Raw genomic sequence first — 56,518 nt, 5'->3', positions numbered from 1 at the left:
TTCGCGTTGCTCGACATCGGGCTCGTCTTCGGGCCGGTGCTGGGCTTCGCGTTCTGGCAGCTCCGGGTGCTGCGGCGGGACAAGCGGAAGGCCGCGGGCGGGAGGCCGAAGCGGGAAGGGTGACGTGGTCGCCCGGTCGTCCCGGGGTCTCGGCTGCGCCGAGCCCGGGACGACGTGGAGGGCCTGTCAGGCGGCCCTACCGATCTCTCACGGGAGCTCCAGCACCACGCTCCGGAACCCCTGCGGCTTGCGGGCCGGGCAAATGTCGCCGTCGTCGCTGACGACCTGCACCTTCTTGCCGTCCGCGGCGACGATCAGGCCCTCGGGCTGGAAGTCCGGGATCGCCGCCAGCGCCTCGGCCGCCCCGGCGACGCGGTCCGGAGCCTCGCCGGCCTTGCCGGACCAGCGGTAGATGTCGGCGGCCTCGCCGCCGCTGCCCGATCCGCCGGCGATGAGGAAATAGGCCTTGATCCCCGGCGCGTAGGCGATGTCGCGGATGCCGCGGCCCTTGAGGTCGAGGGCGATCGGCTTGGCGAGCTTCGGCGCCGCGCCGCCCGCCAGCACCTCGGACGGGTTCTCGAACGGGATCACCAGGGCGTCGTTGTCGGCGTTGAGCGGATTGCGCAGACCCACGAGCAGACCGCGCCCGTCCGGGGTCTGGCTCAAGCCCTCGAGGGCAAGGCCGCGCCGCCGCGGGCTGAGGCTGGGCTTCGCCGCGAGATCGACGGCGATGCGCTCGGCGAGGGCCGGGTCGAGGTCGGCGATCGCCTTGGCGAGGCCGCCGAACGCCTTGTCCTTCGGGCTCACCGCAGGCGCCTTGGGATCGCCGCCGACCGACAGGGCGAGCATCTGGCGCGACGCCTCGCGGGTGCGGCCTTCCGCGTCGCGGGCGTGGGAGCCCATCACCACCAGGTCGCTGCCGAGCCAGGCGAGGGATTCGAGGTCGGCCTTGGCCGGCTCCTCGCTGCGGCCGGTGGCGAGGGCGGCGTCGAGGTCGCCGCCCTTCAGGGCGAGCGGCGGGCCGGATTCGTCGGCCTTGTAGAGCCGCAGGGTGTTGTCGTCGTCGTCCACCACCAGGAAGCGGTCGCCGAAGCTGCCGGCGGGGAAGGGGACGGCGCCGGAGGCCTCGCACAGGCCCCAATGCATCAGCACCGGACCCGCCTTCACCTCGGCGCGCGCACCTTGCGCCGCGAGACAGAGGGCGAGCACGGAAACGAGTTTCTCCAGGCGCAAGGTGCCCCGGCCCGTCATGGCGATCCTCCGGATGTCCCGGCCCGTCGGTGCGAACCGTCTTCGCAGTATTTCACGCGGCCAAGCATTCCTTCAATGCGGCCGGCGAAAATTCTTTGCGTCACGAGGTCGAACAGCGCGGCCGGGCACGGAGCCCATGCTCGCGGCGCCTCAGGCCTCCTCCTGCGCGGTCGCCTCGCCGGCCTTCCGGCGCTGCTCGGCGACGAAGCGGCGGCGCGCCTCGGCCGCCTGCCGGAACGCCTTCGAGCGCGGCGGCAGCGCGGCCAGCTTGCCGATCTCGCGCAGGATCAGCTCGGCCTCGAAGGCCGCGGCGCGCTCCAGCGCGACGGCCCGGCTGTCGGCGCCGTGGGAGGCCGCGTGGCGCTCCAGTCCGTCGCGGCAGACCGCGACGCGGTATTCGAGCCACGCCAGCACGTCGTCGAAGGCGCGCTCCCGGGTCTCCGCGACGGTGGCCCGGCGCTTCGTCTCGCTCACTCCTCGTCCCTCCGCGACACGGACGGACGATGATCTCGCACATCCTGCCACGATTTGCCGACTCGCCGGGGATCCGCAGGCCGGATCGCCGGCGCCTCGCCACCGCGCGACCCGAGCGGAATTCCGGCCTGGAAGGGGGATCGCCGCCCTGCGGTCCGGCGGGGCGAAGCGAGGGTGGGCTGCCCCGTGCGGCCGCGGCGCGAAGCACAATGCTGTCATTCTCCGGATTTATGTTGTCGATCTGGCTGGAATGCCGTTAGGATAGACAGGTCGGATCGGGGATATAAACTTGGATACGCTCAGAAATATCGCGAAATTTTCTGAAAATATTCTGATGGTTGCGACGATCGCATCGGTGCTCGGTCTTGCCACGCAGCCGGCCTTCGCGCAGGCGCGGGCCGACCGGGAGCGATGTGCGGAATCGGTCGGGATCCAGACGCGCCACGACGGCCGGAACGTCTGGATCAAGAGGAAGGTGTCGGGGAAGACCTACAGCGCTTTTCTTCGCTGCACCGACGCCGTCGCGATGAGGCATGCGGAGGCGACGCCGACGAGGCGCTGACCGACGGTCGGGGCAGCTGGTACCGGGATCCTGTCCGCGAACCGGCAGGGTCCTGGCTCTGTCCCTCGACGACGAGCGGAGCGAGGGTCAGGATTACCGCCGAACGTCGCCGTCCGGCGGGACACGTCGTACGAAACCCGATTGATCGCTTCCGGCGATCCTGTCGGATCACTGTCGCGATGCGGATTTCGGTTTCGAACAGACGCCGCTCGGGCTCATGACGCCGTCGACGGAAGGCATATTCTGGACATCATTCCGGTAGTTCGACCGCTCGCGGAGGCGGCGTGGACGCCACCCCCGCCAGGCGCGTCCGTGTCCGTCTGGAGCACTGCCCGATCGCGTTGCAATCGGGCAGTGCTCCAGATCTTTGGTTTTACTGCATGTCCTGAGACGACCCGGTATCCGCTTCGTCGGAAAATGCTTTAGATGTGCAAAGCCTCGCCGAGCGCCCGCAGGTTCGCCTCGTGGAAGGCTTCGCCGAGGGTCGGGTGGGCGTGGATCGTGCCGGCGATGTCTTCCAGCCGGGCCCCCATCTCGAGCGCGAGCCCAAATCCTGCCGCCAGTTCCGACACCCCGGCCCCCACCGCCTGGATGCCGAGCAGCAGGTGGTTGTCGGCCCGCGCCGTCACCCGCACGAAGCCGTCCTCGGCGCCGAGCGTCATGGCGCGGCCGTTGGCGGCGAAGGGGAAGAGGCCGGTGCGGATCTCGTGGCCGGCGGCGCGGGCTTCCTCCGGCGAGAGACCCGCCGAGACCACCTCGGGGTCGGTGAAGCAGACCGCCGGGATTGCCACCTTGTGGAAGGCGCGGCGGCGGCCGGCGACGAGGTCGGCCACCATCTCGCCCTGCGCCATGGCGCGGTGGGCCAGCATCGGCTCGCCGGTGACGTCGCCCACCGCCCAGACGTTGCGCATCGAGGTGGCGCAGCGCTCGTCGATGCGGATGAACGGCCCGCTCATGTCGAGGTCCAGCCGGTCGAGCCCGAAATCCTGCGTGCGCGCCTTGCGCCCAACCGCGACCAGGATCACCTCGGCCGGAATTTTTCGAGGCTCGCCGCCGACCTCGATGTCGAGCGCGTCGCCCGAGAGCCCGGTTGCCTTGGCGCCGAGCAGGACCTCGATCCCGAGCGCCCCCAGGCGCCGCGCCACCGGCCGGGTCAGCTCGGCATCGTAGGCCGGCAGGATCCGCTCGGCCATCTCGACTACCGTGACCTTGGCGCCGAGCTTGGCGAAGGCGGTGCCGAGTTCGAGCCCGATATAGCCCGCCCCCACCACCGCCATCGTGGCCGGGACCTTTTGCAGCGACAGCGCCTCGGTCGAGGAGATCACCCGCCCGCCGAAGGGCAGGTGGGGAAGCGCCGCCGGGACCGAGCCGGTGGCGAGAATGACGTGATCGGCCCGCACCCGCTCGGGCCCGGTATCGGTCTCGACGAGGCAGGTCTTGCCGTCGACCATGGTGCCGCGCCCGCGCAGGATCTTGACCCCGCCGCGCTTCAGGAGCGACGCGACGCCGGTGTTGAGCCGCCCGACGATGCCGTCCTTCCAGGCGATCGTGCGGGGAAAGTCGAGCGTCGGCGGGCCGGCCGAGAGCCCGAAGGGCGAGGCCTCCCCGGCGTGCAGCACGGCCGCGTGATAGGCCTCGGCGGCGTGGATCATCGCCTTCGAGGGGATGCAGCCGACATTGAGGCAGGTGCCCCCTAAGCGGTTCTCCTCGACCAGCACGGTGTCGATGCCGTGCTGGCCGGCGCGGATCGCCGCGACGTAGCCGCCCGGGCCGCCGCCGAGCACCAGGAGCTTGGTGGTGATCTCGCCCACGGGTTAGGCCTCCATGAACAAAGTCGCGGGCGTCTCGAGCAGGCCCTTGAGCGCCTGCACGAACAGGGCGGCGTCGTAGCCGTCGACCACCCGGTGATCGAAGGACGCCGAGAGGTTCATCGTCAGGCGCGGCACGAAGGCGCCGTCGCGCCAGAGCGGGCGCATCACCTGCTTGTTGACGCCGATGATCGCCACTTCCGGCCGGTTGATCACTGGCGTCGTCACGATCCCGCCGAGCGCGCCGAGCGACGTGATGGTGATGGTCGAGCCCGACAGCTCGTCGCGGGCGGCGAGCCCGTTGCGGGCGGCCTCGGCGAGGCGGCGCACCTCGGCCGCCGAATTCCAGACGTCCCGGGTCTCGGCGTGGCGGAGCACCGGCACCATCAGGCCCGACGGCGTCTGGGTGGCGATGCCGACATGGATGCCGGCATGGCGATGGATCACCTCCGCCTCGTCGTCGTAGTGGGCGTTCATCTGCGGGAAGTCCGGCAGGGCGCGCACCAGGGCCTGGACCAGGAACGGGATCAGGGTCAGCTTCGGCCGGCTCGCGCCGTGGCGCTGGTTGAGGGCGGCGCGCAATTCCTCCACCGCAGTCACGTCGACCTCCTCGACGTAGGAGAAGTGGGCGACGCGGCGCTTGGCATCGGCCATGCGCTGGGCGATGCGCCGGCGCAGGCCGATGACCTTGATCTCCTCGACGCCCGTCCGCGGGGCCCGGCCTGCGGGAGCGGGGGCCGCGTCCTCCGGCGGGGCGTTCAGGAAGGCGTCGAGGTCGTCATGGCCGATGCGGCCGGCCGGCCCGGTGCCGCGCACTTGGCGCAGGTCGATGCCGGCCTCCAGCGCCCGGCGACGCACGGCCGGCGAGGCGACCGGCTTCTCGCCGGACGGGCGGGGCGGACCGGAGGAGGGCGCCGCCGCGGCGGGGCGCGGGGCAGGGGCCGCGGGCTTCGCCGCTACGGGTCTCGGCGGCTCGGCCGGCTTCGGTGCGGCGGCGGGTTTCGGGGCCGGCGCAGGCTGGGCCGGCTCCAGGCCGTCCGCAGCCGGGACCAGGGCCGCGGCGGATTGGCCGGAAGCCGCGTCCTGCGCCTTCGCGACCTCGGGCGCCACCGCGACGCCCGCATCCGGGGTCGAGGCGGGTGCGGCCTCCCCGCCCTCGATCTCCAGCCGCACCAGCTCGGCGCCGACCGCCAGCATCTGGCCGGCCTCGGCCCCGAGCGCCGCCACGGTGCCGCTCACCGGCGAGGGGATCTCGACGGTGGCCTTGTCGGTCATCACGTCGGCGAGCGGTTGGTCCTCGCGGACCACGTCGCCGACCTTGACGTGCCAGGCCGAGACCTCGGCCTCGGCCACGCCCTCGCCGATATCCGGGAGCTTGACGATGCGAAAGCCCATGTCTCAGCCCTCCAGCGCGGCGCGAAGGGCCCGGCCGACGCGCTCGGGGCCCGGGAAATAGGCCCATTCCTGGGCGTGCGGGTAGGGCGTGTCCCAGCCGGCGACCCGGACGATCGGCGCCTCCAGGTGGTAGAAGCAGGATTCCTGCACCAGCGCCGCGAGTTCGGCGCCGAAGCCCGAGGTCAGGGTCGCCTCGTGGGCGATGACGCAGCGCCCGGTCTTGCGCACCGAGGCCTCGATCGTCTCCATGTCGAGGGGCAGCAGCGTCCTCAGGTCGATCACCTCGGCATCGATCCCCGTCTCGGCCGCCGCGGCCTCGGCGACGTGCACGATGGTGCCGTAGGCCAGAACCGTCACGGCCGCGCCCTCGCGCCGGATCGCCGCCTTGCCGAGCGGCACGGTGTAGTGCCCGTCCGGCACCTCGCCGAGGTCGTGGCGGGCCCACGGGGTCACCGGCCGGTCGTGATGGCCGTCGAAGGGGCCGTTATAGAGGCGCTTCGGCTCCAGGAAGATCACCGGGTCCGGATCCTCGATCGCGGCGATCAGGAGGCCCTTGGCATCGTAGGGGTTCGACGGCACCACGGTCTTCAGGCCCGCCACGTGGGTGAACAGGGCCTCGGGGCTCTGGCTGTGGGTCTGGCCGCCGAAGATGCCGCCGCCGGTCGGCATCCGCACCACGATCGGGGCGGTGAACTGGCCGCCGGAGCGGTAGCGCAGGCGTGCGGCCTCGGATACGATCTGGTCGTAGGCCGGGTACATGTAGTCGGCGAACTGAATTTCCACGCAGGGCTTCAGCCCGTAGGCGGCCATGCCGACGGCGGCGCCGACGATGCCCAATTCGTTGATCGGCGCGTCGAAGCAGCGGCTCTTGCCGAAGCGGGCCTGCAAGCCTTGGGTGCAGCGGAAGACGCCGCCGAAATAGCCGACATCTTCGCCAAACACGACCACGTCGTCGTCGCGCTCCATCGCCACGGCCATCGCGTCGCGGATGGCCTCGATCATCGTGCGGCGCGGCATGTCAGTACCCCGCCTGCTGGCGCTGACGGCGCAGGTGAGGGGGCATCTCGGCAAACACTCCTTCGAACATGTCGCGCGGGGACGGCTTGCCGCCGGCATGCAGCGTGCCGTGGGTCTCGGCCTCGCGTTGCGCCGCCACGACCTCGTCGAGGATCTCGGCCTCGCCCTGGCGGTGGCGCTCCTCCGACCAGGCGCCGCGGGCGATCAGGTGATCCTTCAGGCGCCTGACCGGGTCGCCCAGCGGCCAGGCATCGAACTCGGTCTTCGGCCGGTAGGCGGAGGGGTCGTCGGAGGTCGAGTGCGCGCCGGCCCGGTAGGTGACGTATTCGACGAGGGTCGGCCCGAGATTGCGCCGCGCCCGCTCCACCGCCCATTTCGCCACCGCGTGGACGGCGAGGTAGTCGTTGCCGTCGACCCGCAGAGCCGGGATGCCGAAGCCGTGGCCCCGCGCCGCGAAGGTCGAGGAGCCGCCGCGGGCGAAGCCCTGGAAGGTCGAGATCGCCCACTGGTTGTTGACGACGTTGAGCACCACCGGCGCCCGGTAGGTCGAGGCGAAGACGAGCGCCGCGTGAAAATCCGATTCCGCGGTCGAGCCGTCGCCGATCCAGGCGGCGGCGATCTTCGTGTCGTTCTTGATCGCCGAGGCCATCGCCCAGCCGACGGCCTGGACGTACTGGGTCGCGAGGTTGCCGGAGATCGAGAAGAAGCCGTGGTCCTTCGACGAGTACATCACCGGCAATTGCCGGCCGTGCAGCGGATCGTTCTCGTTGGAGTAGATCTGGCACATCATGTCGACGAGCGGATAGTCGCCGGCGATGAGGAGGCCCGCCTGGCGATAGGTCGGGAAGTTCATGTCGCCGGGCTGGAGTGCCCGGCGGAAGGCGGTGCTCACCGCCTCCTCGCCGAGATGCTGCATGTAGAACGAGGTCTTGCCCTGGCGCTGGGCCATCAGCATGCGGGCATCGAAGGCGCGCAGCTTCATCATGTCGCGCAGGCCCGCGAGCAGCTCCTCGTCAGTGAGCGAGCCAGCCCAGGGGCCGACCGCGTTGCCCTCCGTGTCGAGCACCCGGATCAGCGTGTAGGCGAGGTCGCGGATCTCGGCCGCCGCCACGTCGACCGGGGGACGGCGGACCGCGCCGGCCTCGGGGATGTCGAGGTCGGAGAAGCTCGGATTGCCGCCGGGACGGACGGCGGGCTCCGGCACATGAAGACTCAAGGGGTGCTGAAGGCTCAGGGGATCAGGCGGCATGGTCGAGGCCCTTGGGGAGAGGGGTCGCAGACGGGACTTCCGGGGACGACCGGCGGATCAGGCGGAGGAACGGCCGACCTGCGCCTCGACCACCGCCGGACGGCGGCGCGCGAAGGGGGCGGCGGGGACGGCGCCGTCGGCGTCGAGGGTGCGGGCGGGGGTGCCGGTGCGCGCGCCCTTGCCGAGCCCCTGCGTCGCGCCGTCGGCGACGTGCGCGATCCGGGTTCGGATCCGGATGAGGTGCCCTCGGTCAAGAGCCATTGCGCGTCCTCCCGCGACGCTTGATTTCCCCGACTGTAGCCCGGTCCGGCCGGATGGTCCTCGCCGATTTTCGACGCTAAAACGGGCTACCGGAGAACACGCGATGGCCCCGAAGGGCGAAACACCGAACAGGCGTTCTGCGCGCACGCCGGACCTTCCGAGAGGCGCCGAGCCGCACCGGCTCGACGAGATCGACCGCAAGATCCTCGGTGCGCTGCGGGCCGACGGGCGGCTGACCATCGCGGCGCTTGCCGAGCGGGTCGGCTTGTCGCAATCGCCGTGCTGGACGCGGCTGCGCCGCCTGGAGGAGGCGGGGCTGATCCGCGATTACGTGGCTCTGCTCGACCACCGGGCGCTCGGCTTGCCCGACGTGGTCTTCGTCGAGGTCACCCTCGACAAGCACGACGACTCGGTGCTGGAGGCCTTCGGCATCGAGATCCTGCGCATCCCGGAGGTGCTGGAGGCGCATCTGGTGAGCGGCGAATACGATTACATCATCAAGGTCGCGGTCAGCGGCACCGCGCATTACGAGCGCTTCCTGCGCGAGAAGCTGTACCGGCTCCGCGGCATCCGGCAGTCGCGCTCGGTCTTCGCGCTGCGCACCCTCAAGCAGGAGGTCTCGGTCGATCCGGTGGCGATCGGGCGGTCGGTGCCGTAGGCGGGCAGCGTGTTAAGGTCGCCGATCTTCCTCGTCAGCCGTCTCCCTTGATCCCGGATCTTCCTCCGCTTCGCTTCAGTCGTCCGTGACAGGGAGCGGCGACGAAGCCGCGCCTTGGTGTCTGCCGGTTTTGCCGTATCGACGGTGACCCTCCCGACTGTTGTCGCGTGGCGCTTGGCGGAGCGTCACGCGGATCGTCACAGGCTTGACGCGCTAAAATATTAGTGCACCAATGCTGCGCACGACACGGGCCGCCAGAGCCCGACGCTCGGGCCGCGCGCGCGGCGGGAACGGGGGGAAACATGACGATCACACGCCGCGGAGCGGTCGCGAGTCTCGCCGCCGGGATGGGTCTCGGCCTCTCGGGCCGGGCTTTCGCGCAACTCCCCCTGCCCAAATCCCCCGTCGTCGTCACGGTGGTCGACGTGGCGGGCAACCTCGCCCTGACCCAGAAGGCGATCGAAGGCTATCGCCGGGCGCGGCCCGGCGTGGTCTCGCGCTTCGCCTTCACCAAGGCGCCGGCGCCGGAACTGCCCTCGAAGCTCAAGGCGCAGCAGGCCGCCGGCCGGGTCGACATCGACCTCGTGCTCACCGGCACCGACGGCATCGCCGCCGGCATCGAGCAGAAGCTGTGGGTCGACCTCAAGCCCCATGCCGGCCAGTTGCCGAAGCCCGCCGACATCTACCAGCCCGCCGCGCTCCGGCTGAACGGCCTCGCGCAGGACCAGGGCCTGTGCGTCGCCTGGTACCCGTCCGGCCCGTTGATCGAGTACATGCCCGACCGGGTGAAGACGGTGCCGACCACGGCGGAAGAGCTTCTGGCCTGGGCGCGCCAGAACAAGGGCAAGTTCATGTATGCCCGTCCGGCCAATTCCGGCCCGGGCCGCACCTGGATCATGGGCCTGCCCTACATCCTCGGCGACAAGGATCCGGCCGACCCGGCCAAGGGCTGGGACAAGACCTGGGAGTACCTGACGGCGATCGGCGAGACGGTCGATTACTATCCGGGCGGTACTTCGCAGACGATGAAGGAGCTCGGCGAGGGCAGCCGCGACATCGTCGTCTCGACGACCGGCTGGGACATCAACCCGCGGGTTCTCGGCGTCGTGCCGGCCGAGGCCAAGGTCGGGGCGCTCAAGAACTTCCGCTGGGTGGCCGACGCCCACTACATGGCGGTGCCGAAGGGCGTGCCGGACGAGAAGCTGGCGGTCATCCTCGACCTGATGGCGTTCCTGCTCCAGCCGGCGCAGCAGGCCTACACCTACGACGAGGGCTACTTCTATCCCGGCCCCGCCGTGAAGGGCGTCACCCTCGACATGGCCCCGCCGGAGAGCCGCGCGGCGCTCAAGGAATTCGGCCGGCCGGAATACGACAGGATGATCGCCGACCACCCGATCGAGATGCCGCTCGACGCCGACAGGATGGTGGTGGCCTTCCGCCGCTGGGACGAGCAGGTCGGCTCCGGCAAGAAGCGCTAACACCCGCCTGGGGCCCGGACAGAGGGTGCGGCAGGAGAGGACACCGATGGCACGCCATCACGAGGCGCCGCAGGACCTGCGGTTGAGCGGCCTGAGCCGCCGGTTCGGCGCGATGACCGCCCTCGACGGGCTCGACCTGACGATCAAGGGGGGCGAGTTCATCGCCCTTCTGGGGCCGTCGGGCTGCGGCAAGTCGACGGCGCTCAACTGCATCGCCGGGCTGCTGCCGCTCACCGGCGGGGCGATCCATCTCGGCGAGCGCCGCATCGACCGGCTGAAGCCCGAGGAGCGCGGCTTCGGCATGGTGTTCCAGAGCTACGCCCTCTTCCCGCACATGAACGTGGCGAAAAATGTCGGCTTCGGCCTCGCCATGCGGGGCATCAAGGGCGAGGCGGCGGCCCGCCGCGTCGACGACGCGCTGGCGTTGGTGCGGCTGCAATCGCAGGCCGCCAAGCTCCCGGGCCAGATGTCCGGCGGCCAGCAGCAGCGCGTCGCCATCGCCCGGGCGATCGTGATCGAGCCCCCGGTGGTGCTGATGGACGAGCCGCTGTCGAACCTCGACGCGAAGCTCCGTCTCGAGATGCGGGCCGAGATCCGCCGCATCCACGACGCCATCGGCTCGACCACGATCTACGTCACCCACGACCAGGACGAGGCCCTGTCGATGGCCGACCGGATCGTGGTGATGCGCGACGGGCGCATCCGCCAGGTCGGCACGCCGGAAGACCTCTACGAGCGCCCGGCCCATCCGGACGTCGCCGACTTCATGGGTTTTCGCAATCGCCTGCGCGGGCGCACGGTCGCGGTCAGCGGCGAGCGGGCCGAGGTCGAGGTCTGCGGCACCCGCCTTGCCGGCACCTTGCGCGAATCCCTGAATCCCGGCGCGCCGGCCGTCGCCTCGATCCGCCCGGAGGACCTGATCCCCGCGGCCGAGGGCCTGCCGGCCCGGGTCGCCAGCGTGGAATATCGCGGCCGGGCCTTCTTCGGCACCGCCGTGGCGGCGGACGGAACCGAACTGTTCTTCCGCTCCGACCGGGCGGTGGCGCAGGACGAGACCCTGCGCCTTGCCGCCGCCTCGCCCCGGGTGCTGGTCTTCCCCGGGGAGGCCGCGTGACCTCGGCCTCGCTCCCCGCCGCGACGCCGGCCCCGTCCCGGTCCGAGCGGCCGCCGCTCCCGGTGCGCCTCGCGGCCCGCGGCCTCGACGGCACCACGCTGCTGGTGCTGCCGGCGCTCGTCGCGATCCTCGGGCTGTTCGTCTATCCCTTCGCCTACGGTCTGGTGCTGTCGCTGCAGCCGAAGGCCGGCGCCTGGTGGGCGAACTACGCCCGCTTCTTCTCCGACCCGTTCCTCTACGACACGATCGGCGCCACCCTGCGCCTCGCGCTCCCGGTGACCGTGCTCAACCTCGCGCTCGCGGTGCCGATCGCGCTCCGGGTCCGGCTGATGCGCCGCCAGCGCCTGCTCACGACCATCCTGGTCCTGCCGATCACCCTCGGCACGGTGCTGGTGGCCGAGGGCCTGCTCAACTTCCTCGGGCCGCAGGGCTGGTTCAACCGCACGCTGGTCTGGCTCGGGCTGATCGCCGGGCCGCTCAAGCTCACCAACAATTACTGGGGCGTCTTCGCCTCGCTGCTCATCACCGGCTTCCCGTTCGCCTTCCTGCTGACGCTCTCCTCGGTCACGGGCATCGACCCGGCCCTGGAACAGGCGGCGGCGACCCACGGCGCCAATGCGTGGCAGCGCTTCAGGACGGTGATCCTGCCGCTGATCCTGCCGGGCCTCGCCGTGACCTTCTGCCTGTCCTTCGTCCAGGCCTTCTCGGTGTTTCCGTCCGCGGTACTCCTCGGCGCGCCGGCCGGCGCCACGCGGGTGATCTCGATCGCGGCCTATCAGGCGGCGTTCGAGGAATACGATTACTCGCTGGCCTCGGCGATCGCGATGATCATGGGCGCGGTGCAGCTCGCCATCGTGGCGGCCCTGCTCTGGGCGCGCACGCTCCTCTATACCGGCCCGGTCGGAGGCACCAAGGGATGATCCGCGACACCGGCCTCGGCTCGCGCCTGTGGCGGATGGCGGTCTGGGCCGTCACGCTGCTGTTCTGCCTCAACCTGCTGGCGATGATCGCCGCGGTGGTCCTCAACTCCTTCGCCACGCGCTGGCTCGGCACCTGGCTGCCGCTCGGTTTCACCACCCGCTGGTACGCCTCGGCCTGGGACGAGTTCCAGCTCAGCGAGGTGCTGGGGGTGACCCTCCAGGTGGTGTTCCTGGTGGTGTTCCTGTCCGGGCTCCTCGGCGTCACGGCGGCCTACGCGCTGGCGCGGCGCGACTTTCCGGGCAAGCGGCTGGTGATGCTGGTCTTCCTGCTGCCGCTGCTCGTCCCGCCGATCACCTACGGCATCCCGCTCGCCACGGTGCTCTACCAGGCCGGCCTCGCCGGCACGCTCTGGGGCGTGGTGCTGGCCAACCTCGTGCCGAGCGTGCCGTTCGTGGTGCTGGTGATGATCCCGTTCATCGAGCAGATCGACCCGCGCATCGAGGCGGCGGCCCGGGTCTTCGGCGCCGGCACCCGCCAGCTCTTCCTGCGGGTACTCCTGCCGCTGCTCCTGCCCGGCATCCTGGCCGCCCTGCTGCTGGTGCTGGTGCGCACCATCGCGATGTTCGAGCTGACCTTCCTGGTCGCCGGGCCGACGAGCCAGACCCTGGTGGTGGCGCTCTACTACGCGGTCTTCGCCGCCGGCGTGCGGGCCGGGCAGTCGATCGACGCGATGGCGGTGGTCTACATGGCGCTGACGCTGGTCTGGCTGGTGATCGCACTACGCTTCGTCAACCCGACGCAGATCGTGGCACGATCGAAGCAGCAGGCGGCGCATTGAGGGGTTTCGGTGCCGATGCCGTTCGGGCGTACGGACGTGAAATCCTCCACGTCGTTCCGGGGCCGCGCAGCGGAGCCCGGGATGACTTTGAGAGGTGGAAGCGGAAACGAGTGTCCAGCCACCGATACTCTTACCCCCGGAATCGCCACACCCCCGTCCGCTTGATCTCGGAATCCTCCAGCGCCCGGGTCACCGGTACCTCGTAGGTCGCCAGGTTCTCCAGCCGGTCCTTCGGCAGGTAGGCGCGGCCGGGATCGCCGAGCAGCACCCGGGCGCCGCGGGCGTGCAGTCCCGCCAGCCAGTCCCCGACCCGCGCGGCGAGGTCGCGCTCGTAGAAGATGTCGGCGGCGAGCACGCAATCCCAGCCCTCGTCGCGGCCGATCAGATCGGCTCCTTTCGCGGTGATGCGATCGGCGACGCCGTTCTCGGCCGCGTTGAGGCCGATCGCCGCCAGCGCGAAGGGATCGAGGTCGCTCGCCTCGACCGACGCCGCCCCGGCCATGGCGGCCGCGATGGCGACGAGGCCTGAGCCGGAGGCGAAGTCGAGGATTCGGGCGCCCGCGACGGTTTCGGGATGCTCCAGCACGTAGGCGGCGAGTGCCTGCCCGCCGGCCCAGGCGAAGGCCCAGAACGGCGGCGGCAGGCCGATCTCGCCCAGCTCCTCCTCGGTGCGGCCCCACAGCTCCGTCGCCTCGTCGGCGACGTGCAGGCGGATCGCCGGGGCGTGCGGCACCTGGCGGAAAGCCGTATGGGCGCGGATGAAGTCGACGGGGTCCATCAGGCAAGCTCCGCGTAGAGACGGAGCACGCCGTCCGTCACCGCCGCCTCGGTGAAGCCGCCCTCGACGATGCGGGCCCGGGCCGCCGCGCCCATCCGGGCGACGAGGGCGGGATCGGCGGCAAGCCGCACCATCGCGGCGGCGAGCGAAGCGGGATCGTCCGGCGGCACGACCAGCCCCTCGATCCCGTCGCGCACCAGGGTCCGGCAGCCCGGCACGTCGGTGGTGAGGATCGCCCGGCCGCTCGCTGCCGCTTCGAGCAAGGCTCGCGGCAGGCCCTCGCCGCCGCGCGAGGGCAGGCAGGCGACGTGGGCGTGGCGCAGCGCCCCGGCGACGTCGTCGGTGGCGCCGTGCCACGTGATTCCGTCGCGAGACCAGTCGCGCAGGGTGGCCTCCGGAACGGCGCGGCGGTTCGAGGGGTCGGGGGCGCCGTGGAGCGAGAGTTCCAGGTTCGCGCCTTCGGCTCTCGCGCGCCGCGCCGCCTCGACCGCGGTGTCGATTCCCTTCGACCACAGCATCCGGGCGGTGAGCGCGATCCTGAGGGGAGGGTGGGGCGGCAGCGGCTGCGGCACCCATGCCTCCGGGTCGATCCCGGCGCCGCCGACCACTGCGACGCGCGGGCTTCCGGGATCGAGGCCGAGCAGCCGCGCGTCGTCCGGGTTCTCGAAGAGGTAGCGGGTGCGCGCCGTCTCCAGCGGACCGCGGATCAGCAGGCGCAGGGCGGTGCGGGCGAGGCGCCCGGCCCGGTCCTGCCGCGCGCCGATCAGGCCGAGGCCGGTCAGCGCGTAGACCCGGGACGGGATGCCGGCGAGCATCGCCGCCGCGCCGCCCACCAGGATGCCGCGCAAGGCGATGCAGTGGACGATGTCGGTCTCGAGGGCCTTCAGGATCGCCGCGAGCTGGCCGGCGGCGTAGCCGGCCGCCATCGGGTTCAGGCTCGACCGCTCGGCCTCCAACTCCACCACTCTGGCCCCGGTCGCCGCGATGGCCTCGCGATGCGCCCGCACCCGGGTGACGACCGAGACCGGGTGACCGGCGCTCACGGCGGCGCGGGCCATCGGCAGGAAGTGCGAGGCAAAGAACCAGTCCTCGGTGACCACGAAAACGACGTGTGCCTTGCGCCCGTCTCCCGCCGCGTCCTGTGGCTCCACCCGGCTCTCTCCCGCTTCGTCCCGCCCTCCCTAACCTGCGGCGCGGCGAGAGGATACCTGACCGCAGATATGGGCCCGATACTCCGCGCCGGTAGGAACCGGCGCGGCCGGGCGCCGGTTGACCCGCACCGGAACTCCGTGAGGTTGGAAACACCCATGCTGTCGGATCCCGAGAGGGCGGAGCCTGCCGCCGAGGATCGCGTCGACACCCGCGACGCCGCCCGCGAGGCGGGCCTGCGCTATGTCAGCGACGAGGAGCCGGGCATCCGCCGCAAGCGCAACGGGCGCGGCTTCACCTACGTCGATTCCAGCGGCGCCAAGGTTCGCGACGAGCAGGCGCTGGCGCGGATCAAGGCCCTGGCGATCCCGCCGGCCTATACCGACGTGTGGATCTGCCGCCATGCCAACGGCCACATCCAGGCGACCGGACGCGACGCCCGCGGGCGCAAGCAGTACCGCTACCATCCCGAGTTCCGCCAGGCCCGGGAGAGCACCAAGTTCGCCCACATGATGAGCTTCGCCGAGGCGCTGCCCGGCCTCCGCGCGACGGTCGAGGCGCATATGGGTCGACGCGGCCTGCCCCGCGAGAAGGTGCTGGCCACCGTCGTGCACCTTCTCGAAACCACCCTGATCCGGGTCGGCAACGACGACTACGCCAAGCAGAACAAGAGCTACGGCCTCACCACCCTGCGCGACCCGCATGTCCGGATCGAGGGGAAGGAACTAACGTTCCGCTTCAAGGGCAAGAGCAACAAGGTCTGGGAACTCGCGATCCACGACCGCCGGGTGGCGAAGATCGTCAAGGCGTGCCAGGACCTGCCCGGCCAGGAGCTGTTTCAGTACCTCGACGAGGACGGGGTGCAGCGCGACGTGACCTCGGCCGACGTGAACGCCTACCTCCGCGAGATCACCGGGCGCGACATCACCGCGAAGGATTTCCGGACCTGGTCGGGCACGGTGCTGGCCGCCATGGCCTTGCGCGAGTTCGAGGCATTCGACAGCCATGCGGTGGCCAAGCGCAACGTGCGCGCGGCGATCGAGCGGGTGGCCGAGCGGCTCGGCAACACGCCGACCATCTGCCGCAAGTGCTACGTCCACCCGGAAATCCTGGGCTGCTACCTCGAGGGCGAGTTGCTGCTCCAGGTCAAGGACGAGGTCCAGGCGGCGCTCCGCGAGGACCTGGCCCGCCTGCGGCCGGAGGAGACGGCGGTGCTCGGCCTGCTCCAGGGCCGCCTCGCCCGGGTGGAGGAGAAGGCGGCTCCCCGGGCTGCGCGCGCCAGGGGCGCGGCGGCCAGGAAGGGTGCGGAGGCCGAGACGGCGGCGGTGCCGGTCAAGGATGGTTCGGTGGAAGGACGCTCGGTCAAGGGCGCCTTCCGGGCCGGCAAGAACGTTCAGGCCGGCAAGAGCGCCCAGACCGACAGGGGTGCCCGGACCGGCAAGAGCGCCAGGGCCGGCAAGGCAGCGGCCCGCAGGGCCGCCTGACACAGCCTGGCGGTCCGCATGAGGACCGCCCGATCCCGCGCCACCCCTCAATGAGGGACGGCGCGGTGCGCCTCGTGGTTGACCCGCCGCAGCGGCCGGGCCTCGCCCTCGAGCACCGGCGCGAGGCCGATCTGCCGGGCGAGCTGCACCAGATCCTTGAGTCGGCCGGTCTTGGTCTTGCGCCGCAGGTTGAGCCGGTGGGTCTCGACCGTGCGCACGCTGACCGTGAGGCGGCGGGCGACCTCCTTGTTGCTGAACCCGGCGCTGAGGAAGCGCAGCACCTCGGCCTCCCGCGGGGTGAGGCCGAGGCTCTCGGCCGCCATCGCCTCGGGGGTTGCGACCCCGGCATCGCCCTCGTGCAGCGTCAGGCCGCGGGCGAGCGCCAGGATCGTCGCGCAGATGTCCTGGGGGGCGGCGCAGCGGGCCACGAAGGCATCGGTGCCCGCCGCGGCGAAGCGGCCGATCTCCGCCGCGTCGGCGGCCTGGAACGCCACCAGGATGCGGGCCTCCGGCGCCCGCTCGCGCAACGCCGCGACGTCCGCCGGGCCGAATTCGGGCGCGAAGGCCAGGACGACGCAAGGTGTCCCTGAATCCTCCAGCTCCTCCTCGCCCACGGTCCGCAGGGCCGGAGCGTGTTCCAGCGTCGCCCGGAAGGCGGTGCCGAGATCCGACGGCTCGTTGATGATCAGAACCTTGACGGCGTCATTCATGCCGCTTCTCTCCGTCCCGGCGCGATACAGGCGCCACGCCTACGGACAGGACCGATCAAGCCCCGTTCCACTTGGAGCGACCTGCGCCGATCATGACGGGATCGGGGGCCGGCCGGGCGTGCGCCCGAGGGGAGAAGTGCCTAGGTAGACCGACTCCGCGGCGGGATGTCGCGGAAGCGGGGTGCGGGGCAGCCCGGGGCCGGGGATTCCCGGCCCGCGGATCCGGGCCAGTTTGGAACGGGAGCCTCGGTATTTTCCCGCATTGGGTCAGGCCGGGACGGCGCGCTCCAGGAACAGGCTGACCGGCAGCGCCTGATAGGGCGGGAACGGCCCGCGGGGGGTGAAGCCCGCCCGGCGATAGAGCGCCCGGGCCTCCTCGTTCCCGACGCCGACTTCGAGTACGATCCTCCCGGCACCGAGCCGGCGCGCCAGCGCCTCGGCGCCCTGCACCAGGGCGGATCCGACGCCGCGACCCCGCGCCCCCTCGGCGACGATCAGGCGCTTCAGCTCGACCTCGCCGCCGCCCCGCTCGATGACGGCGCAGAGGCCGAAAGCCGCGCCGTCGATCCGTGCCACGATGACGTGGATGCCCGGCGCGGACAGGCTCTCAGGCCCGATCGCCCGGCGCGGCACGCCCGGGTAGAGCCGCGCCGCGACCGTCTCAGCCTCGGCCAGCAGGGCCGTCACCTCGTCCTGGAAAGGCGTCTCCACCCCGATGGTCGCGGCTCCGGTCATGGGGGGAGGTTAGCCGTGGCGAAGCGCGACCGTAAGACCCCGGCACGGCCGGCGTACCGACGCCTACGCCATCGTTCAGGGATCTCGCGCTCACGCCGGCGGTCGACGGGCCGGGCGAGGCCATCGATCCATCTCAAGTTTTCGAATCCATTCCAATGGCTTGGCCAAAAACGTGAGAACGGAGCCGAAGGTCGTTTTCAACGACCGTCGGCGTGAGATTCAGCCCGCCCGCGCCAGGATCAGGTCCGTCGCCGCCGAGACGACCCGGTTGCGGCCGGTCGATTTGGCCTCGTAGAGCGCGATGTCGGCGCGCTTGAGCAGGCCGCCCACGGTTTCGCCCTCCGACCAGGCGCTGACGCCGAAGCTCGCGGTGAGCTGCACCGGGCCGCGCTGGCCCTTGAAGCGCAGCTGCGTGCAGCGCAGCCGCAGGCGGCCGGCGGCGGCCTCGGCCTCCTCCAGGGTGCGCCCGGGGAGCGCCAGGGCGAATTCCTCGCCGCCGAGGCGCCCGGCGATGCCGCCGGCCTCCGACAGCATCTCCTGGGCGACGCCGCGGATCGCCGTGTCGCCGACCTCGTGGCCGTGCTGGTCGTTGATGGCCTTGAAGTGGTCGATGTCGGCGACGACCATCGACAGGCGGCCGTGGGCGCCGGCCCGCTCGGCCGTCTCGCCGACCCGCTGCAGGAAAGCGCGGCGGTTGAGCAGCCCGGTGAGCGCGTCGGTCTCGGCGAGCCGGATCAGCTCGCGCTGCATCCCGGTCATCCGCTCGGCGGCGCGCAGGCGGGCGTAGAGCTCCTCCGGGCCCGGCGGCTTGTCGATGAAGTCGTCCGAGCCGCTGTCCAGCGCCTCCGCCAGGTTGCGGGCGTTGCGGGCCGACGACATGGTGATGATGTAGAGCGGGCGGTGCGCGTCCGCGAGCAGGCGGGCCGACCAGCACAGTTCGAGGCCGCTCAACGGCCGCACCTCGAGGCTGGTGATCAGCGCCGTGACCGACGCGTTGTCGGTGACGAAATCGAGCGCCTCGCGCGAATCCGTGAATGCGTCCACGGTATGGCCGCGGGGCGTCAGGAGCCCGCTGATGACCTTGAGCACGACCCGGCTCGGATCGACGACGACGATGTGCATGACGCCCCCAGGCAGGAGGACGGGCCTCCGCTTCCGGCGACAAGGTTGCGCCCGAAGGTTTAACGTCGCCTCAAGGCCTTGCGCGCAATCGCGGAGCTTACGGTGACGGCCCGGCCCCCGGCCCCGGTGACGCCGGACGGGCGCTACATCGTGGTGCGCGGGCGGCTGTGGCGGCGCAGCGATCCGGGCCTGGCGCCGGAGCGGCGCGAGGCCCTGGTCCACGACCTGATGCGGGCCCGCCGCGCGGTGCGCGACGCCAAGCAAGAGGGCGGCGCGGCCCTGGCGGCGGCCCGCGCCGCGGTGGACGCGGCCAAGCACGGCCTCGGCGAGCGCGGGGCACCGTGGTGGACCGACGGTGCGCCGGACTACACCCGCCACCTCGCCCGCAACACGCCCTATGCCGGGTGGTTCGCCGGCCTGGGGGAGGGGTAAAACCACTCCCGGAAGATGACTTCCGGAACCAGGATCACCAGCCCGCGCGGCATCGACGCGAAGCCGAAATCCGCATCGCGAACGCGATTGCGCAGCAATCGCCGAGCGATCGGTCGGATTTCGTATAAGCGATGGAGGCTCTCAATCGACGATCCCGAGGGCGCGCATGCGCTCGATCGTCTCCATCAGCTTCGGGCCGGTGTCGCGGCGCAGCACCTCCTCGGTGAGCAGGAAGGCGGGGCCGCTGATATTGACCGCGAAGTGGCCTCGTCCGCCGGGCGCGTGGAGCGGGGCTGCGACCGCGTTGATGTCCTGGTGCCAGATGCCGATGCCGACGCAGAAGCCGTGCGCGGCGATCTCGCCGGCGCAGCGACGGTAGGTCTGGTCCAGCCGGGCCGCATCGGCGCCGTCGCGGCGCAGGCGGGCGAGGACGGCGGTGCGCTCGGCCTCGCCGAGGCTCGCCAGCGTCGCCATGCCCATGGCGCTGCGGGCGAGCGGCAGGCGGTAGCCGACCTCGCTCGACAGGACGATGCGCTGGCCCTCGCCGCGCCAGAGCTGGACGTAGACGCTCGACAGCCCGTCGAGGAGGCCGAGCGCCACGTGGGCCTGCACCGCCGTCGCGAGGTCTTGCAGGAACGGCCGCACCATCTGCGGGAAGGAGTTCTGCCGCAGGAAGGCGGCGCTCAGCGCCAGCACCGCGGGCCCCAGGCCGTAGCGCTCCCCCTCCGGATCGTGCACCAGGTAGCCGAGGGACAGGAGCGTGTGGGTCAGGCGCGAGACGGTGGGCTTCGGCAGGCCGGTGCGGGCGGCGATCTCGCGGTTGCCCAGCATCTCGGCGGCGTCCCCGAAGGCGCGCAGCACCTGGAGCCCGCGGGCGAGCGCGGTGACGAACTGCCGGTCGCCCTCCTCGCTCTCCGCCGGGCCGTGAGCGGCTGGTTCCTGAGTGGTCACGCCGATGCGCGCCGCCATCGCCTGTGCCATGCTGCCGCCTCCCCCGATTCGGCCGTGCTGTTGGGCCCGTGGTCTTCGACGGCTTGCGATCGTCGACGGCGCCATCCGGGACCGCCCTAAGGTGACGGCGCGACGCCGCCTCGGCAACATGTTTCGCGATGCGGATCGCAATTTCGCATCTTGACCCGTCCGGGACCGGGAGGCAGTGTTCGTTCAAGGCGGACACGGATCCGCCGGCGACGCCGAATGCGGCGCGCCGTTCAAAAACCGGGAACGCCATTCCAGGAGGACGCCTTGGTCAAGACCCTCGCGCGCATCACGGCCGCCGGCCTCGTGGCCCTGGCGGCCTCGACTGCGCTCGCCGCGCCGATGAGCCTGAAGATCGCCTTCGTCGATCCGCTCTCCGGCGGCGGGGCCAGCACCGGCGAGGCCGGGCTGAAGACCTTCCAGTTCATGGCCGACCAGCTCAACGCCAAAAGCCCCGACCTGAAGCTCGAGGTGACCGGCTACGACAACAAGCTCAACCCGCAGGAGAGCCTGGTTCAGCTCCAGAAGGCGATCGATTCCGGCGCCCGTGTGGTGGTGCAGGGCAACGGATCCTCGGTTGGCGCCGCACTGATTGACTTCGTCGGCAAGTACAACGACCGCAATCCCGGCAAGGAGATCCTGTATCTCAACTATGCCGCGGTCGATCCGGCGCTGACCAACGCCAAGTGCAATTACTGGCACTTCCGGTTCGACGCCAATTCCGACATCAAGATGGCGGCCCTGACCAACTACATTAAGGGTAAGCCGGAGATCAAGAAAGTCTATTTGATCAATCAGGATTACTCGCACGGTCAGGCGGTGCGTGCCGCCGCCCGGTCGATGCTGAAGGAGAAGCGGCCCGACATCCAGATCGTCGGCGACGAGGTAGCGCCCCTGCAGAAGGTCAACGACTTCTCGCCCTACATCGCCAAGATCAAGGCCTCGGGTGCCGACACGGTGATCACCGGCAACTGGGCCCAGGACATGTCGCTCCTGCTCAAGGCCGCCGGCGATGCCGGGCTCCAGGCCAAGTTCTACACCTATTACGGCGGCGGCAGCGGCGGGCCGACGGCGATCAAGCAGGCCAACCTGCCCGATCACGTCTATCAAATCTCCGAGGGCTACGCCAACATCGACTCCAAGGCCGGCCACGACTTCGAGACTGCCTTCCGCGCCAAGACCGGCCAGGAGCTCACCTACGCGCGCATCGTCAACCTGATGAACGTGCTGTCCAAGGCGACGCTCACCGCCAAGTCGACCGATCCGAAGGCGATCGCCAAGGCGATGGACTCGATCCACAACGACACGCTCTACGGCAAGGACAGCTTCATCCGGCCGGACGACCATCAGATCTTCCAGCCGATCTACATCTCGCGCTTCGGCCCGGTCGACACCTCGAAGGTGCTTGACAGCGAGAATACCGGCTGGGGCTGGACCGGCGACGGCGTGGTCGAGGCGAAGGACACCCTGCTGCCGACCACCTGCAAGATGGACCGGCCGAGCTGAAGGCAGGGAAGGGGGCGCCCCGGTCGACGGGGCGCCGCGTCGTCTCGGCTTCATCTAAGAACGCCTCGGCCCTTCCCCGGACCACTGGAGCGTCGGCGGCAGGAGATCCGGGAAAGGGTGGAGCGAGATAAGTCTTGGCCGGCGGCCTCCGCCGGTCCGCCCGCCCCGCACCGGCAGGAGACCCCCGCGTGCTCGAACTCGTCATCGTCTCGACGCTGAACGGCGTGCTCTACGGGATGCTGCTCTTCCTGATGGCGAGCGGCCTGACCCTGATCTTCAGCATGATGGGTGTGCTGAACTTCGCCCATGCCAGCTTCTACATGCTGGGTGCGTTCTTCGGCTACCAGATCAGCAAGTTCACCGGATTCTGGATCGGCCTCGTCGCCGCGCCCATCGTGGTCGGCGGCATCGGCGCGCTCGTCGAGCGCTACGGCCTGCGCAACGTCCACCGCCACGGCCACGTGCCGGAACTCCTCTTCACCTTCGGCCTCGCCTACGTGATCGAGGAGGTGGTGCAGATGGTCTGGGGCAAGCTGCCGGTCGATTACCGGGTGCCGGCCATCCTCGACTTTCCGGCCTTCACGGTGTTCGGCACCAACTACCCGGCCTACAAGCTGTTCATGCTGGTGATCTCGGTCGCGATCTTCATCGCGCTGCTGGCCGTTCTGACCCGCACCCGGGTCGGGCTGATCATCCAGGCGGCGCTGACCCATCCCAACATGGTGGCGATGCTCGGCCACGACGTGCCGAAGGTGTTCATGCTGGTCTTCGGCGTCGGCACCGGCCTCGCCGCCGTGGCGGGCGTCATCGCCGGGCCGGCGCTGGTCACCCAGGCCAACATGGCGGGCCTGCTCGGGCCGATCCTGTTCGTGGTCGTGGTGGTGGGGGGCCTCGGCTCGCTGACCGGTGCCTTCGCGGCCTCGCTGCTGATCGGGCTGGTGCAGACCTTCGCCATCTCGCTCGACGTCTCGGTCGCCAGCGTCCTCCAGTCCCTCGGCATCGACGCGGCACCGTCCGGCGGCGTGCTGGGTGATCTGTGGAACGTGACGATCGCCCAGATCGGGCCGATCATCCCCTATCTCCTGCTGGTCATCGTGCTGATCGCGCGGCCGACCGGCCTGCTCGGGAACCGCGAAGCATGAGCGACCTCGCCGACATCGCGCCGACCGGGGCCTTCGCGCAGGCGGGCCGCCGCGCATCGATCCGCCCGCGGGGGGCCGGCCTCGTCGCCCAGGTGCTGCCCTGGATCGTCGCGACCGTCATCCTGGTCGGCGCGCCCCTCGTGTTCACCAGCGGCACGGCGCTGACCATGATGAGCCTGATGGGCATCATGGTGGTGTTCTCCCTCTCCTACAACATGCTGCTCGGACAGACCGGCCTCCTGTCCTTCGGGCACGCGGTCTATTACGGCCTGGGCGCGTTCTTCACCGTCCACGCCATGAACCTCGTGGCGTTGAACCGCCTCCCGATCCCGTTGCCGGTGATGCCGATCGTCGGCGGGCTCGCCGGCCTCGCCTTCGGCATCCTGTTCGGGGTGATCTCGACGAAGCGCGCCGGCACCGTCTTCGCCATGATCTCGCTCGGCATCGCCGAGCTGGTCTCCTCCGGCTCGCACATCCTGCACAGCTTCTTCGGCGGCGAGGAGGGCATCACCGCCAACCGTACCAAGATGCTGCGGCTGTTCGACGTGAATTTCGGGCCTCAGATCCAGGTCTACTACCTGATCGCCGCCTGGTGCCTGATCTGCGCCCTGGCGATGTACGCCATCACCCGCACGCCGCTCGGCCGCCTGTGCAACGCCGTGCGGGAGAACCCGGAGCGGGTCGAGTTCCTGGGCTACGAGCCGCAGACGATCCGGGTCACCGCCTTCTGCCTCTCGGCGATGTTCGCCGGCGTCGCCGGGGCGCTCGCGGGCATCAACTTCGAGATCGCCAACTCGGCCTATCTCGGCGTACACCAATCCGGCGTCGTCCTGCTCGCGACCTTCATCGGCGGCATCGGCACCTTCATCGGCCCGGTCGTCGGCGCCGTGGTGGTGACGCTGCTCCAGGTCTCGCTCAGCGACCTGACCGAGATCTGGCAGCTCTATTTCGGGCTCCTGTTCATCGCCATCGTGATGTTCGCCCCCGGCGGCATCGCCGGCCTCGCCCTGATGCACGGCCCGCTCCTGCGCGCGGGCACCGCGCACCGCCTGGTCCCGGCCTACCTCACGGCGCTCGGGCCGCTCCTCCTCCTGCTGGCCGGCACCATCGCGCTGATCGAGATGGCGTTCCGCGTGCTGGTGAAGGCCTCCGACGGCACCGAGATGCGTCTCGTCGGCATTCCCCTCGACGCCGCCCAGATCCTGCCCTGGGTCGTCGCCGGCGCGATGGCGGTCGGCGGCGGGCTGCTCCTGCGGGCCGTCCTGCCGCGGGTCGCCGCCGCCTGGCACGAGGCCTCCGCCGCCGCCAAGGAGAAGCTGGCATGAACCCCGCTGGCAAAAACCCCGCTGGCACAAGTCCCGCGATCGAGCTGTCCGGCGTCCACAAGAGCTTCGGCCCGGCCAAGATCATCAACGGCGTCGACCTGTCGGTGCCGACCGGCGAGCGCCACGCCATCATCGGGCCGAACGGCGCCGGCAAGTCGACCCTGTTCCACCTGATCAGCGGCCGCTTCGCGCCGACGAGCGGCACGATCAAGCTGGAAGGCCGGGACATCACCGGCTGGCGCCCGGCGGCGATCAACCGGGCCGGCCTCGCCCGCAGCTTCCAGGTCACCAACATCTTCCCCAAGCTCACCGTGTGGGAGAACGTGCGCTGCGCCGTGCTGCGGGCGATGGGCCACGGCCCGTCCTTCTGGCGCGGGGTCGAGGGGCTGCCCGGGGTGGCCGAGCGCACCGAGGAGATCCTGACCCGCATCCGCCTCGGCCACCGCGCTGGGATCGCCGCGGGCTTGCTCGCCTATGCCGAGCAGCGGGCCCTGGAGATCGGCATCGCGATCGCCAGCGACGCCCAGGTCATCCTGCTCGACGAGCCGATGGCCGGGATGAGCCACAGCGAGAGCGAGCACGCGACCCAGCTGATCCGCGAGGTCACGACCGGGCGCACGCTCCTGATGGTCGAGCACGACATGGCGGTGGTGTTCGGGCTCGCCGACCGCATCTCGGTCCTGGTCTACGGCCGGATCATCGCCACCGACACGCCAGCCCGCATCCGGGAGAACCGCGCCGTGCAGGAAGCCTATCTGGGCGTCGCCACCGGGGAGCAGGCCGCGTGAGCGCCGCCCTGGCGATGCCGGCGGTCTCGGCCGCGCCCGCGCTCCTCGAGGTCGAGGACCTGCACGCCTATTACGGCAAGAGCCACATCCTCCAGGGGGTGAGCTTCCGGGTCGGGGCCGGCGAGATCGTGTCGATCCTCGGCCGCAACGGTGTCGGGCGCTCCACCACCCTGAAGGCGATCATGGGCGACGTGCCGCCCCGCGGGCAGATCCGCTTCAAGGGCCAGCCGATCGCCGGCCTGAAGCCCTACACGGTCGCCCGCCGGGGCCTCGGTTACGTGCCGGAGGAGCGGGCGATCTTCCCCAAGCTCACGGTGCGGCAGAACCTGGCACTCGGCGAGAAGAGCGGAAAACGCGGCGGGCGCTGGTCCTACGCCGACATCTTCCGGCTGTTTCCCCGGCTGGAGGAGCGGATCGACACGCCGGGCGGCGTACTCTCGGGCGGCGAGCAGCAGATGCTCACGATCTGCCGCACCCTGATGGGCGACCCGGACCTCATCATGATCGACGAGCCGACCGAGGGCCTGTCGCCCCAGATGGTCGCCCGCGTCGCCGAGATGATCGGCGAGATCGCCGCCCGCGGCGTCTCGGTGCTGCTGGTCGAGCAGAAGCTGACGATCGCCCTCAAGCTGTCGCAGCGTCTCTACGTGATGGGCCACGGCCACGTCGTATTCGAGGGCACGCCGGCGGCGCTCAGCGCCAACGAGGCGGTGCGGCGTGAGTGGCTGGAGGTCTGAGGACCGTCGAGAATCGACCGACGGAGCTGGAACCCTCCGTGTCATCGCGGGACCGCGAAAGTGGAACCCGGGATCCGTAACCGCTGACGGTACCGAATAAGGTCATCAGCGGTCCAATCCATTATGCATCGTCGATGGATCCCGGGTTCCGCTTTCGCGGCCCCGGGATTGACGATGGAGGGTGTCAGCGCACGCCGAGCAGTTCCACGTCGAACATCAGCGTGGCGTTCGGCGGGATCACGCCGCCGGCGCCGCGGGCGCCGTAGCCAAGATCGGGCGGGATCACCAGGGTGCGCTTGCCGCCGACCTTCATGGTCGACAGGCCCTCGTCCCAGCCCTTGATGACCTGGCCGGTGCCGACCGCGAAGTTGAGCGGCTGCTTGCGGTCGAGCGAGCTGTCGAACTTCGCGCCCTTCTTGCCGTCCTGGTAGAGCCAGCCGGTATAATGGACGCTGACGGTCTGGCCGGTCTTCGGCTGCGGGCCGGTCCCGACGACCTCGTCCTTGTACTGGAGGCCGGACGGGGCGGTGACGAACGAATCGGCGGAGGCTGAGGCGGTCATGGCGATCGTGAGGGCTCCGACAAGGAAGAAGGGCGAACGGCGCATCGACGGGATCGTTCCTGTGCGTGACGTCGGGATCGAGTTAGGGCATTGCCGCGCCGGCGGATAGGCCGTCGGGCCAAAGGGGCGGCCGAGAGGGTCATGCCGAGGCAAGCGATTCGAGGTCGATCGTCCCGCCCTCGGCCCAGCTCATGAGCAGCGCCCGCACCGCCGCCGGATCGTCGACGCGGTGGCGGGCCACCGTCTCGCCGGGGCCGACCCGGATGGTGACGCCGCCATCCTCGTTCACCGGCACGAAGGCCTTCTCGTCGGTGAGGTCGTCGCCGATGAAGATCGCCCGGCGCCCGGCATAGGGCGCCTCGCGCAGGAAGGCCCGGATGGCGTGGCCCTTGGTGGCGCTGGCCGGCAGGATCTCCGCCACGGCCTTGCCCTGCTGCAGCCGGTAGGCCTCCCCGAGGATGCCGGCGACGGAGGCGGCCGCGGATTGCGCGCGCGCGGCGTCGGCCGCGTCGGCGAGGCGCCAATGCACCGCGACCGAGCAGCCCTTGTCCTCGATCAGCACGCCGTCGAGGTCGGCCACCGCCCGCTGCAGGGTCTCGACGCCGGCGCGCAGGGCGGGATGCGCCGCCGGGTCGCCGCCGATCACCTGCCCGCCGCGGCGCATCTCGACCCCGTGCAGGCCCGCGACGTCGAAGCGCTCCGGGTTCAGGAAGCCGTCGATGGTGGCGATCGGACGGCCGGTCACCAGGGCCAGCGCCCCGCCGAGGCGGCCGCGCAGCCGCGCCAGCCCGGGCGGCAAGGCCTGCGGCACCACGACCCCGTCGGGTCGCGGCGCGATCTCCACGAGGGTGCCGTCGAAATCGAGGAAGAGGGCGTAGTCTGTGTCGGTCAAGGGATTGCATCTCCCGTCGCGGCCAGGGGCTGCCGCGGAGATATAGGGCGGTTCGCGGTCCGCGGGTGTCCCCGGCGGGAGCGAACCCCGCGCGAGGCCCTGCGCGTGGAACGAACCGGGGGAGGGGCGAGGATCCTCGTCCCGGGGACCGGTTTCGCCGGCATCTGCCTTAGCAATCGCCAGGGTCCCGGCACATCGCGGCCGGCCTCGAAGCAATCGTGCTCGAACGTTTCGTGACAAAGCCCGCTCCGCCGGTCCGGCCCGTTACTGGCTAATCCGCTGCGCCGCGCGCCGCTTGCTGATCTCGTAGCGCTCCGGGATCATAACCGTCATCCGCCAGCCGGGGATTGCAGGGTAACCCTTCGTTCAAGCCGGTATGGTTTCTGATTGCCGGGGCGATGCCGGAACCGGCGGGTCCGAACGGGGTGGACGCGCAGTGCGCAGGTTGCTGACCATCGTCGATCTCTTCCGGGTCGACACCGCGAACCCGGACCTGATGCGGGCTCAGATGCGGGTCCTGCGCAAACAGGTGCCGCTGCTCTACGTGATCCTGGCGATCAACTCGACGGCCGTCGCCGTCACCTTTCATGGAATGGCGCCGGATTCGGTAACCCTCTACCCGCTCGGAATCCTGCTGACCCTGTGCATCCTGCGCCTCGGATCATGGCTGCGCCAGCGCCGGGCGCCGATCGACGAGGCCCGGGTCGCCGCCAAGCTGCGGCTCACGGTCTGGCTCGCGGGCGCGCTGGCGGTTGGCTTCATCGCCTGGAGCATCGCGCTGTTCGAGTACGGCGACGGCTACGCCAAGGCCCACATCCTGTTCTACGTCGGCACCACGACGATCGCCTGCGCCTTCTGCCTCGTCCATCTGCGCGCGGCCGCCTTGCTGGTGATGGTCACGGTCAACCTGATCTTCGGCCTCTACGTCAGCCACCTCGACAGCCACGCCATGCGGGCGATCGGGCTCAACCTGGTGATCGTCAGCGCCGCCCTGATATTCGTGATCGTCACCTATGCCCGCAACTTCGCCCGCCTGATCGGGCAGCAGGTAGAGCTCGAGCGCCTGGGCCGCGACAACCTGCGGCTGGCCAATCTCGACACCCTGACCGAGCTGCCCAACCGCCGCAGCTTCTTCGCCTCCCTCGAACAGGCCCTGGTCGGGGCGGCGAGCGCCGGCGAGCGGGTCGTCGTCGGCCTGGTCGATCTCGACGGGTTCAAGCCGGTCAACGACACCCACGGCCACGGCGCCGGCGACGCCGTGCTGCAGGAGACCGCCCGGCGCCTGCGCGAGGTCGTGGGCGAGGCCGGGACGGTGGCGCGGCTGGGCGGCGACGAGTTCGGCCTCGTCCTGCCCGGCGCCGCGGACACGGCCGAGGCGATGGGCGAGGCGATCCGCATCGCGCTCGGCGCGCCGTTCCGGCTGCCCCATGGCGGCTCCGCCCAGATCGGCGCCTCGATCGGCTTCGCGACCTATCCCGAGGCGGGAACCAAGGCGGCGGTGCTGGTCGAGCGGGCGGATTACGCCCTGTACTACGCCAAGGCGAGCGGCCGCGGCACGGCCGTGCTGTTCACCGAGGAGCACGAGCGGCGCCTGCGCACCCAGAGCGTGATCGAGCAGGCCCTGCGCCACGCCGATCTGTCCCGGGAGATGACCCTGGTCTTCCAGCCGATCGTCGACGTGCGGCGCGGCCGCACCGTGGCGTTCGAGGCGCTGGCGCGCTGGACCAGTCCGGATATCGGCCCGGTCTCCCCGGCGGTGTTCGTGCCGATCGCCGAGCGCTCCGGCCTGATCACCCGCATCACCGCCGTGCTGTTCGGCCAGGCGCTCGCCGCCGCGAAGGCCTGGCCCGAGCCGGTCGCCCTGTCCTTCAACCTGTCGATGGCGGACATCGCCTCGCCGCAGGCGGCCGAGGGCCTCGTCGCGGCGATCCGCGCGAGCGGCTTGGGCCCCGGGCGGGTGATCCTGGAGGCGACCGAGACCGCCCTGATCCAGGACGTGGCCCAGGCCCAGACGGTGCTCGAGACCCTGAGGGCGAACGGCATCGCCATCGCGCTCGACGATTTCGGCACCGGCTACTCGTCCCTCGGCTACGTCCACCGCCTGCCGCTCGACAAGCTCAAGATCGACCGCAGCTTCACCAGCGAGATCACCAAGAATCCGGCGAGCCGCGATATCGTCACGTCGATCGTCGGCCTCGCCCGCAACCTCACGCTCGATTGCGTGGTCGAGGGGATCGAGACCGCCGAGCAGGCCCGCCTGCTCGAGAGCCTCGGCTGCGTCCTGATGCAGGGCTATCATTTCGGCCGGCCGATGGGCTTTGCCGAGACCCTGCGCTACCTCGACGCCGAGGCGGTGCGGTCGATCCCGCCGGCCCAGGCGGTCGCCTGACCGGGGCGGCCGTCGCCCTTTCTCGGGAGGCGGCCATGCTCACCTACGCGATCGGCGACATCCACGGCCGCACCGACCTCCTCGATCGCCTGCTCGCCCGGATCGAGACGCATCGCGCCGGCCGGGCACGCCGGCTGGTCTTCCTCGGCGACGCCGTCGACCGCGGGCCCGACAGCGCCGGCGCGGTCGTGCGGCTGCGGACCCTGCAGGGCCGGGAGCCCGAGGCCGTCACCTGCCTGATGGGCAATCACGAGGCGATGCTGCTCGACGCGGCGGCCGGATCGAACCTCGACCTTTGGGAGCTCAACGGCGGGGGAACGACGCTCGCCTCCTTCGGCGTCGCGCATCCGCGCGACCTGCCGCGGGATGTCGTCGCCTGGCTCGCCGCCCTGCCGACCCTGCACGGCGACGCCCGGCGCTGGTACGTCCATGGCGGCCTCGACCCGGTTCTGGGAGCGGAGGGCAGCGCCCGCGAGACCCGGCTGTGGATGCGCGAGCCGTTCCTGTCCTCGGGCCACGATTTCGGCCGCCACGTCGTCCACGGCCACACCCCGACGAGGGACGGCCGGCCGGAGCTCGAGACGTTCCGCACCAATCTCGACACCGGCGCGGTGTTCGGCGGCCCCCTCTCGGCGGGCGTGTTCGATGACGGCCGAGGGCCTCCGGTGGAGATTCTGACGGCGCGGTAGGGGCCGGGAGCCGCATCGCCGCTCTCGACGGTTCTGCCACCCCCGATGTCCTCCTGGGGTTCCCGGCTATGCCGGGGCCCAGGAGGACGAGGGAGGATGGGATCAGCCCTTCTTCTTGGCCAGCTGGGCGCGGGCGGCCTCCAGAACCTTCTCGGGCGTGAACCCGAACTTGGTCTGCAGGTCCTTGATCGGTGCCGAGGAGCCGAAGGTGTGCATGCCGAGGATCGTGCCGGTACTGCCGGTGTAGCGGTCCCAGCCGATCACCGACCCCTGCTCGACCGCGACGCGGGCCGTCACCTCGGGCGGCAGCACACTGTTGCGGTAGGCCTCGTCCTGCTGCTCGAACAGGTCCCAGGACGGCATCGACACCACCCGGGCCTTCACGCCCTCGGACCGGAGGGTGTCGTAGGCGGAAAGGCAGAGCTGCACCTCGGAGCCGGTCCCGATCAGAATCACGTCGGGCTTGGCCTCGTCGGCCCCGGCGAGCACATAGGCGCCCTTGGCGGTGCCGGAGGCCGCCGCGTACTTGCTGCGGTCGACGGTCGGCAGCGGCTGGCGGCTGAGTGCCAGAACCGCCGGCTGGTGCTTGAGCTGCATGATGACCCGGTACGCCTCCGCCACTTCGTTGGCGTCGGCCGGCCGGAAGGTGATGAGGCCGGGGATCGCGCGGAGCGCCAGCAGGTGCTCCACCGGCTGGTGGGTCGGCCCGTCCTCGCCCACGCCGATCGAATCATGGGTGAAGACGTGGAAGACCGGCAGCTCCATCAGGGCGGCGAGCCGGATCGGCGGGCGCATGTAGTCGGAGAAGACCAGGAAGGTCGCCCCGTAGGCGCGCAGGCCGACCAGGCCGAGGCCGTTGACGATCGAGCCCATCGCGTGCTCGCGCACGCCGAAATGGATGTTGCGCCCGCCGGGCGTGAACGGACCGAGGGTGCCGGCCTCCGGGCTCTCGAGCTTGGTCTTGTTCGAGGGCGCGAGGTCGGCCGAGCCGCCGAGCAGCCACGGCACCCGGTTGGCGATGGCGTTGAGCACCTTGCCGGAGGATTCGCGGGTGGCGAGGCCCTTGGCATCGGCCGGGAAGACCGGGATCTCGGCGTCCCACCCGTCCGGCAGCTCGCCGGCGAGATAGGTAGCAAGATCCTTGGCGAGGCCCATATCACCGGCCTTCACCTCCTCGACCAGCGCCAGCCACTCCTCGCGCAGGGCCTTGCCGCGGGCGCCGATGCCTTGGCGGAAATTGTCGTAGACGCCGTCCGGCACCAGGAACTGGGCGTCCTCCGGCCAGCCATAGGCGCGCTTGGCACCCTTGACCTCGTCGGGGCCGAGCGCGTCCGAATGGGCCTTCGGGGTGCCCTGCTTGGTCGGCGCGCCGTAGCCGATCACCGAGTTGACGATGATCAGCGTCGGGCGGTCGCCCGATTGCAGGAAGGTCTCGAGGGCGTGGGAGACCGCCACCGTGTCGTTGGCGTCGGCGACGCGCAGCACCTGCCAGCCATAGGCCAGGAAGCGGGCGGCGACCTCCTCGCTGAAGGCGAGGTCGGTATGGCCCTCGATGGTGATGGTGTTGTTGTCGTAGATCCAGCACAGGTTCGACAGGCGCAGGTGCCCGGCGATCGAGGCCGCCTCCGACGCCACACCCTCCATCAGGTCGCCGTCGCTGCACATCGCGTAGACGTTGTAGTCGAAGAGCGGCCGGTCGCCGTAGGCGAGGCGCTCGCCGAGGAAGCGGCCGCCCATCGCCATGCCGACGGAATTGGCCACGCCCTGGCCGAGCGGTCCCGTCGTCACCTCGACGCCGGTGGTGAAGTGGTATTCCGGGTGGCCCGGGGTGCGGCTGTCGAGCTGGCGGAACTTCTTGATGTCCTCCAGGCTCACCGCCGGGGCATTGCCGCCGTCCGTCTCCGCCACCTCGGCGAGGTGGAGCAGGCTGTAGAGCAGCATCGAGGCGTGGCCGACCGACAGCACGAAGCGGTCGCGGTTCGGCCAGTGCGGGTTCGCCGGGTCGTAGCGGAGGTAGTGGTTCCACAGGGTGAAGGCGACCGGCGCGAGGCCCAGCGGGGCACCGGCATGGCCCGAATTCGCCTTCTGCACCGCATCGATCGTCAGCGTGCGGATCGTGTCGATGCTGCGCTGGTCGATCTCGCTGGTGCCGGCCTTCGGCTTGGTGTCGGCTGCGCTCATCTTGACTGGCCTCGTCACGTCGAAAAAAGGATCGGGGCCCCGCGACCGGTCAGGTCGCGGGGCTTTCGGCCGCCTGCGGGGGCATCACGGGCCGCTCGCCCGGACGGCCCGCATCGTCCGGGTCTCCGCCGCGCTCCTTAGCGGGTCCGATCGTCCGACTGAAGTTCAGAAGCGTGTTGACGAGCGCGACATGGCTGAACGCCTGCGGAAAATTGCCGACCTGGCGCTTGCGGACCGGGTCGTATTCCTCGGCGAGCAGCCCGACGTCGTTGCACAGGGACAGCAGGCGCTCGATGAGCGCGCGGGCCTCGTCGCGTCGGCCGAGCCCGATCAGGTTGTCGGCGTACCAGAAGCTGCAGGGCAGGAAGGCGCCCTCGCCGGCGGGCAGGCCGTCGGTCGTCTGGCCGCTGGTGTCGTAGCGTAGCACGAAGCCGTCATGCATCAGGTCGCGGCCGATCGCCTCGACGGTGCCGACGACGCGCGGATCGTCCTGGGGCAGGAAGCCCATATGGGCGATCAGGAGCAGGCTCGCATCGAGGTCCTTCGAGCCGTAATACTGCACGAAGCTGTTGAGGTCCTTGTCGAAGCCCTTCTCGCAGACCTCGCGGTGGATCTCGTCCCGGGCGGCGCGCCAGCGGACCACCGCCTCGTGGTCGCCGGCGGTGGGCTCGTGGTCCGCCGCATCGCGGTCCGCCATCTGGGCCTCGTAGAAGCGGATCGCCCGGTCGAAGGCGACCCAGGCCATCACCTTCGAATGGACGAAGTGCTTGCGCCCGCCGCGCACCTCCCAGATGCCCTCGTCGGGCTCGCGCCAGACCCGCTCCAGGTGGTCGAGGAGGGCGCGGCCGACCCGCACGCCGGATTCGTCGGCCCGCATGCCGCGCTGGTGGGCCTGGTAGAGCGCGTCGAACAATTCGCCGTAGACGTCGAGCTGGAATTGCTGGGCGGCGGCGTTGCCGACCCGCACCGGGCGCGAGCCCTCGTAGCCCGGCAGCCAGTCGAGCTCGATCTCCGGCAGCAGGCGCTCGCCGGCGATGCCGTAGAGGATGTGCGCCTGCTCGGGGCTGCCCGCCACCGCGCGAGTGAGCCAGTCGCGCCAGGCCCGGGCCTCGTCGATATAGCCCGCATCCATCAGCGCCAGCAGCGTGAAGGTCGAATCGCGCAGCCAGCAGAACCGGTAATCCCAGTTGCGCACGCCGCCGATCTGCTCCGGCAGCGAGGTGGTGGGCGCCGCCACGATGCCGCCGGTCGGCCGGTAGATCAGCGCCTTGAGCGTCAGGAGCGAGCGGGTCAGCACGTCGTCCCAGGGCGTCCCGCCCCGGCAGCGCCGGCACCAGGAGCGCCACCAGGCGGTGGTGCCGGCCAGCATCTTGCGCGGCTCGATCGGGGCCGGGTCCTCCTCGTGGGAGAGGCCGTAGCTCAGCACGAAGGATACGCTCTGCCCCGCCTCGACCGTGAACTCGGACACGGTCGACTGGCCGATGCCCTTCAGGGCCGCGCGGGTGCGCAGCACCAGCTTGTTGGGGCCGGCGATCGCCCTGAGGTCGTCGTTCTCGCTGCGCGACACCCAGGGGATGGCGGAGCCGTAATCGAAGCGCACCACGAGGTCCATGCGCATCGCCACCCGGCCGCGCACGCCCTCGACGAGACGCACGAGATGCGTGCCGTCCTCCACCGGCATGTAGTCGATCACCCGCACCGCGCCGTCGGCGGTCTCGTGGACGGTCTCCAGCACCAGCGTGTCCTGCCGGTAGCCGCGGGTGCTCTTGGCGTCGCCCGCGGGCGCGATGCGCCAGTGGCCGTGATCTTCCCGGGTGCCGAGCAGGGCCGAGAAGCAGGCCGAGGCATCGAAGCGCGGCCAGCACAGCCAGTCGACGCTGCCGTCGCGTCCGATCAGTGCCGCGCTGCGCCCATCCCCGACGAGCGCGTAATCCTCGATGAGCAACGCCATGGTGCGTCCCGAACAGTGCCGTGACGCCGTTAGCTAGAGCGGCCTTCCCCTCGGGCCAACCCGGGCCGGGCGCTGCCCGATCGCGCTGCACCATGGTTGGCGGCCGCGCGCCCTCACTCGGCTCTGACGGCGATCCGCCTGACCTGGAACCCGGTCTTCGACGGCTCGAAGCCCGCCGCCTCGTAGAATGCGAGCGTGGAGGGCTTCGTCGAGCCCGTCATCAGCATGACCTTGTAGCATCCCGCCTCCCAGGCGCGCCCGACGGCCGCGCTCAGGACGGCCCGCCCGAACCCGGCCCCGCGATGGTCGGCGTGGGTGACGACGTTCTCGATGAGCGCGTAGGGCCGGCCGCCGCGGGTCAGGTTCGGGATGACGACGACGGTGCAGGTCGTGACCAGCTTTTCCCCGATCGCCCCGACGAGGACCGCGCTGCCCTCGTCGCGCGACAGGCGATCGAGGATCGCCGCGGCCTCCTCGGGCGGGCAGCGCGCATCGTCCGGGTCGAGGTGGACGTAGAGGTCGAGGAGGCGCGGCAGATCGAACCGGTCTGCGGGCCGGATGACGAGGGCGGACATCGTGATCCCGTTCGCAGATCGATCCTTGCTCGGCTTTCGATCTAGCGCCGCCGGTCGATCAGGTCGATCATCGCGGCGCCCGCATTCGTCACGCCCTCGCCCAGAGCCACCATGCTCTGGGTCACCAGCCGTCCGGTCGGGGCGAAGGGCAGCCACGGCGCCGGACGCTCGACGGTGCCCCCGGCGCTGGCCGTGCGGGACGCCGCTTCGCCGCCCGTTCCCCGGTCACCGATTCCCTTGTCGCCCGTGCCCTTGTCCGGGGTGACCTTCGCGACCTTGAGGTCGTCGGGCCGGGCCGGCGGCCGCACGCCTGCGAGGGACGGCACCGCCCGCGCGCGATGCGGCGCAGCGCGGCGCAGCGCTCTTCCTTCGTTCTCCCTGCCTTCGACGTCCTTGACCTCGGGCTCCCTGGTCTCGACGACCGGCAGCACCGGCGCCGCGGCCTCGCCCGGCAGGCTGGCGATCAGCGGGAATGGCTGCTCGAATTCGAGCGGGTAGGGCGCGCGCATCCGGCCCTCGCCATCCGGGACCGCACGGAACAGGTCGGCGCCCGCCGGAAGCGGCTGCATCGCGGCGACGCGGCCCTCTTGCGTCCGGGGCGGCGCCCCGCGCCAGTACAGCGAGCCCGCCGCCAGGCAAATGGCCACGCAGGCGGTGGGCAGGAGCGGCAGGTAGCCCCGCGAGGCCCCGGGCAGGCTCCCGATGGCGCCGACACCCGCCGGCTCGCGCATCCGCCCGTTCTGCCGCATCCGAACCTCCCTGCCGATCACGGTCGCGAATGAAGCGCCGGTTTCGGGCCGAAGCGGGGCCGTTTCTTTGCGCTTTCGTGTCAACCCGCGGCAGGCGGGGCCGGGCTCGGCCGCCCTCCGCCCATCGGGGCCCTCCCGCTCGGAGCCTCCCTCGGGTAAGGGGCAGTTCCGCCGCCTTCAGGCCCAACAATTGCGTGATCCGACGCCGACATGCCCGACCGCGCAACGCCCTCCCCGGCTGCTCCTCCTGCCGCCCCGTCCGCGGGCGAATCCCTCACCATTGCCGTCGTCGACCCGAGCCGCGCCCGGGCCGCGATCCTGGAAGAGGGCTTGCGCGCCGTCGAGGGCGCCCGCGTGGTGGTCATCCCCGACACCGCCGACCTCCTCGACCGGCTCTCCGCCCTCTCGCCCGACGTGGTGGTGATCCACCTCGAGAGCCCGAGCCGCGACCTCCTGGAGCAGATGTTCGGGGTCTCGCGCCTGGTGGAGCGGCCGGTGGCGATGTTCGTCGACCGATCCGACACGCCGATGATGCAGGCGGCGGTCGATGCCGGCATCTCGGCCTACATCGTCGACGGGCTCCGCGCCGAGCGGATCAAGCCGATCATCGACATCGCGATCCTGCGCTTCAACGCCTTCGCCCGGCTGCAGCGCGAGCTCACCGAGGCGAAGAGCGAACTCGCCGACCGCAAGCTGATCGAGCGCGCCAAGGGCATCCTGATGAGCGCCAAGGGGCTGACCGAGGACGAGGCCTACAAGCAGCTCCGGCGCAAGGCCATGAACGAGAAGCGCAAGATCGTCGACATCGCCCGCGCCATCGTCACCGCCGCGGACCTGCTCGGATGAGGCTGCAACTCGGCTACGTCCCGCTCACCGACGCCGCGGTGCTGATCGCCGCGGTGGAGCGCGGCTTCACGGCGGGGGAGGGGCTCGAGGTCGATCTCGTGGCCGAGCCCTCCTGGGCGACCTTGCGCGACCGCCTGGCACTCGGCCTCCTCGACGGCGCCCACATGCTGGCGCCGCTGGCGCTCGCCTGCCACTTGGGCCTCAGCGGACCGCAGGCCCGCCTGATCGCCCCGGCGGCGCTCGCCCGCAACGGCAACGCCGTGACCCTGTCGCTGCCGCTCTGGCAGGCACTCGATGCCGAATCCGACGCCTTGGCCGATGTGGCCAAGGCGCTCGCCCGCGTCGCCGAGGCCCGGGCGGCGGAGGGGCGCCCGCTGACGCTCGCCACCGTCCATCCCTATTCCAGCCATACCTACCAGTGGCGGCGCCTGCTGGCGCTCGGCGGTAGTTCGCTCGCGTCGGTCCGCCTCGTCGTGGTGCCGCCGCCCCGCACCGTCGCGGCTTTGGAGCGCGGCCAGATCGACGGGTTCTGCGTCGGCGCCCCCTGGAGCGGCGTCGCGGTCGAGGCTGGGGTCGGCCGCATCGCGGCCCTGGGCGCGGCGATCGCCCCGGATTGCCCGGAAAAGGTACTGGCGCTCCCCGCCGAGATGGAGGACCGCGCCGCGCCGCTGCTGCGAGCCCTCAAGCGGGCGGCCCGCTGGTGCGGCGATCCGGGGAACCGCGAGGACCTGGCCGCCCTGCTCGGCGCCCCGCGCCATCTCGGCCTCGATCCGGTGCTGATCCTGCGGGGCCTCGCCGGGGCGTTGCGGCTCGCGCCGGGCGGACCGCCGGTCGAGGCTTCAGATTACCTCGTGCTGGGTGAGCCCGAGCTCACCCCCGACCCGGCCGCCCTCGAATGGATGGTCGAGGAGATGGCGGCGGCGGGGCAGGTCGACGCGGGTGTGGCGATTGCTGAGGCGGCGGGGTTGTATCGGGCGGATCTGCTGGCGGCGGCGTGAGGTTGCCCCGACGGATCGACGTCGACTGCGTCAGTCCGGGCTCCGCCGCGCGGCCGCGGAATGACATTCAGGGTACGATATCCGTCGAGCCAAAGCACACGACGCAGGAGGTTGCGCGGGTACGGGAGCGACGGCCGCCGCGCGCCCGCACGGCGCAACCTCCTGTGTCGTGTCCTGCGCCGTCGCGCAGAAACCACGCGCTCGCTCCTGCCCAACCGTTGAGCGCGGTGCTTCCTTGCCCATTTCCCTGCCGGCCCAGCCTATCATTTGTGCATTGCACCGGCCGGCAACGCTGATCCCCCCGCCATCGCTGTGAAGCTTCGAACCATTTCAATTTCAAGCACTTGAATGGTTCCCACGCAAATTGGCACGGAACCTGCTCTCGTCCTCTTGCCCGTCAGCGTCGACGGGCACCGACTGTCAGCAGAGCCGCTGACCCGAGTTCCCCTGTGGGCCCGCGACCGCGCGGCCGGCGGAAGACCTTGGGTAGCGGCTTTTTGCGTTTCGGCACCCAGGCGCCACGCGGCGCGAACGGCTTGAGGGCGAAGCATCGATGAGCAGCGTTGAGCACACCACGCGTCGCGGCATCCTCAAGGGGGCGGCCGGCGCCCTGTCGCTGGCGGCGGCCGGCCGCGCCGCCCTGCCGGGCGGCGCCTTCGCGCAGGGGGCCGGACCCGAGGTGAAGGGCGCTAAGCTCGGCTTCATCGCGCTCACCGACGCCGCCCCCCTCTTCGTCGCCAAGGAGAAGGGCATCTTCGCGCGTCATGGCATGCCCGACGTCGAGGTGCTGAAGCAGGCCTCCTGGGGCACCACCCGAGACAACCTGGTGCTGGGCTCCGAGGGCAACGGCATCGACGGCGCCCACATCCTGACCCCGATGCCCTACCTGATCAGCGCCGGCCGGGTGACGCAGAACAACGTGCCGGTCCCGATGTACATCCTGGCCCGGCTCAACCTCGCCGGCCAGTGCATCTCGGTTGCCAAGGAGCATATGGGCGACAAGGTCGCCCTCGACGCCAAGCCGTTCAAGGCGGCGCTGGAGCGCAAGAAGGCGTCGGGCAAGTCGGTGAAGGCGGCGATGACCTTCCCGGGCGGCACTCACGATCTCTGGATCCGCTACTGGCTCGCCGCCGGCGGCATCGATCCCGACAAGGACATCGAGACCATCGTCGTGCCGCCGGCCCAGATGGTGGCGAACATGAAGGTCGGCACGATGGATTGCTTCTGCGTCTGCGAGCCGTGGAACGAGCAGCTCATCACGCAAGGGATCGGCTACACCGCGCTCACCACCGGCGAATTGTGGAAGGACCACCCGGAGAAGGCGCTCGGCATGCGCGCGTCCTGGGTCGACAAGCACCCGAACGCCGCCAAGGCGCTGCTCGCCGCCGTGATGGAGGCGCAACAATGGTGCGACAAGCCGGAGAACCGTGACGAGCTCGCCGGCATCGTCGCCAAGCGCCAGTGGATCAACGTCCCGGCCAGCGACGTCGTCAAGCGGATGAAGGGCGAGTTCGATTACGGCGACGGCCGCAAGGTCATGAACAGCCCGCACATCATGAAGTACTGGGCCGACAACGCCTCGTACCCGTACAAGTCGCACGATCTCTGGTTCCTCACCGAGGACATCCGCTGGGGCAAGTTCGATCCTCAGACCGACACCCAGGCGCTGGTCGAGAAGGTGAACCGTGAGGACATCTGGCGCGAGGTAGCCAAGGGCATGGGCGTCACGGCGCCGGCCTCGACCTCGCGCGGCAAGGAGACCTTCTTCGACGGCAAGGTCTTCGATCCGGCGGACCCCTCCGCCTACCTCAACAGCCTCGGCATCAAGAAGGTGGCGTGAGATGGCACTCGGACTGAGCCTCGGGCGCCTCGGCGCCGCCAAAGCCGAGGGGGCGCGGGCTCCCCTCGTCACCCGTGCCGCCCTGAAAGGGCTGGCGCTGCGAATCGTGCCGCCGCTCGTCGTGCTGGCGGTCTTCCTGCTCGTCTGGGAAGTCCTGTGCCAGCGCCCCGGCGCCGGCCTGCCGCCGCCCTCGCGCGTCGTGACCGATGCCTGGGAGATCATCGTCCACCCGTTCTACGACAATGGCGGCACCGACAAAGGGCTGTTCTGGCACATCGCCGCCAGCCTCCAGCGCGTCGCCCTCGGCTTCACCCTGGCGGTGGTGGCCGGCGTGCTGCTCGGCACGCTGGTCGGCCAGTCCGAATGGGCGATGCGCGGCCTCGACCCGATCTTCCAGGTCCTGCGCACCATCCCGCCGCTCGCCTGGCTGCCGCTCTCCCTCGCCGCCTTCCGGGACGGCCAGCCCTCGGCGATCTTCGTGATCTTCATCACCTCGATCTGGCCGATCATCATCAACACCGCGGTCGGCATCCGCAACATTCCGCAGGATTACCGCAACGTCGCGGCGGTGTTGCGCCTCAACGCCTTCGAGTTCTTCGCCAAGGTGATGCTGCCGTCGGCCGCGCCGTACATCTTCACCGGTCTTCGCATCGGCGTCGGCCTGTCCTGGCTCGCCATCGTGGCCGCCGAGATGCTGATCGGCGGCGTCGGCATCGGCTTCTTCATCTGGGACGCCTGGAACTCCTCGCATATCAGCGAGATCATCGTGGCCCTGGTCTATGTCGGGGTGATCGGCTTCGTGCTCGACCGCTTCGTCGCCGGCCTCGGCCACCTCGTCACCCGCGGCACCGCCACGGCCTGAGGGAGCCCGTCATGACCCATCTCAGCCTCGAGCAGATCGGCATCAGCTTCACCCGGAGCGGGCGCACCACGGAAGTGCTGCGCGACGTCAACCTGAAGATCGGGAAGGGCGAGTTCGTCTCGCTGATCGGTCATTCCGGTTGCGGCAAGTCGACGGTACTCAACATCGTGGCGGGCCTGCTCAAGGCCTCCACCGGCGGCGTCCTCCTCGACGGTCGTGAGGTCAACAGCCCCGGCCCCGAGCGGGCGGTGGTGTTCCAGAACCACTCGCTCCTGCCCTGGCTCACGGTGCGGGAGAACGTGGCGCTGGCCGTCGACAAGGTCTTGCGGGCGAAGAAGAGTCGGGCCGAGCGGCGCGACTGGATCGAGCACAACCTGGCGCTGGTCAACATGACCCACGCCGCCGAGAAGCGCCCGCACGAGATCTCGGGCGGCATGAAGCAGCGCGTCGGCATCGCCCGGGCGCTCGCCATGGAGCCGAAGGTGCTCCTCATGGACGAACCCTTCGGCGCCCTCGACGCGCTCACCCGGGCGCATCTGCAGGACCAGCTGATGGAGATCCACCTGCGGCTCAAGAACACCGTCATCATGATCACCCACGACGTGGACGAGGCGGTGCTTCTCTCCGACCGGATCGTCATGATGACGAACGGTCCCTCGGCGACGATCGGCGAGGTCCTGTCGGTGCCGCTCGCCCGGCCGCGCAAGCGCCTCGAACTCGTCGAGGACCCGACCTACACCCATGCCCGGGCCGAGGTGCTGGAATTCCTCTATGCCCGCCACGCCAAACCCGCGATCGCGGCCTGATACCATGACCGACCGCCTCGTCGTCATCGGCAACGGCATGGCCTCGCTCCGCTTCCTGGAGCGGCTGACCGAGGCCGCCCCCGGCCGCTACGCCGTGACCTGCGTCGGCGCCGAGCCGGTGGCGGCCTATAACCGGGTGCTGCTGTCGTCGCTCCTCGGCGGCGAGGTCGACGAGGCGGCCTGCACCTTCCGCGGGCTCGACTGGTATGCCGAGCACGGTATCACCCTCGTCACCGGCGCGCCCGCCACCGCGATCGATACCGCCGAGCGGGTGGTACAGGTCGGCGAGGGGCTGGTGCTGCCTTACGACAAGCTGGTCCTGGCGGTCGGCTCGGTGCCGATCCGGCTGCCGAAGCCCGGCATGGATCTTCCGGGCGTCATCACCTTCCGGGATCTCGCCGACGTGGCGGCGATCCGCCGGGCGGCGGTAGCGGGCGCCAGGGCCGTCGTGATCGGCGGCGGCCTCCTCGGGCTCGAGGCGGCGGTGGGCCTCGCCCGGCTCGGCGTCGACACCACGCTGCTGCACGTCATGGACCGGCTGATGGAGCGCCAGCTCGATCATGCCGCCGCCGGACTGGTGCGCGAGGCGATGGAGGCCCGCGGCGTCCGGGTGCGGCTCAGTGCCGATACCGCGTCGGTCGAGGGCGACGGCCGCGTCGAGCGCCTGATCCTGTCCGACGGCACGGTGCTGCCGGCCGACCTCGTGGTGATGTCGGTCGGGGTGCGCCCCTCGACGGCTTTGGCGGCGAGCGCCGGGCTCGCCATCGGCCGCGGCATCCGGGTCGACGACACGATGGCGACCTCGGTCCCGGGCATCTACGCCCTCGGCGAATGCGCCGAGCACCGCGGCCAGACCTACGGCCTCGTCGAGCCGGCCTACGAGCAGGCCGAGGTGCTGGCCCGCCATCTCTGCGGCGTCGAGGCGGCGTATGCTGGCACCTCGCTCGCGACCAGCCTCAAGGTCTCCGGCCTGCCGGTCTTCTCCGCCGGTGCCGTCGACGTGCCCGAGGGTGCCGAGGCGGTGACCTGGAGCGACCCGGCCGCCGGCCTCTACCGCAAGCTCGTGATCGACGGCGACCGGCTGATCGGCGCGGTCTTCGTCGGCGACGTGGCCGAGCAGGGCTGGTGCAAGGCCCTGATCCGCACCGGCGACAGAATCGGTTCCGACGACCGGGACGACCTGATGTTCGGTCGCCCCATTCCTCAACCCCTCGCAGCGTGAAGGAGCCCGCAATGGCCGACGACTTCGACGCCGAGCAGAAGCGCTACCTCGAAGGCTTCTCCCACGGCATCGCCGCAATCCGCATGACCGGCGGCCTCGCCGGTGGCGGAGCCGCGCCTGCGCCCGCCGCCGAGCCGACCGGGCCGGATGCGATCCACATCAAGGCGCAGGACCGCACCGTGAAGAACGGCGGCAAGCTCGCCGACCAGGAGAAGTGGAAGCGGGCCGAGAACCCGTTCGACGGCCACAACCGGCTGATCGCCGAGGCCGAGACCGGCAAGGCCCCGAAACCCGAGGACAATTTCCGCTGGCGCTATCACGGCCTGTTCTGGGTCGCCCCGGCGCAGAACTCCTACATGTGCCGCCTGCGGATCCCGAACGGCATTCTGCACCACTGGCAGTTCGCCGGCATCGCCGACCTGGCGGACGCTCATGGCGGCGGCTACAGCCACGTCACGACGCGCGCCAACCTCCAGGTGCGGGAGATCGCACCCGAGCACGGCCAGCCCTTCCTCGACGGGCTCGTCGATCTCGGCCTGACGGCGCGGGGCGCGGGCGCCGACAACATCCGCAACGTCACCGGATCGCCGACGGCGGGCATCGACGCCCAGGAACTCCTCGACACGCGGCCCCTGGCCAAGTCCTGGCACAACCACATCCTCAACGACCGCTCGCTCTACGGCCTGCCGCGCAAGTTCAACGTCGCCTTCGACGGCGGCGGCGTGCTGCCGGTGCTGGAGGAGACCAACGACATCGGCTTCCAGGCGATCGAGGTGATGGAAGGCGCCGGCATCGAGCCCGGGATCTGGATGCGCCTCGTGCTCGGCGGCATCACCGGCCACCGCGACATCGCCCGCGACACCGGCGTGGTGCTGCGGCCGAAGGAGTGCAACGCCGTCGCCGATGCGATCCTGCGGGTCTTCATCGAGAACGGCGACCGCACCAACCGCAACAAGGCGCGGATGAAGTACGTCCTCGACGCCTGGGGCTACGACAAGTACCTCGCCGCCGTCGAAGAGAAGCTCGGCCGCAAGCTGGAGCGGGTCGATCCCGCCCATGTGAAGCCCCGCGGCGGCTTCGACCGCTACGCCCATGTCGGCGTCCACAAGCAGGTTCAGCCGGGCCTGAACTGGATCGGCGTGGTGCTGCCGGTCGGCAAGATGACCACCGACCAGATGCGGGAACTGGCGAAGATCTCGCAGGACTACGGCGACGGCCAGATCCGCCTGACCGTGTGGCAGAATTTTCTCGTCTCGGGCGTGCCCGACGATCGCGTGGCGGAGGTCGAATCCCGCGTGGCGCGCTTACGGCTCTCCACCAAGGCGTCGAGCATCCGCGCCGGCCTCGTCGCCTGCACCGGCAACCGCGGCTGCAAGTTCGCCGCCTCCGACACCAAGGGCCACGCGCTCCTCATCGCCGACCACGTCGAGGCCGCGGTGCCGGGGCTCGACGTGCCGGTGAACGTCCACCTCACCGGCTGCCACCATTCCTGCGCCCAGCACTATATCGGCGATATCGGGCTCATCGGCGCCAAGGTGGTGGTGAGCGAGGAGGGCGACACCGTCGAGGGCTACGACATCGTGGTCGGCGGCGGCTTCGGCGAGGCGGCCAAGATCGGCACCGAGATCTGGAAGGCCGTGAAGGCCGAGGAGTGCCCCGCCCGGGTCGAGACCCTGCTCAACGATTATCTCCAGCACCGCACCGGCCCGGAGGAGAGCTTCCAGGCCTACACCGCCCGCCGCGGGCCGGAGGCCCTGAAGGGCCTCGCCGATGCGCGGCTGCTGGAGGCGGCCGAGTAGTTGGTTTTCCTCCTCTCCCCGCGGGCGGGGAGAGGGCCGTGCTCCCGTTCAGGGAGTACGGCGAGCCCGCAGGGCGAGGGTGAGGGGTGTCTCCGGACGAGGCTCTTCCTGCACGACCCCCTCACCCTCGGCTGACGCCTCGCCGCGCCGACGACAAGGTCGTCGCGGCCCTCTCCCCGCSSGCRGGGAGAGGAGAAGGCCGGTGCATCACCGGCGGAACGCCACACTCTTTCGGTAACTCCCGATGACCCAGCACGTCGCTCCCCCGCTCGTCCTGATCCCCGAATCCGCCCCCTTCAACCCCGACCAGCGCGCCTGGCTGTCGGGCTACTTCGCGGCCCTGCTCGGACCGGCGGTCGAGGGCGCGACGGCGCTTCCGGCCGGCGAGGCACCCGGCGGGCCGGCGCTCGCCGACAACGACGACGCCCCTTGGCACGACCCGTCGATGCCCCTCGACGACCGCATGGCGCTCGCCAAGGAGCGCTCCGAGCCGCAGAAACTGATGGCCGCCATGGCCCAGCAGGATTGCGGCCAGTGCGGCTACAACTGTGCCGACTATGCCAACGCGCTCTTCCTCAAGAAGGAGGAGCGCCTGAACCTCTGCCAGCCGGGCGGCAAGGACACGCTCCGGATGCTGAAGAAGCTGGAGGCGGAGTTCGGCACCGCGGCTCCGGCCGGCGCCGTGTCCGCCGCCTCCGACGACGCCCCGAACGCCGACGCCCCGGTCGGCCCCTACGGCCTGTGCCGCGAGAACCCGGCCGAGGCGGTGTTCCTCTCCCGCCGCCGCCTCAACGCGCCCGGCGGCGAGAAGGAGACCTGGCACGTCGAGATCGACCTCGCGGGTACCGGGATCGACTACGTGGTCGGCGATTCGCTGGGTCTCTTTCCCGCCAACGCCCCGGCCCTGGCGGATGCGGTCATCGCCGAACTCGGCGCCCGGCCGGAGCGGATCATCGCCACCAAGCTCGGCGAGAAGACGCTGCGCGACCACCTGCTCACCAACTACTCGCTGGGTGGTGCGCCGGACGGGCTGTTCCAGCTCCTGTCGCTGCTGACCTCCGGCGCGCAGCGCAAGAAGGCCCAGGCGCTCAGCGCCGGCGAGGATCCGGACGGCGACGCGGCCTTCCTCGACGTGCTCGGCGCTCTCCACAAGTTCCCGGGCGCCCGGCCCGACGCCGAGGTGTTCCTGGAGGCCCTCGACGAGTTGCAGCCGCGGCTCTACTCGATCTCGTCCTCGCCCAAGGCCGATCCGGGCCGGGTCTCGCTCACCGTCGATGCGGTGCGCTACAGCCACCGCTCACGCCTGCGGCTCGGCGTCGCCTCGACCCATCTCGGCGAGCGTCTCTCCGAAACCGCCAAGGTGAAGGTCTACCTCCAGAAGGCCCACGGCTTCGGGTTGCCGGAGAATCCCCAGACCCCGGTCATCATGGTCGGCCCCGGCACCGGCATCGCGCCGTTCCGCGCCTTCCTGCGCGAGCGCGCCGCCATCCAGGCGCCGGGCAAGAACTGGCTGTTCTACGGCCACCAGCGCCAGGCCTCGGATTTCTTCTATCGCGATGAACTCAACGGCCTGAAGGACCAGGGCGTGCTGACCCGCCTGTCGCTCGCCTGGTCGCGCGACGGGGCCGAGAAGACTTACGTCCAGGACCGGATGCGCGAGAACGGCCGTGAGCTGTGGCGCTGGCTGGAGGAGGGCGCCCATTTCTACGTCTGCGGCGATGCCAAGCGCATGGCCAAGGATGTCGAGCGGGCGATCATCGACGTAGCGGCGAGCCACGGCGGCAAGAGCCCGGACGAGGCGGTGGCGTATCTGGCGGCGCTCAAGAAGGCGAACCGCTATCAGGCGGACGTGTATTGAGGGCGGTAGAGATTCCGTCTCCCTCGACGTCTTTGCCACCCTCCGCGTCATCCCGGGGCCGCGAAAGCGGAGCCCGGGATCCAGAACTGCGAAGGGGTCAGGATCAGGCGAGGCGCCATTCGTCTCGTTTGAAATGACCTTAGCGTCTGGATTCCGGGCTCCGCTTTCGCGGCCCCGGAATGACCCTGAGGGTGCCAGCTTTCGTCGAGCAGGCCGACGACCCCCGCCGGCCCACCCCTTGCTTGCCCACAACCCACCGGCCCCACCCCACGCCCGGCGAAAGGCTCCTGCGATGAACCTGCACGTGCCGGCCCTCACTCCCGAGGCCGCCCCCGTCCGGACCACCTGCCCGTATTGCGGCGTCGGCTGCGGCGTGCTCGCCCGGCCGGACGGGGAGGGAGGCGCGAGCGTCGCGGGCGATCCGCAGCATCCGGCGAATTTCGGCCGGCTGTGCTCGAAGGGCTCGGCGCTCGGCGAAACCCTCTCCCTCGACGATCGCGTGCTGCACCCCGAGATCGCCGGGCGGCGGGCGAGCTGGGACGAGGCGCTCGACGCCGTGGCCGAGGGCTTCCGGCGCACCGTCGCGGCGCACGGGCCGGATTCGGTGGCGTTCTACCTCTCGGGCCAACTCCTGACCGAAGACTATTACGTCGCCAACAAGCTGGCGAAGGGCTTCATCGGCACGCCGCACGTCGACACCAACTCGCGCCTGTGCATGTCGTCCTCGGTGGCGGCGCATCGCCGGGCCTTCGGCTCCGATACCGTGCCGGGCTGCTACGAGGACCTGGACGAGGCCGACCTCCTGGTGCTCGTCGGCTCCAACACCGCCTGGTGCCACCCGATCCTGTTCCGGCGCATGCTCGACGCCCGCGCCAAGCGCGGCACGAAGATCGTCGCCATCGACCCCCGCTGCACCCAGACCGGCGAGGAAGCCGACCTCTTCCTCGGCATCAGGCCCGGCACCGACACCGTCTTGTTCTCCGGCCTCCTGGTCCATCTCGCGGACACGAACGCCCTCGATCCGCGCTACATCGCCGAGCACACCGCCGGCTTCGAGCCCGCGCTGGAACGCGCCCGCCAGATCGCCCCGACGGTGGCCGCGACCGCCGCCGCCACCGGCCTGACCGAGGCCGAGGTCGAGACCTTCTTCACCCTGTTCCGCACCACGCCGCGGGTCGTCACCGCCACCTCTCAAGGGGTGAACCAGTCGGCGCAAGGGACCGACAAGGCCAACGCCATCATCAACTGCCACCTCGCCACCGGCCGCGTCGGCAAGCTCGGCATGGGGCCGTTCTCGCTCACCGGCCAGCCCAATGCCATGGGCGGGCGCGAGGTCGGCGGGCTCGCCAACATGCTGGCGGCCCACATGCACTTCACCCCCGAGGAAGTGGACCTGGTGCGCCGGTTCTGGAACGCGCCGAACATCATCACCGGCGAGGGCCTGAAGGCGGTACAGCTCTTCGAGGCGATCGAGCGCGGCAAGATCAAGGCGCTCTGGGTGATGGGCACCAACCCCGCCGTCTCGATGCCCCGGGCCGACCGGGTGCGGGCGGCGCTCGCCAAGCTCGACACCTACGTGGTCTCCGAGGTGGTGGCGAACACCGACACGGTGCGGGCCCGCAACGCGATCCTGCTGCCGGCCCTCGCCTGGGGCGAGAAGGACGGCACGGTGACCAATTCCGAGCGCCGCATCTCGCGCCAGCGTGCCTTCCTCACGGCACCCGGCGAGGCGCGGGCCGATTGGTGGATCATGGCGCAGGTGGCCAAGCGCCTCGGCCATGCCAAGGCGTTTTCCTGGCCGAACGCCGCGGCCGTGTTCCGCGAGCACGCCGCCCTGTCGGACTTCGAGAATCGCGGCACGCGCGACTTCGACCTCGGGGGACTGGCCGACATCACGGACGCCGCCTACGATGCGGCCGCGCCGGTGCAATGGCCCGTGACCCGCAAGGCCAAGGGCCCCCAGGCCCGCTTCTTCGCCAATGGCGGCTTCTATACCCGCGACCGCAAGGCCCGCTTCGTCGCGGTGCAGAAGCCGGCGCTGGCGCAAGCCACCAGCGACGCGCTGCCCCTGCGCCTCAATACCGGCCGGGTGCGCGACCACTGGCACACCCTGACCCGCACGGGGAAGAGCCCGCGCCTCTCGGCCCACCGGGCGGTGCCCTTCGTCGAGATCCATCCCGCCGACGCCGGGGCGGCGGGCCTGACCGACGGCGACCTCGCCCGGATCCGCACCGCCCACGGCGCGGCGGTGCTCGAAGTCATGGTGACGGCGGGGGCGCAACCGGGCGTGCTGTTCGCCCCCATGCACTGGAGCGAGGCCAACACCTCGGACGGTCGCGTCGGCGCGCTTGCGCAGGGCGCCGTGGACCCGGTCTCGGGCCAGCCGGAACTCAAGGCGACCCCGGCCTCGATCGCCCCCGAGCCCTACCGCTCCCGCGGCTACTTCATCACCCGCGAGACGGTGGCCGCGCCCTACGGCTGGTGGTGGGCGCGGGCGAGCCTGGAGGGGGCGACGGGCCTGATCTTCGCTGCCCAGGACGGCGTGCCCGAGGCTGCCGCCCTGATGCGCGAGACCTTTCCCGGCGCCACCTTCAGCGAGTACGCCGACCCGGCCCGCGGCCGCTACCGCGCCGCCGCCTTCCGGGACGGGCAATTGCTCGGCGTGCTGGCGCTGGCACCGTCCGCCGAGCGCCCGACCTGGGACGCCGCCAAGGCGTTCTTCCGCACCCAGGAACTGCTGGAACCCTCTGCCCGCCGGGCTCTGATCTCCGGGCGGGCCGAGAGCGCCGGCACCGGCCCGCTGGTCTGCGCCTGCCATACCGTCGGGCTCGACACGATCCGGGGGGCGATCAAGGGCGGCGCGCACGGCGTCGAGGCGGTGGGGGCGGCCTGCAAGGCCGGCACCAATTGCGGCTCGTGCATCCCTGAGATCCGCAAGCTGCTGGCCGCCGAACTTGCGCCCGCTTCCGCATAGGCGCATCTGATGACGCAGGATTTCCCGAGACTCGTGTCAGAAACTCATCGTCCCATGCGTACGCCCCGTGCCCCTCGCGAGACCCGCTCCCCGGGCCTCGAGCCCCTGGCCGTGCTGCCGGTCTTCGTGACGCTCACGGGCAAGCGCGCGGTGCTGGCCGGGGCCAATGGCGGTGCTGCCTGGAAGGTGAAGCTGCTGGCCGCCGCCGGCGCCCATGTCGACGTGTTCGCCCCCGAACCGACCGAGGAGATGCGCGGCGCGCCCGCCGAGGCCGTCGCCGGGACGGTGGTGCTGCACGCGCGCGACTGGTCGCCGGCCGATCTCGAAGGCGCCGCCTTCGCCATCGCGGCCTTCGAGGACGAGGGCGAGTGCGAGTGCTTCGTCGCGGCCGCCCGCGCGGCGGGCGCCATCGTCAACGCCATCGACCGGCCGCATCTCTGCGACGTCTCGTTCGGCGCCATCGTCAACCGCTCGCCCCTCGTCGTCGGCATCTCGACGGAGGGCGCGGCCCCGGTCTTCGGCCAGACCGTGCGGGCCCGCATCGAGGCGATGCTGCCGGCCGGGTTCAAGGCCTGGGTGGGGGCGGCCCGCGACTGGCGCGCCGACGTGAGCGCCCGCTACCACGCCTTCGGCGAGCGCCGGGCCTTCTGGGAGCGCTTCACCGACCTTGCCTTCGCCAACCCCGAGCGGGCGCCGGTCCGCGCCGACCTCGACGCGCTGATCGCCGGGAACGACGCAGCCCCGACCGGCGGCAGCGTGGTCCTGGTCGGCGCCGGCCCGGGCGACGCCGAACTCCTGACCCTCAAGGCCCTGCGAGCCCTGCGCAGCGCCGACGTGATCCTGTATGACGACCTCGTCGCGCCCGAGATCCTGGATTATGCGCGGCGCGAGGCCCGCACGATGCTGGTCGGCAAGACCGGCCACGGCCCGTCCTGCCGCCAGGACGACATCAACGCCCTGATGGTCTCGCTCGCGCGGAGCGGCAAGCGGGTGGTGCGGCTCAAATCCGGCGACCCCCTGGTCTTCGGCCGGGCCGGCGAGGAGATCGATGCCTGCCGGGAGGCCGGCATCCCGGTGACGGTCGTGCCGGGCGTCACGGCGGCGCAAGGGGCGGCGGCGTCGCTCGGCGTCTCGCTCACCCACCGCGACGCGGCGCGGCGCCTGCAATACGTCACCGGCCACGACCGCCGCGGCACGCTGCCCGACGACCTCAACTGGGCCGCGCTCGCCGACCCCACCGTCACGACGGTGATCTACATGCCCAAGCGCACCCTGCGTGCCCTGCTGGCGAAGGCGGTGGCCGAGGGCCTGCCGCCGGCGACGCCCGCGCTCGTGGTGTTCAACGCCACGCGCCCCGACCAGGCGGTGGTGCAGGGCGACGCCCGCGACCTCGCAGACCGGGTCGAGGCGGCGGGGCTGGAGGGGCCGGCGATCGTGATGGTGGGCGACGCGCTCGGCCGGGGCGCCCAGGCGGAGCACCTGCTGGCGATCCCGGAGGTGGCCGGGCGGGCGCGTCTCTGAGCGCGCATTCCCGTTGCGCGATAAACCCGGCCGCCGACGGAGCCCGCATCCTCCCGGACTCCGCATTCGGTCCGGGATGTCGCGGAGGGTGGCAACACCGTCGACGGCAGCCGAGCGGTGTTCTCAGGCGACGGCGGATCTCGCCGGCCGCGCCCCCGTGAACCCTTCGATCACCGCGACATCCGCCTCCCGCGGCGCCGGTCGGCCGAGCAGGTAACCCTGCACCTCGCTGCAGCCCTCCGCGATGACGAGGTCGAGATGGGCCTGCGTCTCGACGCCCTCGGCGACCGTGGTCACGCCGAGGCGCCGGCCGAGATCCGCCACCACCCCGACGATCGCGGCGCAATCCGGCCGCGCCACGGCGTCGCGCACGAACGAGCCGTCGATCTTGATCTTGTCGAACGGGAACGCCCTCAGATGGGCCAGCGACGAGAAGCCGGTCCCGAAATCGTCGAGCGCGACCCGCACGCCCATGTCGCGGATGCGGCGCAGATCCGCCAGGCCCGCTTTCTCATCGTTGAGGAGCGCGCTCTCCGTCACCTCGATCTCGAGCCGGTCCGGCGGCAGGCCGCTGGCGAGCAGGGCTTCCAGCACCGCCGGCGCGAGCGTGCCGGTGCCGAGCTGGCGCGGCGAGACGTTGACGGCGACCCGGGCCTTGTCCGCCCAGGTCGCCGCATCCTCGCAGGCCCGGCGCAGCACCCAGGCGCCGAGGTCGCAGATCAGGCGGCTCTCCTCGGCGACCGGGATGAACTCTCCCGGCGAGAGCCAGCCGCGGATCGGCTGGTGCCACCGGATCAGGCCCTCCCGCGCCGTCACCGTGCAGGTGCGCACGTCGATGATCGGCTGGTAGAACAGGAACAGCTCGTCCCGGCTCGTCAGCGCCGCGCGCAGCTTCGCCTCGATCCGGAGGCGGTCGCGCATCCGCGTCTCCATCTCGGCACAGAACAGCCGATAGGTCCGCTTGCCCGCAGCCTTCGCCGCGTAGAGCGCCATGTCGGCATGGGCGAGGAGCGCCTCCGGCTCGTGCCCGTGCTCGGGCGCCACCGCGATGCCGATGCTCGCCCCGACCTCCAGCGAGCGCTCGCCCTCCGCCGGGTAGGGGGCGACCAGGGCGTCGATCAACCGGTCGGCGAAGGCTGCCAGGGCGCGGGGCTCGGTCAGCGGCGTCGTGACGGCGAATTCGTCGCCGCCGAGGCGCGAGACCACCGTGCCGGGCTGGTCGCACAGGGCCCGCAGGCGATCGGCCACCTGGCACAGCAGGGCGTCGCCGACGAGGTGGCCGTTCGAATCGTTGACGACCTTGAAGCCGTCGAGGTCGATGAAGAGCAGCCCGAGCGCGCTGCCCTCCCGCGCCAGCACCGCTTCGAGGCGTTCGCGGAAGGTGGACCGGTTGGCGAGCCCGGTCAGCGTGTCGTAATGCGCGAGCTGATGGATGCGCGCCTCGGCGGCAACCTGCTGGGTGACGATCGACCAGGTCAGCATCGGCCCGAGATAGGTCCCGTCGGTCCCGCGGACCGCCGAGGCCTGCAGGTCGAGCACCTCGGGACCGACCTTGATCCGCGCATGGTGGGGCAGGTTCGCCGGATCGGCGAGGAGCCGGCGCTGATGCGTCGGGTGCCGGTGGAAGACGTCGATCGAGGCGCCCATCAGGTCCCGGGCCTTGATCGGCAGATGTGCCTCGATCTGGCTCAGGGTCCGCTTCGAGGTCTCGTTGATGTAGGTGATGCGGTAGGTCGCGGGATCGACCGTCATCACGGCGACCGGCATGTCGTCGATCATGCGCAGGAGCCGGTACTCCTCCTGCCCCTTGAGCACCTCGGCGGTGGCGATCGACCAGACGAGAAGCGCCCGGCCGACCCGGCCGTCCGGCCCCGGCAGGGCATGGATGCTCAGGTCGAGCCATTCGTCGCCGAACCGCATGCGCGTCTTGTGCGGCAGATTGCCGGGCTGGCTCAGCAGGTCGCGCTGGTCGCCGGGATTCGGGTGGAAGATGTCGATCGACGTGCCGACGATCCGGTCGGGGTCGATGCCCAAGGTGCCGCGGATCGAGTGCAGCAGCGCGATCGAGGAGGGATTGGCGTAGTCGATCGTGAAGGTGGCGAGATCGCAGGTCATCACCCCGATCGGCATCACGTCGCAGATCTGCGAGAACGAGATCGGCCCGAGCGGACCCTCGGCCGGTGCGAGGGCGACGCCCGTTGATGCACACCGCTTCATGCCCGCACGCTTCCCCGGACCGCCGGCCGCGCCCCAGGCTGGAGGCGGTCGGGGTTACGCCGGGTAATATGGGGGTTAGGCGGTTACCGCAACCTGAACATGATCCTGCGGGGCCCGGTGCCGGGCCCCGGCCGCGGCCTCAGCGGCGCTCGTAGAGCAGCCGGGCCCGGATCGTGCCGTCGATGGCGCGCAGCTCCTCGAGCAGCGCCTCCGGATCGACATCGGTCGTGTCGGTCTCGACCACGACGTAACCGATTTCGCCGTCGGTCTGGTAGAACTGCGCCGCGATGTTGATCTGCCGGCGGGCGAAGGTCTCGTTGAGGCGCCCGAGCATGCCCGGCAGGTTGCGCTGCACGTGGATGAAGCGCAGTCCGGTCGGACGGGCCGGCAGCTGCACCTGCGGGAAGTTCACCGCGCCGACCGTCGAGCCGATATCGGAATAATCGACGAGCTTGCGGGCCACCTCGGCGCCGATGCGCTCCTGCGCCTCCTCGGTCGAGCCGCCGACATGCGGGGTGAGGATGACGTTCTCGAGCCCCTGCAGCGGCGAGTTGAACCGCTCGCTGTTCGATTTCGGCTCGACCGGGAAGACGTCGACCGCCGCTCCCCGCAGGTGGCCGTCCTTGAGGGCGGAGGCCAGGGCGTCGAGGTCGACCACCGTGCCGCGGGAATTGTTGATCAGGTACGCGCCGGGCTTCATCGCCCGGATCTCGGCCTCGCCGATCATGTTGTGGGTCGAGGCGTTCTCCGGCACGTGCAGCGAGACCACGTCGCTCTGGGCGAGCAGCGCGTTCAGGCTCTCGACCGGCTCGGTGTTGCCGTGGCGCAGCCGGTCGGTGAGGTCGTGGAAGATCACCCGCATGCCCATCGCCTCGGCGAGGTTCGAGAGCTGCGAACCGATGTTGCCGTAGCCGACGATGCCCAGCGTCTTGCCGCGGACCTCGAACGAGCCGTTCGCCGACTTGTCCCAGCCGCCGACATGGGCCGAGACCGAACGCGGCACGATGCGACGCAGCAGCATCACGATCTCGCCGATGACCAGCTCGGCCACCGAGCGGGTGTTGGAGAACGGTGCGTTGAAGACCGGGATGCCGCGCCGGCGCGCCGCGTCGAGATCGACCTGGTTGGTGCCGACCGAGAAGCAGCCCACGGCCATCAGCCGGTCGGCGGCCTCGAAGGCAGCCTCGTCGAGCTGGGTGCGCGAGCGGATGCCCAGGATGTGGACGCCCTTGAGGGCCTGGCGCAGGTCGGCCGGGTCGAGGGCCTTCGCGAGCCGCGTGACGGTGACGTAGCCGGACGCCTCGAGCAGCGACACCGCGCTGTCGTTGATGCCTTCGAGCAGCAGGACGCGAATCTTGTCCTTGGGCAGTGAGAGCTTGTCGGCCATGGCGGTCTTCTTGGGAAAACGGGAGCCGGATACCGCGGGAGGTGCGGGCCGGTCGGCGCGAGCGATAGGAGAGCGCGCGCCGCAACGCAATATAAGGCGGCCCGCCTGCAGGGCAGCGCTGCGCCCACCGCGCAGGCACGCCGCCGCCCGGAAGCGGGGCACCATGCCTGCTTCGTGATCGGGGCGACCCCGGCCCGCTTCGTGATCGGGGCGACCCCGTGCCCCCTTGCCGCCGCCGCCGGGCGGTGCTCCACCGGCCGCGTCCGCCGATCGACGCCGCCGGTCGCGGCAACGATCCCGGCAAGCCAGGAAGAGACCGCCGATGCCCCTCACGCCCCGGATGCGCCGTGCCGCGATCCCGCTCCTCGTCTTCGCCCTCGGCCTCGCGGTGCTCGGCCTCGCCGCCAGCCTGATGCTCGGCCGGCCCGTCGCCACCGGTACCAGCGCGGTCGGAGGGCCGTTCACCCTGGTGAACCAGGACGGCCGCACGGTCACCGACCGGGACTTCGCCGGCAAGCCGCACCTGGTCTTCTTCGGCTTCACCCATTGCCCGGACATCTGCCCGACCACCCTGCAGCAGATCTCCGACGTGCTGGCGGCGCTCGGGCCGAAAGGGAACGACGTGAAGGCGCTGTTCGTCACCGTCGATCCGGAGCGCGACAACCCGGCGGCGCTGAAGGAATACCTGTCGAGCTTCGATCCCCGCATCGTCGGGCTGACCGGCTCGCCCGAGGCGGTGGCCGCCACCGTGAAGGCCTACCGGGCCTATAGCCGCAAGGTGCCGCTGAAGGAGGGCGACTATACCATGGAGCACACCGCGCTCGTCTACATCATGGACGGGAACGGCCGCTTCGTCGGCTCGCTCAACCTGATGCGCCCGGCCAAGGAATCCGCCGACGAGGTGGCGCGCCAGCTCTGAGCCCTCACCTTCGCCGCTGCATCGCCCCGCTGCGCGAGGTGGCGGCGAGCCCGTGCTCGGTCTTGTTCCAGCGATAGGGCGCCAGCAGCAGCTCGACGAGGCCGAGCCAGGCCGCCAGGCTGACGAGGCCGTAATAGAACGGCAGCACCAGCACCCAGGGGATCAGGCTCCACCAGCCCCGCCGCAGGCCGCCGACCAGCGCCGGCAGCCACATCGCGCCGAGTCCCGCGGCGGCGACCGTGAGGCCGGTCGCCGTCACCAGATTGGCGAAGAAGTCCGGCGCGGCCGGCAGCGGATCGACAGCGAGGTGCCGGACGGCGAGCGCGATCCCGAACGGGTAGGCGAGGGCGCAGGCGACGGTGCCCGGCACCGTCGCCGCCGCGCAGAGCAGGCCGAGAGGCCCGAGGCACCGGAACGCCGCGACCGGGTGCCGGCTGTGGGTGATCGTGGTCTGGACGAAGCCCTTCATCCAGCGGATGCGCTGGCGCAGCCACGGGCGCAGGGCGGCGGGGGCCTCCTCCAGGGTCGAGAGCGGCAGGTCGCCGACCCGGTAGCCGGCGAGCGACAGGCGCAGGCCGAGATCGGCATCCTCGGTGACGTTCCAGGCATCCCAGCCGTGCAGCTCGCGCAAGGTCCGGGTGCGGAAATGCGTGGTCGTGCCGCCGAGCGGCACCGGCAGATGCGCCGCCGCCAGCAGCGGCAGCAGCACGTCGAACAGGGCCGCGTATTCGAGGGTGAAGCAGCGGGTGAGCCAGGAATCGTCGGTATTGTCGATGACGAGGCGGCCCTGCAAGCAGGCGAGTCGCCCGGAGCCGGCGCGAAACAGCGCGGCCGCCGCTTTCAGCTGGCCGGGATCCGGCACGTCCTCGGCGTCGTAGACCACCAGGTGCTCGCCGCGGGCGAGCGGCAGGGCGACGTTGAGGGCCCGCGGCTTGGTGCGCGGCAGGCCGGCCGGCGCCGTCACGATCTCGAACCGCGCCGGCAGCGGCAGGGCGGCGAGGGCCGCGGCGGTCGCGGTGTCGTCGGCCTCGATCACGAATTTCAGGTCGAGCTTCGAGGCCGGATAGTCGCGGTATTATGCAGCAAGCTCACCGTAAAGCGTTGAGGTAGGCTCATAGCGACACCCGTAGGATTGTTCCCTACGGTTCTCATTCGTACCAGATTTGTTCTGCCTGACTCATTCAATGGGGAAAGGCGGACGAATGGCGCTTGCTCATTCGTGGAGAGGGGGTATGATGCCACGCATCCGTAGAGGGTCAACCGTGCGCGATATCCGTCCAGACCTTAAAGAGCGTCTCGCCGAGCTTGATAGCCGGATGAGCACGTTAGTGGCGGAGTACAATCGCCGTAAAAATGAATTAGATAAAGA

At 70.8% G+C, this 56,518-nt stretch carries 48 protein-coding genes and 1 pseudogene (1 of these 49 cut by a window edge); 27 read left to right on the top strand and 22 right to left on the bottom strand.

Annotation, left to right across the window (positions count from 1 at the left end):
* A protein-coding gene (locus G4G93_RS19360) for a hypothetical protein (RefSeq protein ID WP_165086445.1) crosses the window boundary here: on the top strand, positions 1–123 show its 3' portion. 15 nt of this gene lie to the left of the window's left edge; only the last 123 of its 138 coding nucleotides appear in the window; its start codon lies beyond the left edge, outside the window; the stop codon is at positions 121–123.
* 84 nt (positions 124–207) lie between these two features.
* Here G4G93_RS19360 and G4G93_RS19355 read toward each other — a convergent pair whose 3' ends face one another.
* A complete protein-coding gene (locus G4G93_RS19355; RefSeq protein ID WP_165086443.1) occupies positions 208–1,251 on the bottom strand; it encodes an esterase-like activity of phytase family protein in 1,044 nt (347 codons plus the stop codon).
* A gap of 150 nt (positions 1,252–1,401) precedes the next feature.
* Entirely contained in the window at positions 1,402–1,725 is a 324-nt protein-coding gene (locus G4G93_RS19350; RefSeq protein ID WP_165086441.1) for a hypothetical protein, read from the bottom strand.
* 289 nt (positions 1,726–2,014) lie between these two features.
* Between G4G93_RS19350 and G4G93_RS19345 the strand changes: the two genes are divergently transcribed.
* On the top strand, positions 2,015–2,287 hold the full coding sequence (locus tag G4G93_RS19345; protein WP_165086439.1) for a hypothetical protein: 273 nt from the start codon (positions 2,015–2,017) through the stop codon (positions 2,285–2,287).
* Between the two features lie 422 nt (positions 2,288–2,709).
* Here the strand turns inward: G4G93_RS19345 and lpdA are convergent, their stop codons facing one another.
* From lpdA to G4G93_RS19320, 5 genes are read right to left on the bottom strand one after another with little or no spacing between them, the layout of a single operon-like run.
* Entirely contained in the window at positions 2,710–4,098 is a 1,389-nt protein-coding gene (gene lpdA, locus G4G93_RS19340; protein WP_165086437.1) for a dihydrolipoyl dehydrogenase, read from the bottom strand.
* Positions 4,099–4,101: 3 nt separating this feature from the next.
* Entirely contained in the window at positions 4,102–5,490 is a 1,389-nt protein-coding gene (locus G4G93_RS19335; protein ID WP_165086436.1) for a dihydrolipoamide acetyltransferase family protein, read from the bottom strand.
* A gap of 3 nt (positions 5,491–5,493) precedes the next feature.
* Positions 5,494–6,507, bottom strand: a complete 1,014-nt coding sequence (locus G4G93_RS19330) for an alpha-ketoacid dehydrogenase subunit beta (RefSeq protein WP_165086434.1) — start codon at positions 6,505–6,507, stop codon at positions 5,494–5,496.
* A 1-nt stretch (position 6,508) separates the two neighbouring features.
* A complete protein-coding gene (locus G4G93_RS19325) occupies positions 6,509–7,756 on the bottom strand; it encodes a 3-methyl-2-oxobutanoate dehydrogenase (2-methylpropanoyl-transferring) subunit alpha (RefSeq protein ID WP_165086432.1) in 1,248 nt (415 codons plus the stop codon).
* Positions 7,757–7,813: 57 nt separating this feature from the next.
* Complete coding sequence (locus G4G93_RS19320; RefSeq protein ID WP_165086431.1) at positions 7,814–8,017, bottom strand: hypothetical protein; 204 nt, start codon at positions 8,015–8,017, stop codon at positions 7,814–7,816.
* A 103-nt stretch (positions 8,018–8,120) separates the two neighbouring features.
* Between G4G93_RS19320 and G4G93_RS19315 the strand changes: the two genes are divergently transcribed.
* From G4G93_RS19315 to G4G93_RS19295, 5 genes are all read left to right on the top strand, one after another.
* Positions 8,121–8,675 carry an Lrp/AsnC family transcriptional regulator gene (locus G4G93_RS19315; RefSeq protein ID WP_165086429.1) on the top strand — a complete coding sequence of 185 codons (555 nt, stop codon included), beginning with the start codon at positions 8,121–8,123 and terminating at the stop codon, positions 8,673–8,675.
* 302 nt (positions 8,676–8,977) lie between these two features.
* Positions 8,978–10,153, top strand: coding sequence for an ABC transporter substrate-binding protein (locus G4G93_RS19310; RefSeq protein WP_165086427.1), 1,176 nt, complete (start codon positions 8,978–8,980; stop codon positions 10,151–10,153).
* Between the two features lie 46 nt (positions 10,154–10,199).
* The gene (locus tag G4G93_RS19305) at positions 10,200–11,267 is read left to right on the top strand and encodes an ABC transporter ATP-binding protein (RefSeq protein WP_165086425.1); all 1,068 of its coding nucleotides are present in this window, start codon (positions 10,200–10,202) and stop codon (positions 11,265–11,267) included.
* 62 nt (positions 11,268–11,329) lie between these two features.
* Positions 11,330–12,187, top strand: a complete 858-nt coding sequence (locus G4G93_RS19300; RefSeq protein WP_165086605.1) for an ABC transporter permease — start codon at positions 11,330–11,332, stop codon at positions 12,185–12,187.
* Entirely contained in the window at positions 12,184–13,026 is an 843-nt protein-coding gene (locus G4G93_RS19295; protein ID WP_165086423.1) for an ABC transporter permease, read from the top strand. Before G4G93_RS19300 ends, G4G93_RS19295 begins: the two co-directional genes overlap by 4 nt.
* 130 nt (positions 13,027–13,156) lie before the next feature.
* Here the strand turns inward: G4G93_RS19295 and G4G93_RS19290 are convergent, their stop codons facing one another.
* Entirely contained in the window at positions 13,157–13,804 is a 648-nt protein-coding gene (locus G4G93_RS19290) for a class I SAM-dependent methyltransferase (RefSeq protein ID WP_165086421.1), read from the bottom strand.
* Positions 13,804–14,955 carry a glycosyltransferase gene (locus tag G4G93_RS19285; RefSeq protein ID WP_165086419.1) on the bottom strand — a complete coding sequence of 384 codons (1,152 nt, stop codon included), beginning with the start codon at positions 14,953–14,955 and terminating at the stop codon, positions 13,804–13,806. The genes G4G93_RS19290 and G4G93_RS19285 overlap by 1 nt, the downstream gene beginning before the upstream one ends.
* Positions 14,956–15,111: 156 nt before the next feature.
* On the opposite strand from G4G93_RS19285, the gene G4G93_RS19280 reads away from it, so the two are divergent.
* Positions 15,112–16,437 (top strand): DNA topoisomerase IB, encoded by a 1,326-nt coding sequence (locus G4G93_RS19280; protein ID WP_165086417.1) that lies wholly within the window; start codon positions 15,112–15,114, stop codon positions 16,435–16,437.
* Between the two features lie 47 nt (positions 16,438–16,484).
* Here the strand turns inward: G4G93_RS19280 and G4G93_RS19275 are convergent, their stop codons facing one another.
* From G4G93_RS19275 to G4G93_RS19265, 3 genes are all read right to left on the bottom strand, one after another.
* Positions 16,485–17,147, bottom strand: a complete 663-nt coding sequence (locus tag G4G93_RS19275) for a response regulator transcription factor (protein WP_165086416.1) — start codon at positions 17,145–17,147, stop codon at positions 16,485–16,487.
* 267 nt (positions 17,148–17,414) lie between these two features.
* Positions 17,415–17,882 (bottom strand): N-acetyltransferase, encoded by a 468-nt coding sequence (locus tag G4G93_RS19270; protein WP_165086414.1) that lies wholly within the window; start codon positions 17,880–17,882, stop codon positions 17,415–17,417.
* Positions 17,883–18,101: 219 nt separating this feature from the next.
* Positions 18,102–19,004, bottom strand: a complete 903-nt coding sequence (locus G4G93_RS19265; protein ID WP_165086412.1) for a diguanylate cyclase domain-containing protein — start codon at positions 19,002–19,004, stop codon at positions 18,102–18,104.
* A gap of 102 nt (positions 19,005–19,106) precedes the next feature.
* On the opposite strand from G4G93_RS19265, the gene G4G93_RS19260 reads away from it, so the two are divergent.
* Positions 19,107–19,436, top strand: coding sequence for a hypothetical protein (locus G4G93_RS19260; protein WP_165086411.1), 330 nt, complete (start codon positions 19,107–19,109; stop codon positions 19,434–19,436).
* Positions 19,437–19,577: 141 nt separating this feature from the next.
* On the opposite strand, the gene G4G93_RS19255 is transcribed toward G4G93_RS19260, so the two are convergent.
* Entirely contained in the window at positions 19,578–20,417 is an 840-nt protein-coding gene (locus tag G4G93_RS19255; RefSeq protein WP_165086409.1) for an IclR family transcriptional regulator, read from the bottom strand.
* Positions 20,418–20,681: 264 nt separating this feature from the next.
* Between G4G93_RS19255 and G4G93_RS19250 the strand changes: the two genes are divergently transcribed.
* The 5 genes from G4G93_RS19250 (at position 20,682) to G4G93_RS19230 (ending at position 25,912) form a co-directional block, all read left to right on the top strand.
* Complete coding sequence (locus G4G93_RS19250) at positions 20,682–21,920, top strand: branched-chain amino acid ABC transporter substrate-binding protein (RefSeq protein WP_246736887.1); 1,239 nt, start codon at positions 20,682–20,684, stop codon at positions 21,918–21,920.
* Positions 21,921–22,108: 188 nt separating this feature from the next.
* Positions 22,109–23,062 (top strand): branched-chain amino acid ABC transporter permease, encoded by a 954-nt coding sequence (locus G4G93_RS19245; protein ID WP_165086406.1) that lies wholly within the window; start codon positions 22,109–22,111, stop codon positions 23,060–23,062.
* Positions 23,059–24,387 carry a branched-chain amino acid ABC transporter permease gene (locus G4G93_RS19240; RefSeq protein WP_165086405.1) on the top strand — a complete coding sequence of 443 codons (1,329 nt, stop codon included), beginning with the start codon at positions 23,059–23,061 and terminating at the stop codon, positions 24,385–24,387. Before G4G93_RS19245 ends, G4G93_RS19240 begins: the two co-directional genes overlap by 4 nt.
* Positions 24,384–25,175, top strand: coding sequence for an ABC transporter ATP-binding protein (locus G4G93_RS19235; RefSeq protein ID WP_165086404.1), 792 nt, complete (start codon positions 24,384–24,386; stop codon positions 25,173–25,175). Before G4G93_RS19240 ends, G4G93_RS19235 begins: the two co-directional genes overlap by 4 nt.
* Positions 25,176–25,189: 14 nt before the next feature.
* Positions 25,190–25,912: an ABC transporter ATP-binding protein gene (locus G4G93_RS19230; RefSeq protein ID WP_165086604.1), complete on the top strand. Its 723-nt coding sequence runs from the start codon at positions 25,190–25,192 to the stop codon at positions 25,910–25,912.
* Between the two features lie 184 nt (positions 25,913–26,096).
* Here the strand turns inward: G4G93_RS19230 and G4G93_RS19225 are convergent, their stop codons facing one another.
* Both G4G93_RS19225 and otsB read right to left on the bottom strand, forming a co-directional pair.
* Complete coding sequence (locus G4G93_RS19225) at positions 26,097–26,519, bottom strand: FKBP-type peptidyl-prolyl cis-trans isomerase (protein WP_165086402.1); 423 nt, start codon at positions 26,517–26,519, stop codon at positions 26,097–26,099.
* Between the two features lie 94 nt (positions 26,520–26,613).
* The gene (gene otsB, locus G4G93_RS19220; RefSeq protein WP_165086401.1) at positions 26,614–27,366 is read right to left on the bottom strand and encodes a trehalose-phosphatase; all 753 of its coding nucleotides are present in this window, start codon (positions 27,364–27,366) and stop codon (positions 26,614–26,616) included.
* A gap of 436 nt (positions 27,367–27,802) precedes the next feature.
* On the opposite strand from otsB, the gene G4G93_RS19215 reads away from it, so the two are divergent.
* Both G4G93_RS19215 and G4G93_RS19210 read left to right on the top strand, forming a co-directional pair.
* Complete coding sequence (locus tag G4G93_RS19215) at positions 27,803–29,755, top strand: putative bifunctional diguanylate cyclase/phosphodiesterase (protein WP_165086399.1); 1,953 nt, start codon at positions 27,803–27,805, stop codon at positions 29,753–29,755.
* 35 nt (positions 29,756–29,790) lie between these two features.
* Positions 29,791–30,444, top strand: coding sequence for a metallophosphoesterase family protein (locus G4G93_RS19210; RefSeq protein ID WP_165086398.1), 654 nt, complete (start codon positions 29,791–29,793; stop codon positions 30,442–30,444).
* A 102-nt stretch (positions 30,445–30,546) separates the two neighbouring features.
* Here the strand turns inward: G4G93_RS19210 and tkt are convergent, their stop codons facing one another.
* The 4 genes from tkt to G4G93_RS19190 form a co-directional block, all read right to left on the bottom strand.
* Positions 30,547–32,625: a transketolase gene (gene tkt, locus G4G93_RS19205; protein ID WP_165086396.1), complete on the bottom strand. Its 2,079-nt coding sequence runs from the start codon at positions 32,623–32,625 to the stop codon at positions 30,547–30,549.
* A gap of 49 nt (positions 32,626–32,674) precedes the next feature.
* Positions 32,675–34,576: a glycoside hydrolase family 15 protein gene (locus G4G93_RS19200; protein WP_165086394.1), complete on the bottom strand. Its 1,902-nt coding sequence runs from the start codon at positions 34,574–34,576 to the stop codon at positions 32,675–32,677.
* A 113-nt stretch (positions 34,577–34,689) separates the two neighbouring features.
* Complete coding sequence (locus tag G4G93_RS19195; protein ID WP_165086393.1) at positions 34,690–35,151, bottom strand: GNAT family N-acetyltransferase; 462 nt, start codon at positions 35,149–35,151, stop codon at positions 34,690–34,692.
* A 41-nt stretch (positions 35,152–35,192) separates the two neighbouring features.
* On the bottom strand, positions 35,193–35,900 hold the full coding sequence (locus tag G4G93_RS19190; protein WP_165086391.1) for a hypothetical protein: 708 nt from the start codon (positions 35,898–35,900) through the stop codon (positions 35,193–35,195).
* A gap of 210 nt (positions 35,901–36,110) precedes the next feature.
* Between G4G93_RS19190 and G4G93_RS19185 the strand changes: the two genes are divergently transcribed.
* The 10 genes from G4G93_RS19185 to cysG all read left to right on the top strand — a co-directional run bounded on the left by G4G93_RS19185 (position 36,111) and on the right by cysG (position 50,626).
* Positions 36,111–36,746 carry an ANTAR domain-containing response regulator gene (locus G4G93_RS19185; RefSeq protein ID WP_165086389.1) on the top strand — a complete coding sequence of 212 codons (636 nt, stop codon included), beginning with the start codon at positions 36,111–36,113 and terminating at the stop codon, positions 36,744–36,746.
* Entirely contained in the window at positions 36,743–37,744 is a 1,002-nt protein-coding gene (locus tag G4G93_RS19180) for a CmpA/NrtA family ABC transporter substrate-binding protein (protein WP_165086387.1), read from the top strand. Before G4G93_RS19185 ends, G4G93_RS19180 begins: the two co-directional genes overlap by 4 nt.
* A 553-nt stretch (positions 37,745–38,297) precedes the next feature.
* Entirely contained in the window at positions 38,298–39,584 is a 1,287-nt protein-coding gene (locus G4G93_RS19175) for a CmpA/NrtA family ABC transporter substrate-binding protein (RefSeq protein ID WP_165086385.1), read from the top strand.
* A 1-nt stretch (position 39,585) separates the two neighbouring features.
* Positions 39,586–40,446, top strand: a complete 861-nt coding sequence (gene ntrB, locus G4G93_RS19170) for a nitrate ABC transporter permease (protein WP_165086383.1) — start codon at positions 39,586–39,588, stop codon at positions 40,444–40,446.
* An 11-nt stretch (positions 40,447–40,457) separates the two neighbouring features.
* On the top strand, positions 40,458–41,252 hold the full coding sequence (locus G4G93_RS19165; RefSeq protein ID WP_165086382.1) for an ABC transporter ATP-binding protein: 795 nt from the start codon (positions 40,458–40,460) through the stop codon (positions 41,250–41,252).
* A gap of 4 nt (positions 41,253–41,256) precedes the next feature.
* On the top strand, positions 41,257–42,474 hold the full coding sequence (locus tag G4G93_RS19160) for an NAD(P)/FAD-dependent oxidoreductase (protein WP_165086380.1): 1,218 nt from the start codon (positions 41,257–41,259) through the stop codon (positions 42,472–42,474).
* Positions 42,475–42,485: 11 nt separating this feature from the next.
* Positions 42,486–44,273 carry a NirA family protein gene (locus tag G4G93_RS19155; protein WP_165086378.1) on the top strand — a complete coding sequence of 596 codons (1,788 nt, stop codon included), beginning with the start codon at positions 42,486–42,488 and terminating at the stop codon, positions 44,271–44,273.
* Between the two features lie 244 nt (positions 44,274–44,517).
* On the top strand, positions 44,518–46,131 hold the full coding sequence (locus tag G4G93_RS19150; RefSeq protein WP_165086377.1) for a sulfite reductase subunit alpha: 1,614 nt from the start codon (positions 44,518–44,520) through the stop codon (positions 46,129–46,131).
* Positions 46,132–46,423: 292 nt separating this feature from the next.
* Positions 46,424–49,105, top strand: coding sequence for a nitrate reductase (locus tag G4G93_RS19145; RefSeq protein ID WP_165086375.1), 2,682 nt, complete (start codon positions 46,424–46,426; stop codon positions 49,103–49,105).
* A gap of 54 nt (positions 49,106–49,159) precedes the next feature.
* Complete coding sequence (gene cysG / locus G4G93_RS19140) at positions 49,160–50,626, top strand: siroheme synthase CysG (RefSeq protein ID WP_165086374.1); 1,467 nt, start codon at positions 49,160–49,162, stop codon at positions 50,624–50,626.
* Positions 50,627–50,749: 123 nt separating this feature from the next.
* Here the strand turns inward: cysG and G4G93_RS19135 are convergent, their stop codons facing one another.
* Together G4G93_RS19135 and serA are read right to left on the bottom strand one after the other, a co-directional pair.
* Complete coding sequence (locus tag G4G93_RS19135; RefSeq protein ID WP_165086372.1) at positions 50,750–52,843, bottom strand: bifunctional diguanylate cyclase/phosphodiesterase; 2,094 nt, start codon at positions 52,841–52,843, stop codon at positions 50,750–50,752.
* Between the two features lie 139 nt (positions 52,844–52,982).
* Positions 52,983–54,230 carry a phosphoglycerate dehydrogenase gene (serA, locus tag G4G93_RS19130; protein WP_165086371.1) on the bottom strand — a complete coding sequence of 416 codons (1,248 nt, stop codon included), beginning with the start codon at positions 54,228–54,230 and terminating at the stop codon, positions 52,983–52,985.
* 322 nt (positions 54,231–54,552) lie between these two features.
* Here serA and G4G93_RS19125 point away from each other — a divergent pair, with 322 nt between their 5' ends.
* Positions 54,553–55,149, top strand: coding sequence for an SCO family protein (locus tag G4G93_RS19125; protein ID WP_165086370.1), 597 nt, complete (start codon positions 54,553–54,555; stop codon positions 55,147–55,149).
* Between the two features lie 10 nt (positions 55,150–55,159).
* Here the strand turns inward: G4G93_RS19125 and G4G93_RS19120 are convergent.
* Positions 55,160–56,218 (bottom strand): annotated as a pseudogene (locus G4G93_RS19120) (glycosyltransferase family 2 protein); the annotation flags it as partial.
* Positions 56,219–56,518 lie beyond the last annotated feature (300 nt).

This window comes from Methylobacterium sp. DB0501, assembly GCF_011043735.1.
Classification (GTDB): Bacteria; Pseudomonadota; Alphaproteobacteria; order Rhizobiales; family Beijerinckiaceae; genus Methylobacterium; species Methylobacterium alsaeris.
Note: the sequence above shows the minus strand (reverse complement) of the source record. Positions and strands in the feature narration are given on the sequence as shown.

Coding starts and splice junctions, on each gene's coding strand:
- G4G93_RS19265 (WP_165086412.1), bottom strand. CDS start 19,004: ATGCACATCGTCGTCGTCGATCCGAGCCGGGTCGTGCTCAAGGTCATC.
- G4G93_RS19145 (WP_165086375.1), top strand. CDS start 46,424: ATGAACCTGCACGTGCCGGCCCTCACTCCCGAGGCCGCCCCCGTCCGG.
- G4G93_RS19310 (WP_165086427.1), top strand. CDS start 8,978: ATGACGATCACACGCCGCGGAGCGGTCGCGAGTCTCGCCGCCGGGATG.
- G4G93_RS19190 (WP_165086391.1), bottom strand. CDS start 35,900: ATGCGGCAGAACGGGCGGATGCGCGAGCCGGCGGGTGTCGGCGCCATC.
- G4G93_RS19315 (WP_165086429.1), top strand. CDS start 8,121: ATGGCCCCGAAGGGCGAAACACCGAACAGGCGTTCTGCGCGCACGCCG.
- tkt (WP_165086396.1), bottom strand. CDS start 32,625: ATGAGCGCAGCCGACACCAAGCCGAAGGCCGGCACCAGCGAGATCGAC.
- G4G93_RS19165 (WP_165086382.1), top strand. CDS start 40,458: ATGACCCATCTCAGCCTCGAGCAGATCGGCATCAGCTTCACCCGGAGC.
- G4G93_RS19230 (WP_165086604.1), top strand. CDS start 25,190: ATGCCGGCGGTCTCGGCCGCGCCCGCGCTCCTCGAGGTCGAGGACCTG.
- G4G93_RS19330 (WP_165086434.1), bottom strand. CDS start 6,507: ATGCCGCGCCGCACGATGATCGAGGCCATCCGCGACGCGATGGCCGTG.
- serA (WP_165086371.1), bottom strand. CDS start 54,230: ATGGCCGACAAGCTCTCACTGCCCAAGGACAAGATTCGCGTCCTGCTG.
- G4G93_RS19280 (WP_165086417.1), top strand. CDS start 15,112: ATGCTGTCGGATCCCGAGAGGGCGGAGCCTGCCGCCGAGGATCGCGTC.
- cysG (WP_165086374.1), top strand. CDS start 49,160: ATGCGTACGCCCCGTGCCCCTCGCGAGACCCGCTCCCCGGGCCTCGAG.
- G4G93_RS19185 (WP_165086389.1), top strand. CDS start 36,111: ATGCCCGACCGCGCAACGCCCTCCCCGGCTGCTCCTCCTGCCGCCCCG.
- G4G93_RS19290 (WP_165086421.1), bottom strand. CDS start 13,804: ATGGACCCCGTCGACTTCATCCGCGCCCATACGGCTTTCCGCCAGGTG.
- G4G93_RS19200 (WP_165086394.1), bottom strand. CDS start 34,576: ATGGCGTTGCTCATCGAGGATTACGCGCTCGTCGGGGATGGGCGCAGC.
- G4G93_RS19175 (WP_165086385.1), top strand. CDS start 38,298: ATGAGCAGCGTTGAGCACACCACGCGTCGCGGCATCCTCAAGGGGGCG.
- G4G93_RS19210 (WP_165086398.1), top strand. CDS start 29,791: ATGCTCACCTACGCGATCGGCGACATCCACGGCCGCACCGACCTCCTC.
- G4G93_RS19225 (WP_165086402.1), bottom strand. CDS start 26,519: ATGCGCCGTTCGCCCTTCTTCCTTGTCGGAGCCCTCACGATCGCCATG.
- G4G93_RS19335 (WP_165086436.1), bottom strand. CDS start 5,490: ATGGGCTTTCGCATCGTCAAGCTCCCGGATATCGGCGAGGGCGTGGCC.
- G4G93_RS19325 (WP_165086432.1), bottom strand. CDS start 7,756: ATGCCGCCTGATCCCCTGAGCCTTCAGCACCCCTTGAGTCTTCATGTG.
- ntrB (WP_165086383.1), top strand. CDS start 39,586: ATGGCACTCGGACTGAGCCTCGGGCGCCTCGGCGCCGCCAAAGCCGAG.
- G4G93_RS19180 (WP_165086387.1), top strand. CDS start 36,743: ATGAGGCTGCAACTCGGCTACGTCCCGCTCACCGACGCCGCGGTGCTG.
- G4G93_RS19195 (WP_165086393.1), bottom strand. CDS start 35,151: ATGTCCGCCCTCGTCATCCGGCCCGCAGACCGGTTCGATCTGCCGCGC.
- G4G93_RS19355 (WP_165086443.1), bottom strand. CDS start 1,251: ATGACGGGCCGGGGCACCTTGCGCCTGGAGAAACTCGTTTCCGTGCTC.
- G4G93_RS19240 (WP_165086405.1), top strand. CDS start 23,059: ATGAGCGACCTCGCCGACATCGCGCCGACCGGGGCCTTCGCGCAGGCG.
- G4G93_RS19125 (WP_165086370.1), top strand. CDS start 54,553: ATGCCCCTCACGCCCCGGATGCGCCGTGCCGCGATCCCGCTCCTCGTC.
- G4G93_RS19135 (WP_165086372.1), bottom strand. CDS start 52,843: ATGAAGCGGTGTGCATCAACGGGCGTCGCCCTCGCACCGGCCGAGGGT.
- G4G93_RS19320 (WP_165086431.1), bottom strand. CDS start 8,017: ATGGCTCTTGACCGAGGGCACCTCATCCGGATCCGAACCCGGATCGCG.
- G4G93_RS19155 (WP_165086378.1), top strand. CDS start 42,486: ATGGCCGACGACTTCGACGCCGAGCAGAAGCGCTACCTCGAAGGCTTC.
- G4G93_RS19255 (WP_165086409.1), bottom strand. CDS start 20,417: ATGGCACAGGCGATGGCGGCGCGCATCGGCGTGACCACTCAGGAACCA.
- G4G93_RS19160 (WP_165086380.1), top strand. CDS start 41,257: ATGACCGACCGCCTCGTCGTCATCGGCAACGGCATGGCCTCGCTCCGC.
- G4G93_RS19270 (WP_165086414.1), bottom strand. CDS start 17,882: ATGACCGGAGCCGCGACCATCGGGGTGGAGACGCCTTTCCAGGACGAG.
- G4G93_RS19295 (WP_165086423.1), top strand. CDS start 12,184: ATGATCCGCGACACCGGCCTCGGCTCGCGCCTGTGGCGGATGGCGGTC.
- G4G93_RS19150 (WP_165086377.1), top strand. CDS start 44,518: ATGACCCAGCACGTCGCTCCCCCGCTCGTCCTGATCCCCGAATCCGCC.
- G4G93_RS19305 (WP_165086425.1), top strand. CDS start 10,200: ATGGCACGCCATCACGAGGCGCCGCAGGACCTGCGGTTGAGCGGCCTG.
- G4G93_RS19275 (WP_165086416.1), bottom strand. CDS start 17,147: ATGAATGACGCCGTCAAGGTTCTGATCATCAACGAGCCGTCGGATCTC.
- G4G93_RS19235 (WP_165086404.1), top strand. CDS start 24,384: ATGAACCCCGCTGGCAAAAACCCCGCTGGCACAAGTCCCGCGATCGAG.